The following is a 55,510-nucleotide window of genomic DNA, read 5'->3' as shown; positions in this document are numbered from 1 at the left end:
CTTCTTCGGAAACCAGGGCACAAACCCGCTGGTGCGCGCCACGTAGTCCTCATAGCCCGGCTTGGACTTGCGCATCTTGCCCTCGGTGGTCGGCACGCCGCTCCAGCGGGTCAGCAGCACGGTGATCAGGATCGGCCCCGGCAGGCTCCAGGCCCCCAGGCCCGTTTCGGCGGCGATCAGGTACAGCCCCCACCAGACGCAGGCGTCGCCGAAATAGTTCGGATGGCGGGTGTAGCGCCACAGGCCCCGGTCCATGACCTTGCCGGCGTTGGCCGGGTCGGCCTTGAAGCGGGTCAGCTGCGCGTCGCCGATCGTCTCGAACAGAATCCCGACGACCGCCAGGGCCGCGCCCGCGAAGGCCAGCGGTCCCAACGGCCCGCCCTGCTGGCCCAGCTGCACCGGCAGGGCGACGACGAACCCCAGGGCGAACTGCAGCGAGAACACCAACAGCAGGGCGGTCTTGGCGAAGCTCCAGCCGCGATGCGTCTTCGCATGGTCGATCATCGCGACATAGCGCCGGTCGGGCCCGTGCTGGCGCCAGCGCCAGAACAGATAGCCGCCCAGCCGCGCCGCCCACAGGGCGCAGAGCCCTGTCAGCAGCAGGCCATGTGGGCTCGGAGGTCCTTGCAGCAAGGTGCTGCAGGCCAGCAGCGCCATGCCCGGTCCCCACCAGGCGTCGATGAAGCTGACGTCCTTGATCCGCAGACTGATCAGCCAGAGCGCCAGGAAGGCGACCGCTGAAACGGCGGCGTTGATGGCGAGGACGGTGAGCAGCGGCATGGCGAGACCTCGGGTCTGGTCACCAAGATACGCGCCAAACCTCGAAAAAGATTCCGCCCGCTACAGCCAGAGCCCCTCGGCCCCCTTCGCATCACCCCAGAAACCCGGCTTCGGCGGCGTGATCCGGCCGCGCTCGACCCGCAGGCCGCCGGGATGATCGGTCGCCAGCCACCATGGCCCGTCGAGGTCGGCGAAGTCGCTGGCCCCGCCCAGATGCAGCGCCGGCGCGACGCCCAGGGACGAGGCGACCATGCAGCCGGTCATCACCTGGAAGCCCAGCGCCTTGGCCGACTTCAGCATGGCGACCGCCTCGGTCAGGCCGCCGGTCTTGTCCAGCTTGAGGTTCACCGCCTGGTAGCGCCCCTTCAGCGCCGCCAGGTCGCCGCCGACATGGACGGACTCGTCGGCGCACACCGTGAACGGCGGGTCCCAGCCTTCGAGGTCATGGTCGGCGTCGGCCGGCAGCGGCTGCTCGACCAGAGCGATCGGCAGGTCGGCCAGCAGGGATTTCAATCCGTCGAGAATGTCGAAGGTCCAGCCCTCGTTGGGGTCGACGATGAAGCGGGAATTGGGCGCGGCGGCCGCGACAGCGCGCAGGCGGGCGGCGGGGTCCTCGGCCGACAGCTTGATCTTGATCAGCGGCGCGTCGGCCACGGCCCGGGCCGCCGCCCCCATGGCCTCGGGCGTGTCGAGGCTGACGGTCACGGCGGTCACAAGGGCGGAGGGGATCGGCAGGCCGGTGGCGGCGGCCACGCTGACCCCGGTGCGCCTGGCCCGCAGGTCCCACAGCGCCAAATCCAGCGCGTTGCGAGCGGCGCCAGGCGGCAGTGCGGCGCAGGCGGCCTCCACATCGGTCGAGGCCAGGGCCGGCGCCAATTGGGCCAGCACGCTGTCGACCGTCTCGCCGTAGCGGCCATAGGGCACGCTCTCGCCGCGCCCGACGTGGCCGTCAGCCGAGGCGACCGCCTCGATCACATCGGCGGCGGTCTTGACCCCGCGCGAGATGCGGAACGGGGCCTTTAGCGGGTGCGAAACCGGGCGGACGGAGACAGCGATCGACATGCCCGAAGGGATGCCGCGTTTCGCGGTGTCCTACCAGCCCCCCAAAATCACCAGCCCCAGCGACGCGGGATCGGCGAGTCCGCGCGGCGCTCGGCCATCACCTTCAGGGCCAGCGGGCGGTCGACGACGAACAGGGCCAGCCAGACCAGCAGCACGCCGGCATAGTGGATGGCGCCGAGAACGCCGCCCGGACGGCCCGGACGCACGAAGCGGGCCCGACGGGCGAACGGCTGGGTCATGGCGAAGTCGGTCATGTCTTTTCCCCGGTCCGATGAGGGGCCTCATCTGATGACGACGACCTTGGCCTGGCCTTGCGCCAGAATCGGACGTATGCAGCCAGGCTTCGGTTGACCGCGTTTCGCCGAAGGACTTCGAAAGGACCGCCCCCATGGCCAAGACCGTCAGCATCAACATCCCCCACCAGCTGGGCGCGGCCGAGGCCAAGCGCCGCCTGGAGCAAGGCCTGGCGCAGCTGGCCGGCCAGATCCCCGGCGGCGACGCCAAGGGCTTCACCCAGAGCTGGGCCGGCGACGTGCTGAACTTCTCGGCCGTGGCCATGGGCTCGACCATCACCGGCGTCGTCCAGGTGCTGGAGGACCACGCCCGCCTCGACATCAGCCTTCCCGGTCTGCTGGGCATGGCCGCCGGCAAGATCAAGGACGAGCTGTCGCGGCGTGGGCAGTTGCTGCTGAAATAGGCTAGACCATCGCCACTTCGACGGCGTCCAGGCGGGCCGGATCGCCGGCGACGAAGATCTCGACGATCCGGCCGTTTTCGACGCGGAAGTCGAGCACGCGGGTCAGCTGGCCCAGCGGCGCCACCACAGCGCCGATCGCGCCGTCGACCAGGGCCGTGCGGGCGGTCTGGGCCAGGCCGTTGTAGAAATTGGCCACCTTCTCGGCGCCGCGCAGCTCGCGGACCTGACCGCCGCCGCCCAGGACGTCGGAGCGGACCACAACGTTCGGCGCCAGCACGGCCATCAGTCCCGCCAGGTCACCGGTGCGCGAGGCCAGCAGGAAGGCGTCGACCACGCTCTTCTGCGCGGTCTGAGCCGCGTCCAGCGACGCCTCGCCGCCGCGCACCCGGCGACGGGCGCGGCTGGCCAACTGGCGAGCGGCTTCGGGGGTGCGTTCGACGATCGGGGCGATCTGCTCGAAGGGCATGTCGAACAGGTCGTGCAGCACGAAGGCGATCCGCTCGGCGGGGCTCAGGGCTTTCAGCACCACCAGCAGGGCCAGCCCCACGGAGTCGGCCAGGATCGTCTCGCGCTCGACCGCGTCCTCGCCGCTGACCGAGGGCTCGATCCCGCCATCCAGCGCGTCCTCGCGACGGGATTTTCTCGACCGCAACATGTCCAGGCAGACGCGCGAGGTGACCGTGGTCAGCCAGGCCGACAGATTGTCGACGCCGTCGGCGCCCGACCGTGACAACCGCAGCCAGGCCTCCTGCACGGCGTCCTCGGCCTCGGGCAGCGAGCCCAGCATCCGGTAGGCCACGCCGCGCAGACGCGCCCGATCAGCCTCGAAACGGTCGGCCAGGACATTTTCTTGCGGCATCGGTCACATCGCTCCGTCGGGCTTCGTCACCTCTTCGACGAACGCAAGCCGCCGGATGTGACCGGCGGCGTCGCCAAACCGCAAGGAGCAAGACCGATGCAAGCCCGCCAAATGAACGCCAGGATGACCCAGCCCGCTCACCTGCTGCCCGACGCCATGAAGGCGATGATGGCGCTGTCCAGGTCCGCCCATGTCGAGGGCGTGCCGGAAACCCTGCACGAACTGCTGCACCTGCGCGTCAGCCAGATCAACGGCTGCGGCGTCTGCCTGGAGATGCACGCCCGCGGCGCCCTCAAGTCCGGCCAGAGCCCCGAACGCGTGGCCACCGTCGCCGGCTGGCGCGACACGCCCTACTTCACCGAGGCCGAACGCGCCGCCCTGGCCCTGGCCGAAGCCGTGACCCGCGTCGCCGACAAGGCCGATCCGGTGTCCGACGAGGTCTGGGACGAGGCCGCTCGTCACTATGACGAAAAGGCGCTGGCGGGCCTGCTGATCAGCATCTCGGCGATCAATGTCTGGAACCGCCTGAACGCGGCCACGCGTCAGGTGGCCGGGTCGCTGGGGGTCTAGCCCCCAGCCCCTTAGAGCCGCCGCGAGTCGAAGTCGTGGCGGCCCAGGCTCTCGAAGCGGCCTTCCTCGGCCTTGTTGATATATTGCGAGGCGACCAGCCAGCTCTTCACCGGGCGCAGGGTCGCCAGGCAGCCGATGATCAGGGCGGGGAACACCGTCACCAGATGCACCCACAGCGGCGGGTGATAGGCCACCTCGACCCAGGCGAAGATGCCGATCACCACGATGCCGATGCCGCTCATCACGAAGAAGGCGGGGCCGTCGGCCGGATCGGCGAAGCTGTAGTCCAGGCCGCAGCGATCGCATTTCGGCGCCAGCTTCAGGAAGCCGCCGAACAGCTTGCCTTCGCCGCAGCGCGGGCAGCAGCACTTGAAGCCGGCCTCGATTGGCGTCGGCGAGTCGTAAACTTCATAGTCGGCCATCGGAGGCCCCTTCCTACAATCGCAGGATTGTTCCATACATTGTGCGATCAATGTATGGATATCGAGCCATGTCCGCAACTAAGGGATCACCGAATCCGGCCGCCGCATGGTTGCGCCGTATCGAGACCCTGGATGGTCCCGCCTATCGCCGCCTCGCCACGGCGCTCGAGCAGGCCGTGGCCGAAGGCGAGCTGCAGGCCGGCGACCAGATTCCGGCCCAGCGCGAGGTCGCCCGGCTGGTCGGGATCGACTTCACCACGGTGACCCGCGCCTACGCCCTGGCCCGCGAGCGGGGGCTGATCGAGGGAACCGCCGGGCGCGGCACCTTCATCCGCTCCCGCGCGGTCGAGGACGAGGCGGGGTTGGTCGACCTGTCGATGAACCTGCCGCCGCCGCCGGCGGGACTGAACCTTGGCGCTCTGCTGCGCGAGGCGACCGGCGCGATCCTGGCTCGCACCGATCCGGCGACCTTGATGGCCTACCACCCGGGCGCGGGCTCCCTGGCCCAGCGCGCGGCCGGCGCGGCCTGGCTGGCTCCAAGCCTCGGCGAGGTCGATCCCGCGCGGGTGATCGTCGCCAGCGGCGCCCAGACGGCGTTGTCGGCCCTGCTGGACCATCTGACGACGCCGGGAGACACGATCCTGGCCGAGGCTTTCGCCTATCCGGGCCTGCTGGCCACCGCCGCCCGGCGCGGCCTGACCGTTGTAGCCTGCCCGATGGACGCCGAAGGGCTGGAGCCCGAAGCTCTGGATCGGCTGATCGCCCGGCATCGCCCGCGCCTGCTGTGCTGCACCCCGACCTTCCAGAACCCGACGGCGGCGACCATGGGTCTGGCGCGGCGCGACGCGGTCGTGGCGATCGCCCGCGCGGCCGGCGTGACCATCCTCGAGGACGACGCCTATGGCCTCTTGCCGACCGCGCCCCTCCCCGCTCTCGCCGCCCTGTGGCCCGAGGGCGTGTTCCATATCGCCACGACCGCCAAGGCGCTCTCGCCCGGCCTGCGCCTGGCCTATATCGTCGCGCCACCGGGGCAGGCGGAAGGCGCGGCCCAGGCCCTCCACGCCATCGCCCAGATGCCCGCGCCGCTGATGGCGGCCGTGGTGACCCACTGGATCCGCGACGGCGTCGCGACCCGCATCCTGGAGGGCGTGCGCGAGGAAGCCGTCGCCCGCCGCGCCCTCGCGGCCGAGCTGCTGCCGGCGGCGCTGGGCGGGCCCGAGAGCCTGCACGTCTGGCTGCCCGGCGCGACCGCGACGCCGGCCGCCAGGGATCGCGGCCTGGCTCTGGTCGGGGCCGAGGCCTTTCGGGCGCCGGGCGCGGTCGGCGAGGGTCTGCGGGTCTCGCTCGGCGCCGCGGCCAAGCGGGCGACCTTGAGCCGGGCGCTGACGGAGCTGGAAGCCCTGACTAGTCGGTGATCCCACCGCGCCGGAACGCGTCCGCCAGCTGATCGATCAGCGCGCGCACCGACGGCGGCAGACCGCGCCGCGTGGTGAAGACCACGTGGACGATGCCGACCCGGCTGCTCCAGTCGGGGAACACCCGCACCAGCCGCCCGGCTTCCAGCAGGTCGCGGCAAGCGTGATCCGGCAGGAAGGCCACGCCCAGGCCGGCGGCGGCGGCGTCGCGCAGGGCCCCGAAGTCGCCGCAGGTCATGCGCGGCGTGTGCTTGACCGTCCGCGCCTCGCCGTCGGCGTCGAGCAACTCCCATTCCAGTTCGCCGATCTGGTCGGTGGGGCTGAGGGTCGGCAGGTCAGACAGCGCCGCCAGCGGCTGGCCGGCGCAACGCATGGCCAGCTTGGGATCGGCCACCAGGATGCGGGTCGAGCGGCCCAGGGTGCGCAGGGTCAGGGCGGCGTCGGTGTCCAGCGTCAGGCGCACGCGGATGGCCAGGTCGATCCGCTCGGCGATCAGGTCCACCGGCCGATCGACGGCCACGATCTGCAGCCGCACCTTCGGATAGCGCGCCATATAGGCCTGGAAGGTCGGCGACAGCGCCTCGACCAGACCGACCGGACAGCTGCAGCGCACCAGCCCATGCGGCTCGCTCAGCGCCTCGGCGACCACGGCGTCGGCCTGCTGGGCGTCGAGCATCAGCAGGCGGCAGCGCTCGTGGAAGGCCTGACCGACCTCGGTCACCCGGAAGCGGCGGGTCGAGCGCTCGATCAGCCGCACGCCCAGCCGCGCCTCGAGGGCGGCGATCCGACGGCTGAGGGTCGACTTCGGCTGGCGCAGCGCCCGGCCCGCCGCCGCGAAGCCGCCGTGCGCCACCACCTCGGCGAACAGAACGTAGTCGTTGAGGTCGACGGCCATGGATTGTCTCACCAATGGAACGCTGAAAGCCGATTTACCCGTCTACTCCGCTTTTCGTCCCGATCACATGTTGTTTTCACCGACGGACGAGCCGCCGGCTCAACAAGGATGAAGACGATGAACAAGACTTTCGAGGGCAAGGTGGTCGTGGTCACCGGCGGGGCCAGCGGCATCGGCCTGGCCACGGCCAAGCGCTTTTCCGAGCTCGGCGCCGCGGTTTACGTGACCGGCCGCCGCGAGGCCGAACTGGCCGCCGCCGTGAAGGCGATCGGCGGCGACGTGACCGGCGTGCAGGGCGACGCCTCCAAGCTGGCCGATCTCGACACGCTGTACGACACCGTCCAGCGGCGCCACGCCCATATCGACGTGCTGGTGCCCAACGCCGGCGGCGGGTCGATGCTGCCGCTGGGCGCGATCACTGAAGAGCACTACGAGGACACCTTCGGCCGCAACGTGAAGGGCGTGATCTTCACCGTGCAGAAGGCCCTGCCCTTGCTGCGCGACGGCGGCGCGATCGTGCTGATCGGCTCGACGGCGGGCTCGGACGGCACGCCGGCGTTCAGCGTCTACGGCGCCAGCAAGGCCGCGGTGCGCAACCTGGCGCGCGGCTGGACGAACGACCTCAAGGACCGCCAGATCCGCGTCAATGTCGTCTCGCCGGGGCCGATCAAGACGCCGGGCCTGGTCGAGCTGGCCGGTCCGGACGCCGCCGCCCAGCAGGGCCTGCTCGACGCCATGGCCAGCCAGATCCCGCTGGGCCGCGTCGGCGACCCGTCCGAGATCGCCAAGGCCGTCACCTTCCTGGCGTCCAGCGACGCCTCGTTCATCGCCGGCGCCGAGCTGTTCGTCGACGGCGGCATGACCCAGGTCTGAGGAGACTTCAGATGACCATCGAACAACTGCTGACCCGCAACCTGCACGAGGTGTTCGGCGAGGGCGATCCGGCCCGCCGCCGGGCCGCGATCGACGAACTCTACGCCGAGGATGCGGTATTCTACGGCCCGGATGGCGAGGGTCACCACGGCCGCGAGGCGATCGACAGGATCGCCGGCGTCATCCGAGCCTCGCACCCGACCTTCGCCTATACCGAGACCTCGCCCGCCCAGGCCAGCCATGACGCCGGTCGACTGTCGTGGGTCTCGGGTCCGGTCGGCGAGCCGCCGCGCTATGCCGGCCACGACTTCATCCTTGTCCGCGACGGCCGGATCGCGGTGATCTACGTCTTCCTCGACGGCGAGGACAAATAGCCGACAGAGGGCGGCGTCTGGCCTCAGAACTCGGCGTCGTCCTCGCCCTCTTCGCCTTCACCCTCGCCGCCCATGGCGTTCTCGAGGCTGTCGATGATGTCGTCCATCTGGTCGGGGGTGATCGAGACGTAGAGCGACTCGCCGCCGATGGCCGAGACCAGCAGGCGGTAGCCGTCGTCGGTCTCCTGCAGGCTGAACGATTGGAGCGGCAGGAGCTGGGCCATGGGGATCCTTCCCGAAAGAGCGAGGCGCTCACTTAGAGGTCCGAGCCTTCTACTTCAACGCCCCTACTTGAGCGCGCCTCTGCGCAGCATGGCCACATGGGTGGCGATCAACGTCTCGCGTTCGATCCAGGGAAATTCCGGCCGGGCGATCAGCAGCGAGACCAGGCCGTGCAGCCCGGCCCACAGCGACTGGGTCGCGGCCATCACGTCGTCGCCGGCCATCAGCCCGCCGGCGTGCAGCTCGCCGACCATCTCGACGAACACCTGGAAGACTTCCTTGCCGGCGGCCATCGGCTTTCCGCCGGTCTTTTCCAGAAACGAGCCGTCGATGCTTTTCTCCAGCATGAAGGCCACTCGGTAGGCGTCGGGATGGTCGAGGCCGAAGTCGATATAGACCCGCAGGCAGCGATCGAAATTCTCGGTGGTCGGGGTGTAGCCGACCCGCGCGTCGGCCATCCGCTGGCCCAGGATCGCGAAGGCCCGCACGCACAGCTCGGCGGCGATATCGTCCTTGGTGGTGAAATAGGCGTAGAGGGCCGGCTGCGAGATGCCGGCGATCTCGGCGATCTGGCGGGTCGAGACCGCGTGGACGCCCTTCTGGGCGAACAGGCTCTGGGCGGCGTCGAGGATTTCCTCGCGGCGCTCGGCGCCATGGCCCTTGGGTTTACGCGGGGAACGCGTTTGGGGAGACTTCATCGACGGTCGTTGACCACTGCTATCCAAGCTTGACAAGCCCTCGCTATCGATCACTGATAACTTATCATCGATCGATTTGGAACAGCTTATGTGGCGAACACCGCTCCCTCCCCTGGCGGCGCTGCTGATGACGACGGCGCTGGCGGCCTGTGACGGCAAGGCCAGGACCGAGGCGACGACGCCGCCGACTCCGGTCGAGGCCGCCCGCGTCGCCGCCCCCGGCGCGGCGGGTTCGGTGACGGGAGCTGGCACGCTGGAGCGTCGCCGCGAGATGGCGCTGTCCTTCCGCATCCCCGGCGTGCTGACGGCCATGAAGGTCGAGGCCGGCGACCGCGTCTCGGCCGGCCAGCTGGTCGCCGCCATCGACCCGGCCGGGGTCGACGCTCGTCAGCAGCAGACCATGGCCGACCTGGAGCGCGCCCGCCGCGACATCGAGCGCGACAAGACCCTGTTCGAGAAGGGCTATGTCAGCCGCCAGCGCATCGACGATCGTACGAGCGCGCTGAAAGCCGCCCAGGCCGCCTATGACGCCGCCCGCTTCGACCGCCGCTGGGCCAGCCTCGTTTCGCCGGCCTCGGGCGTGGTGCTGGAGCGTCGCGCCCAGGCGGGCGAGGTCGTCGCGGCCGGCCAGGTGGTGGCGCGGATCGCCGATCTCTCCAGTCCGCTGGTCCTGCGCCTGCCGCTCTCGGCGCGGGAAGCCGCGCGGGTGCGGGTCGGCGATGTGGCGCGGGTTCGGGTCGAGGACCTCGCGGAGCAGACCCTGTCCGGTCGCGTCACCCGCGTCGGCGAGGCCGCCGACACCCGCACCGGCGCCATCAGCGTCGAGATCGAGCTCTCCGCCCCGCCCGCCGCCCTGCGCAGCGGCCAGGTCGCCCACGCCACGCTGTCGGTTCGCACCGCGCCGGGCGCCACGACGGCCTATGCCCGCATCCCCGCCGAGGCGGTGCTGGAGGCCAACGGCCAGCGCGCCTTCGTCTACCGGTTCGACCACGGCAAGGCCCGGCGCATGGCCGTCGGCTTCGGCGGCTTCGACGGCGACGACGCCCTGGTCTCGGGCCTGCCCGACGGCGCCCAGGTGATCACGGCCGGGGCCGGCTTCGTCGCCGATGGCGAGGCCGTGCGAGTCATCGATCCCAAGCGTCTCGACGCCTCCAGGGGTCAGTAAGCCGTGAAGTTCGATCTCGCGACCTTCGCCGTCCGTCGCTGGCAGTTCACCCTGGTCGCCTTCGGCCTGCTGATCATGCTGGGGATCAACGCCTTCAACAACGTGCCGCGCTCGGAAGACCCGCACTTCCCGACGCCGATCGTCATCGTCCGCGCGGTGCTGCCCGGCGCCGAGCCGTCGGAGATCGAGCAGCTGATCGTCGACCCGATCGAGGACGCCGTCGACGGCCTCGACGACATCGACAAGGTCGAGTCGACCGCCGTGGACGGCTCGGCCATCATCCGCGTCCACTTCACCTGGGACGTCGACACCGAGCGCAAGTTCGACCAGGTGGTGCGCGAGGTGAACGCCATCCGCGGCAACCTGCCGGCCGGCGTCCAGCGGCTGGAGATCGAGCGGATCCGCACCACCGAGGTGTCGATCGTCCAGGTCGCCCTCACCTCCGACATCCTGCCGATGCGCCGCCTGGAGAAGACCGCCGACCGGCTGCGCGAGCGGCTGGACCGAGTGCCGGGCGTGCGCGAGGCCAAGTACTGGGGCGCGCCGCCGTCCGAGGTGCAGGTCACGCTGGATCTCGCCCGCCTGTCGGCCCTGAAGCTGCCGCCCACCGCCGTCGTCGACGCCCTGAAGTCGGCCGGCGCCGAGGCGCCGATCGGCGCGGTCCAGGCCGGAGAGCGGCGCTTCAACGTCAAGTCCGGCGGGGCCTTCCACGATCTGGCCACCATCGGCGACACGCCCGTCCGCTCGCTGGGCGGCCAGGTCACCCGCGTGCGCGACGTCGCCCAGGTGGCCTGGGCCCAGGCCGAGCCGACCCACCTGACCCGCTTCAACGGCAAGCGCGCCATCTTCCTGACCGTCAACCAGAAGGACGGCCAGGACGTCGCCAAGATCACCAAGGGCGTGCAACGGGTGCTGGACGACTACGAGAAGACCCTGCCCGCCGGGGTGAAGATGGAGCGCGGCTTCGTCCAGGCCGAGAACGTCAAGCATCGGCTGAACAACCTGTTCCGCGATTTCGGCATCGCCCTGTGCCTCGTCCTGATCACCCTGCTGCCGCTGGGGCCGCGCGCCGGCCTGGTGGTGATGGTGTCGATCCCGCTTTCCCTGCTGATCGGCCTGACCATGCTGCAGGCGCTGGGCTTCACCCTGAACCAGCTGTCGATCGCCGGCTTCGTGCTGGCCCTGGGCCTGCTGGTCGACGACAGCATCGTCATCACCGAGAACATCGCCCGCCGGGTGCGCGAGGGCGAGGACCGGGTCGACGCGGCGATCAACGGCACCCGCCAGATCAGCCTGGCGGTGCTGGGCTGCACGGCGACGCTGATGCTGGCCTTCCTGCCGCTGATGGCCCTGCCGGCCGGCTCGGGGGCCTATATCAAGTCGCTGCCGGTGACGGTGCTGTGCACCATCGCCGCCTCGCTCTTCGTGTCGATGACCATCATCCCGTTCCTGGCCAGCCGCCTGCTGGACAAGCACTCCGATCCCGAGGGCAACGCCCTGCTGCGGGCGGTCAACAACGGCATCCATCGCTTCTATCGGCCTGTGCTGCACCGCGCCCTGGCCCGGCCGTGGGTGGCCATGGCCATCCTGCTGGCCATCTGCCTGACCACCTTCCCGCTGGTGAAACTGGTCGGCTCGTCGCTGTTCCCGGCCGCCGAGACGCCGCAGTTCCTGATCCGCATCGAGACGCCCGACGGGACGTCCCTGGCCCGCACCGACCAGGTGCTGCGCTATGTCGAGCAGCGCGTCCGCGCCGAGCCGGACGTCATCTGGGAAGCCGCCAACCTTGGCCGCGGCAACCCGCAGATCTTCTACAACAAGAGCCAGCGCGAGAGCGCCACGACCTTCGCCGAGGTGTTCGTCAGCCTCAAGCGCTGGGAGCCGGGCCGTAGCGAGCAGGTGCTGGACCGCCTGCGCAAGGCCTTCGCCGACTATCCCGGCGCGCGGATCAGCGTGCAGACCTTCGAGAACGGCCCGCCGATCGACGCGCCGGTCGCCGTGCGCGTCACGGGGCAGAACCTCGAGGTGCTGAAGGCCCTGGCCGCCCGGGCCGAGGCGATCCTGAAGGCCACGCCCGGAACCCGCGACGTCACCAACCCCGTCCGCCTGGACCGCACCGACCTCGACCTCGGCGTCGACGAGGCCAAGGCCGCCGCCCTGGGCGTCCAGGCCGGCGCCACGCGGCGCATCGCCCGCCTGGCCCTGTCCGGCGAGGAAACCGCCCGCTTCCGCGACCCGGACGGCGACGACTACGCGGTCAAGGTGCGGCTGCCGATGGCCCAGGCCGACGGCGCGGCGCGCAATCCGCTCTCGGCCCTGAAGGGGGTCTATGTCCCGACCGCCGACGGCCTGGCCGCGCCGCTGGACGCCATCGCCACCCCCCGCCTGAAGTCCAGCCCCTCGCGCATCGACCGCTTCGACCGCGAGCGGACCGTGACCGTCAGCGCCTGGGTCCGCACCGGCTTCCTGGCCTCGGGCGTGACCCAGGACGCCCTGGCCCGGCTGAACAAGGACCTGCCGCTGCCGCCGGGCTATCGCCTGTCGCTGGGCGGCGAGGCCGAGGCCGCGTCGGAAAGCTTCGCCGGCCTTGGCGCGGCGGTGCTGGTGGCGGTGTTCGGGATCCTGGCCGTGCTGGTCCTGGAGTTCCAGAAGTTCAAGACCGCCCTGGTCGTGGCCGGCATCATCCCGTTCGGGGTGTTCGGCGCGGTGCTGGCCCTGGCCCTGACCGGCTATTCGCTGTCGTTCACCGCCACGATCGGCGTGATCGCCCTGATCGGCATCGAGATCAAGAACTCGATCCTGCTGGTCGACTTCACCGAACAGCTGCGCCGCGAGGGCATGAACCTGCACGACGCCATCGAGAAGGCCGGCGAGGTCCGCTTCCTGCCGGTGCTGCTGACCTCGGTGACGGCTATCGGCGGGCTGCTGCCGCTGGCCCTGGAGCGGTCGGGCCTCTACTCGCCCCTGGCCATCGCCATCATCGGCGGGCTGATCACCTCGACGCTGCTGAGCCGGGTGGCGACGCCGGTGATGTACTGGCTGACGGCGCGGGGCAAGGCGGAGGGGGCTTAGGAGCTCAGCACAGCATCCCTGGCTTACGCGAGAGCTTGCCATTCGCGGCCACTCGCGGCGTCGATCCAAATGTCGCGCTCACGCGCTGGTGACTCAGGCTCTAGATACCGGCATGCGCAATCACTTCGTCCCTCAATTCCTCCAGCGTCCATGGACCGACAGCAGCGGCGAGCTTCAGGTCTTCCGGATGAAGTCCGGACGGTTCGAGACATACCGGCAGGTGCCGAAGGGCAACGGCTACTTGGAAGACATGCTGTCGCTTACGCGCGACAAAGTCGCCGGCATGGACAAACACGCCATCGAGAAGGTTGTGCTTCAGTCAGTAGATAATGACGCGAGCAAGGTGCGAGACAAGCTAGAGGCTGGACAACTCGGTGTGCTGACCATCGAGGAACGGTCCGCGTGGGTGCGCTTCATCATGTCTCTACAACTGCGCCAGCCAAGCACCGTCTTGTATCTGAGGAGCGAGTCAGAAGCTTTGCTGAGGAAATCCTTGGCCGAGCAGCCTGATGAATACGATGCCATCGCCATGCCGGGGGCACCGGCCACGCTGGAGGAGTGGACGGAAAAGCACTTCCCCGGCGCGATTGAGAACTTCGGCCTTTCGTTCTTCCATGAGCTGCTCAACGACCAGGGCATAGGCAATAAATTGTTGCGACTGCGCTGGTGGGTCTGGGATTTTAGCGTGTGCAGACATCACCTACTACTCGCCGACTGTCCCTGCACCTTCGCCGGCGGTATCGACAATCCCAATCTCGCAGTGATTTTGCCGATTTCGCCCACAAAGGCGTTCATGGCCACGCGTGGAGAGTTAACTGCGGACGCACTACGGAAAGCCGATCCAAAACTGCTGCTGGGCCGACTGAACGATGCAAGTACGAAGCAGGCGACTGAGCGTGTCTTCGCGCGAGATGCCTCGCCTCGTCGGTTTATCGAGAACCGGTGGCCAGCGGCTACTGCGTAGCCGATAGGAACGTGAGCGGCATGGCACCTAACCAGAGGCCCGCCCGCCGCTTGCCTATTGTACGATCGTATAGCAACCTCTCCGCCTATTCTGGGGAGAGCGACACCATGGCCGAAACCACCACCCGCGACGCCGTGATCATCGGCGGCGGCCACAACGGCCTGGTCTGCGCCTTCTACCTGGCCAAGGCCGGGCTGAAGGTCACGGTCTGCGAGGCGCGCGGCGTGGTCGGCGGGGCGGCGGTGACCGAGGAATTCCACCCCGGCTTCCGCAACTCCGTGGCCAGCTACACGGTCAGCCTGCTGAACCCGCGGGTGATCGCCGACATGGGCCTGCACGACTACGGCCTGACCTTCCTGGAACGGCCGATCTCGAACTTCCTGCCGATCAGCGACGAGCGCTATCTGAAGCTGGGCGGCGGACTGGAGCGCACCCAGGAAGCGTTCCGCAAGTTCAGCTATCGCGACGCCGAGGTGCTGCCGGCCTACTACGCCATGCTGGACGAGATCGGCGACGTGCTGCGCGACTTCGCCCAGGAGACGCCGCCGAACCTGGGCGACGGCCTGCCCGGCGCGCTGCGAGCCTTGCGCCAGGGCGGTCGCCTGGCCATGCTTTCCCGGCAGAGGAAGCGCGACCTCTTGGACCTGTTCACCAAGAGCGCCCGCGACGTGCTGGACGGCTGGTTCGAGAGCGACGCGGTCAAGGCCGCCTTCGGCTTCGACGCCGTGGTCGGCAACTTCGCCAGCCCGGACTCGCCGGGATCGGCCTATGTGCTGCTGCACCACACCTTCGGCGAGGTGAATGGCAAGAAGGGCGCCTGGGGCCACGCGGTCGGCGGCATGGGCTCCATCACCCAGGCGATGGCGAAGGCGTGCGAGGCGGCGGGCGTCGAGATCCTGCTGAACGCGCCGGTCGAGGGCGTCCATATCGACGGCGCTAAAGCAGTCGGCGTGCAACTGGTCGACGGCCGCCAGATCATGGCCCCGATCGTCAGCGCCAATGTCAATCCGGCCCTACTGTACAAAAAGCTGGTCCCGCCGTCGGCCCTGACCGCCGACTTCCGCAAGACGGTCGACGGCTACAAGAACGGCTCGGGCACCTTCCGGATGAACGTGGCGCTGTCGGAGCTGCCCAGCTTCACCTGCCTGCCCGGCAAGGACGCCGCCGAGCACCACCAGTCGGGCATCGTGATCGCCCCCAGCCTCGACTACATGGACGCGGCCTATCGCGACGCCAAGGCGGACGGGATCAGCAAGGCTCCGATCGTCGAGATGCTGATCCCCTCGACCATCGACACCTCCCTCGCCCCTCCGGGCCAGCACGTGGCCAGCCTGTTCTGCCAGCAGTTCGCGCCGGAACTGCCGAACGGCCGGTCGTGGGACGATGAGCGCGAAGCCGCCGCCGACCTGATCGTCGACACGGTCGAGCGCTGGGCGCCGGGCTTCAAGGCCTCGGTGCTGGGCCGCACGATCCTGTCGCCGCTGGATCTGGAGCGGAAGTTCGGCCTGATCGGCGGCGACATCATGCACGGCCACATGTCGCTGGATCAGCTGTGGGCGACCCGCCCGTTCCTGGGCCACGCCAGCCACCGCGCGCCGATCAAGGGCCTCTACATGTGCGGCGCGGGCGCGCATCCCGGCGGCGGGGTGTCGGGCAATCCAGGGCGGAACGCGGCGCGGGAGATCCTGCGCGACAAGGACTTCGCCACGGCGGTCAAGCTGTCGGTGGTGGGGCGATGACCATGCCTGGCACTGGCCCCTACCTGACCGCTTCGCGGTCGTCCGCCCCCGAAGGGGGCAGAAGGAAGCCCGCGACCTTCTTCCCCCTCCGGGGGAGGAGCGCGCAGCGCGGAGGGGGCCAGTGACCGCCATCCCCAACGACGACCCCCAGGCCGACTGGGGCCTGCCCGGCTGGATCTACGGCTCCGAGCGCTTCTTTCGCGAGGAGCAGGACAAGATCTTCCGGCCGTCGTGGCAGATCGTTTGTCACCTGAACGACATCCCGAAGGCCGGCGACTTCCACACCTTCGACTTCGTCGGCGAGAGCCTGGTGGTCTTGCGCGGCAAGGACGGCGGGGTGCGCGCCTTCGCCAATGTCTGCCGCCACCGGGGTGCGCGGCTGCTGGACGGCCCGGTCGGCCGCTGCGGCGGGCGGATCGTCTGCCCCTACCACGCCTGGACCTACGACCTGGAAGGCCGGCTGATCGGCGTGCCGATGCGCGACGACTATCCGGCGCTGGACATGGCCAAGGAGGGCCTGGCCACGATCGAGACCGAGATCTGGCGTGGCTTCGTCTTCGTGCGGATCGAGGGCGAAGGCCCCTCGGTGGCCACGATGATGGCCCCCTACGAGGATGAGGTCGCCCACTACCGCTTCGAGGACCTGCAGCCGTTCGGCCGCGTGACGCTGCGGCCGCGCACGGTCAATTGGAAGAACATCAGCGACAACTATTCGGACGGGCTGCACATCCCCGTCGCCCACCCGGGCCTGACGCGGCTGTTCGGCAAGGGCTACGGCGTCGAGGCCCACACCTTCGTCGACAAGATGTGGGGCCAGCTGATCGACGAGCCGTCGGAGAGCCCGTCCGAGCGCCTGTACCAGGACCTCCTGCCCGACGTTCCGCACCTGCCCGGCGACCGCAAGCGGCTGTGGACCTATTTCAAGCTCTGGCCGAACTTCGCCTTCGACATCTATCCGGACCAGGTGGACTTCATGCAGTTCATCCCGATCTCGGCCACGGAGACGATGATCCGCGAGATCGCCTACGCCCTTCCCGACGAGCGGCGCGAGATGAAGGCGGCGCGCTATCTGAACTGGCGCATCAACCGGCAGGTCAACGCCGAGGACACCGAGCTGGTGGCCCGCGTGCAGCAGGGCATGGCCTCACGCACCTTCACGGCCGGACCGCTGGCGACCAGCGAAGTGTCCTTGCGCAGCTTCGGCCGCAAGATGCGGGCGCTGATCCCGGAGGCTCGGATGGCAAGGCCGCCGGAGGGGTGGTGAGGGAGGGCTAGATCTTGCGCGCCGCCTTCACCCGCGAGACCGCCGACGTCCGCCGGCAAGCGCTCGTGGCCGCCGCCGAGACCGTGCTGGCGCGCGAAGGCGTCGGCGGAACCTCGGTGCGCGCGATCTGCGCCGAGGCCGGCGTCTCGCCGGGTCTGCTGCGGCACTATTTCGAGGGTGTCGACGAGCTTATCGCGGCGGCCTACGAGGCCGTCAGCCAGCGGATCGACGCGGCGCTGGACGCGGCGCTCGAGACCGCCGGCCCGACGCCGCGCGAGCGTCTGCTGGGCTATCTCGGCGCCAGCTTCGCGCCGCCGGTGCTGGATCCGCGTCTGCTGGCCGCCTGGATCGGGTTCTGGAGCCTGGTGAAGACCAAGCCGCGCATCGCCGCGATCCACGCGGCGTCCTACGCGGACTTCCGGGCGCGTCTGGAAAAGTTGCTGAGCGAGGCGAACGTGACCGACACCCGCCTGGCCGCCATCGCCCTGACGGCGACCGTCGACGGCCTGTGGCTGGAGCTGTGCCTGGACCCAGCCACCTTCAGCCCGGAAGAGGCGCGCGCGGTCGTGACGCGCGCTCTGGAGAGCTGGCTGGCTTAAGCCGCAGCCGCCTGGTGCGCCGCGCGGTTGCGGCCCCACGAAGGCGTGCGGACTTCCGGCTCGTCGACGTGGACCTGGGCCTTGCGGCCCTGCTCGCGCATGTGGCGGGCCAGCAGCTGGGCCAGGGCCTCGGCTTCGTGCTGCGAGGAATAGCAGCCGATCAGTTCGGCCGAGTCGTTCCAGGTCACATGCCACACACCGGCGACCGGGCGGACATAGTAGTGATTCTCGGTCATGGAGACCTCCTTGGACGTACTCAACGTGTGACTAACCACGTCGACATGACAGTTGTTTCGCTATCGCACAATCAAATTGCGTTGCGATGCACAATGCATGGTCCGGGCCACGGTCGACTGTGCCGAATTTCACAGCGGGCTAGGGGCCGTCCTTCACGACCGCCCCGCCCTTCATGACCTTGGGAATCCGGGTCAGGATCCCGATGTCCGCCAGCGGGTCGCCGGACACCGCGATCAGGTCGGCGTAGCAGCCGGCCGCGTCGCAGCCGACCTTGCCGGTCTTGCCCATCAGCTCGGCCGCTACGGTCGTGGCCGACTGGATCGCCTGCATCGGCGTCATGCCGTACTTGACCATATAGGGCAGCTGGCGGGCGTTGAGACCGTGCGGATAGACGCCGGAGTCGGTGCCGTAGGCGATCTTGACCCCGACCTTCACCGCCTTGCGGAAGCCCTCGCGCTGGGCCTCGGTGGTCTCAAAGTTCTTGCGAAGGGTCTCGGCGGGCCAGCCGTGGGCCTTGCCGTATTCGTCGATCCAGTCGCCGTCATAGATGTCGGCCACCAGATACACGCCCTTGGCCTTCATCATGGCGATGGCCTCGTCGTCCATCAGCGAGCCGTGCTCGATCGAGCGGACGCCGGCCCGCATGGCGACCTTCATGCCCTCGGCCCCGTGGGCGTGGGCGGTGGCGTAGGTCCCGCGCTTGGCGGCCTCCTCGACGGCGGCGCGGATCTCGTCTTCGGAGAGCTCCAGCTGGCCCGGTTCGGTGCCGACGGTCAGCACCGCGCCGGTGGCGATCAGTTTCAAAAAGTCGGCCTTGTGGGCCAGGATGTTGGCCGCCTTGCGGTGGGTGTCGGCGGCGTCCTCCACGACCCCGACCCGCATCTCGGCCGGGATGCCGACGTCGGCGGCGATGCCGGTCACCTCCCCGCCGCCGCCGGGGACGGTGATATAGGCGCCGGCCACCGACATGCGCGGACCCGGGACGAGACCGTTGTTGATCGCGTCGCGCAGCGCCACGTCGCCGAACGCGCGCCAGGTCCCGACATCGCGCACACTGGTGAAGCCGGCCATCAGGGTCTTGCGGGCGTGATCGGCGGCGATGAACGACTGGTAGGCGGCCGTGGTCAGCAGCGGCTCGGCGATGTTCTCGGTCTGCTCCTGGTCGACCAGATGGGTGTGCATGTCGATCAGGCCGGGCAGGACGGTCAGCTTGCTCCAATCCGTCAGCGGGCCGTCCGTCGGCGCCGTTTTCCAGGGCGTGACGGCGGTGATCGTCTCGCCCTCGACGCGGATCAACTGGTCGGTCAGCACCTTGCCGGCCCGCGGGTCGATCAGCTTGCCGGCGCGGACATAGGAGACCTGGGCGCTGGCGATGGTGGGGACCAGGACGGCCAGCAGGGCGAGGGAGGCGAGCTTCACGAGACAGTCTCCGGAAGAGCGGAACGCGCCGCGCGGGCGGTGAGAACGCGGACAGGCAGGCCGACCAGCAGCAGCACGACGCCCCACAGCGTGGCCTGGGCGCCGGCGCCATAGAGCGTCCAGGCCGAATAGACCGCCGCCACGATGGCCAGCGCGGTCAGGAGCATCGAGGCGTCCATCCGATGCTTCTGTTGCAGTCGCAACGCCGCCAGGGCGCTGAACAGATAGGCGAACAGGCTGGCCGAGGTGGCCAGCAGGGCGATGAAGGTGAACAGGTCGGCCATCGACTTGGCGTAGTTCATCAGCACGAGGATGGTCAGCAAGACGCTGGACAGGACATGGGCCCGCACGGGCGTTCCGCGCTTGCCGGCCTTGCCCAGCCAGGCGGGGAAGACCCCGTCGATCGCCATGGCGTAGGGCATCTCGCCCTGCAGCAGCACCCAGCCGTTCAGGGCGCCGAAGGCGCTGATCGCGGCGAAGGCGGCCAGAACCAACCGCAGGTCGCCGCCGCCGTGATAGCCGACGAAGTCGGCGAACGGGGCGTTGGAGCCTTTCAGCAGGTCGGCGGGCGACAGCAGCACCACCGCCGAGCAGACGACGAGATAGATCAGCCCCGTGAAGGCCGTGCCGTAGAGGGTGGCGCGCGGGATGGTTCGGGTCGGCTCATGCACCTTGTCGGCGGGCACGGTGGCCGATTCCAACCCCAGCAGGGCCCACAGGGTCAGGGTCGCGGCGGCGGTGATCCCGCCGGCCGACAATTGCGACGGCTCGAACGGCGTCACGGCCGCCCCGCCCCTGCGCGCCAGGATCACGGCCGCCAGGCCCGCCACCGCCACCAGCGGAAGCAGCTTCAGGATCGTCGCGACCACCTGCAGCCGCCCGGCCGACCTGGAGCCCCAGCAGTTGACCGCCGTCAGCGCCCAGACCACGGCGACGGTGACCAGCGCGGCCAGCCCCGGAACCTTGGCCAGCGCCGGAAAGAACACCGACAGATAGCTGACCCCACCGGTGGCGATGGCCGCGTTGCCGACCCACAGCGAGATCCAGTAGGCCCAGGCGACCATGAAGCCGGCCGTCGGTCCGAACGCTTCCTGCGTGTAGGCCAGCGGTCCGCCGGCGCGGGGAAAGGCCTCGGCCAGGCGCGCGAAGACGAAGGCCAGGCACAGGGCGCCGCCGATGGTCACCAGCCAGGCGATGACGGCGTTCCAGCCATAGGGCGCCAGCGAGGCCGGCAACATGAAGACGCCCGAGCCGATCATGTTGCCCACGACCAGGGCCGTGCACATCCACAGGCCCAGCGGACGGGCGCTCGACGACGCCATGGATCCCCCTAACGCAAAGCGAAAAGGGGCGGCCTCTCGCGGACCGCCCCCCTACTCACCCCACCACCAACTAGAACGTCTTGCCGAGCCTGACCCCGATGGTCCGGGGCTGGTTCGGAACGATGTAGTACTGGGTTCCGCAGACGCTTTCGGCGCACTCGGCGTAGCGGTTCAGGCTGGCCCGCTTGTCGAAGGCGTTCTTCAGATAGATCGAGATCGACAGGCCGTCCTTGTCGATCCCGCTCGAGAAGTCGGCGGTCGTATAGCCCTTCTGCCGGCCGATGATGTTGCGCTCGACGATCCGCAGGTCGGTCCAGTTGCCAGACTGGCCGACGACCGAGCCCTGGGCGAAGGCGTCCCAGTCGGCAAGGCTGAACTCGTAGCGCGCCGTCAGGTTGGCCTTGTACTTCGGCGTGACCGGCAGGACCGTGCCATCGGGCGCCTGTGGCGAGGCGCAGGTGGTGACCGGATTGCCATCGGCGTCGGTGAAGCCGCAGTAATTGGCCGTCAGCTTGGCGTCGGTATAGGCGGCCGAGGCGTTGATCGTGAAGCCGTGGACCGGGACCCAGGTGATGTCGCTTTCCACGCCCTTGATGCGGGCCTGGTTGGCGTTCTTGATCTCGGTGAGGCCGTTGGCGCCCAGGATCGAGAACTGGAAGTTCTTCCAGTCCTCCATGAACACCGCGCCGTTCCAGCGGAAGCTGTTGTTCAGCCAGGTGGTCTTCCAGCCGGCCTCGTAGTTCTTCAGATAGTCGGCCTGATAGGGCGGCAGGGTCGAGCGGCGATTGATGCCGCCCGGACGGAAGCCCTTCGAGTAGGTCGCATAGATCAGCTTGGAGCCGTCGAACTTGTAGGTCAGCGTCACCTTGGGAACGTTGCCGCTTTCCTTGACGCCCTTGTCCAGGTTCGTACAGGGCGAGCCCGGGACCACGGCCGGCTTGAAGCAGGCCTTTTCGCCGGTCGAGCCATAGCCGGCGCCGTAGCCGTAGAAGCCGACCAGGGTGTTGTGCGCCTTGAAGAAGCGTAGCCCGGCGGTCAGCATCAGCTTGTCGGTGATGTCGTACTCGGCCTGGCCGAACACGGCCTTGTCCCGGTCGACCCGATTCTGCTTGGTCAGCCAGACGGTGCCGACATAGCCCGGCACCGACAGGTCGCTGCCCAGGCCGTCGATCTTGTAGTTCTGGAAGATCTCGTGCTTCTGCTTCTGGTAGAAGCCGCCGACCACGAACCGCAGCTTCTGATCCTGCGGCGAGGCGATGCGGATCTCGTGGCTTTCCTTGCGGTAGTGATCCTGGCCCTGGATGTACTGGGACGGGTTCACCAGGTTGCCGGCGTTGTCCGTCCAGTAGAAGCCGTAGCCGACCTGGTCGTAGAAGTACGAGTAGTCGGTGTAGTCCGAATTGGTGACGTCGTTCCGCTTCAGGTACGAGCCGGCATAGGTGACGTCGAGATTGGCGATCTGGCCCTCGATGGTCATCGCCGCCTGGACCCACTTGTCCTTGGCGCTTTCCGGATAGAAGTGCGTGACCTTGAGGTCGCCGACCTTGGGATCGAAGGCGAACAGGCCGCCCGACTTCTGCACCTGGCCCATGACCGTGGGCGTGATCACCCAGTTGTCGTTGACCTCGATGCGCAGGGCCGCGCGGCCGCCCTGGGTGTAGACGCGGTTGTAGTTTTTCCGGACCCGGGCCTGATTGTTGATCGTGTAGTCGTTGGTCGGATCGGAGTCGCCGCGGTCGTAGGTGCGCGTGCCGGCCACGTTGTCGATATAGCCGGCGTCGCGGACGTCCCAGCCGACCAGGCGCACGGCGATCTTGTCGGACAGCGGGACGTTGACGAAGCCCTCCACCGTGTGGCCCGTGCCGCCGTGATCGACCTTGTTGGCCTCGACGTCGACGCCGGCCGAGAAGCCGGCGGTCGTCGGCTTGTTGGTGATGATCCGCAGGGTGCCGGCCTGGGAGCTGGCGCCGTAGAGGGTGCCCTGCGGCCCGGCCAGGGCCTCGACCCGGGCGACGTCATAGACGTGGATGTCCAGCGCGCCCTGGATGGTGGTGACCGGCTGTTCGTCCAGATAGACGCCGACGCTGGGCAGCGAGCCGGAGTGGTTGCCATCGCCGCCGCTGGCCACGCCGCGCATATAGACCTGACCGAAGCCGGGCCCCGAGGTCGTGAACGACACGCTGGGCAGGTACTTCACATAGTCGACGAAGGCCGAGACCTGCAGCTGTTCCAGCTTCTCGCCGCCCAGCGCCTGGATGCTTACGGGCACGTCCTGCAGATTTTCACTGCGCTTCTGCGCGGTGACGACCACCTCTTCCAGAGCGGTCGACGATTGCGGCGCCTGCGCCTGGGCGTAGGCCACGGTGGTGAACATGGTGGTGGCGAACAAGGCGGCGGAACAGACGCCCGCCTTCTTCAAACGAACCGATCCCAACGACATACAGTCGCTCCCCTTACGGCTTTGAAGGAACGACGTTCGACCCGCCTCAAGCGTCCGGCAAGATTGGAAATTTCAGTTTGATGTCAATTCCTTGAAGTGTTGCACAAATGGCAAGGCGCGACGGAGATGGTCAAATAACGGGCGCGTTCGGATAGGCGTCGAGGACCGGCCCCAATGCCTGCTTGAGGGGGTCCAGGTGCGATTCGAATTTCTGCCAGTGCTCGACCGCGTCCTTGAAGATCGGGCGGCGGACCTGCTCTGAACTGGCGGTGCGGACGGCGCGGTCGTTCTCGTGCGGCGACAGGCAAGCGGCCTCGAACGGCAGGCCGCAATGATCCAGCAGGGCGCGGATCTCCCGCTCCGGGTCCTCGATCAACGCCTCGTAGATCACCCGGTGCACGCGGCCCGGCAGCACGGCGTCGAAATGCGCCATCAGCCCCACATAGTCGGCGTAGTAGCGGCCGATGTCGGTCAGGTCGTAGGTGAAGCCCTGCCCGCGGGCGAAGTGCTGCTTGAAGCCCGAGAAGCAGCAGCCCAGCGGATGCCGGCGCGCGTCGATGATCTTGGCGTTCGGCAGGATCAGGTGGATCAGTCCGGCGTGCGCGAAGTTGTTGGGCATCTTGTCGATGAAGAACGGCCGGTCGGTCTTGCGCTGGACGCGGGTGCGCTCAAGGAATTCCTCGCCCAGCGCCTTCAGCGCCTCGGGCGACAGGTCGGCCAGCACTTCCGGATAGATCGAGTCGGCGCGGTTGGCGGTCTTGCCGCCCAGACGCCGGGCCATGACGATCAGGTCGGGCAGCTCCATCGTGCCCTCGACCATCGAGTGACTGGCCAGGATCTGCTCCACCAGGGTCGAGCCCGAGCGCGGCAGGCCGACCACGAATATCGGATCGGGCGCCGGGCAACCCTGCCCCGCCCGCGCCGCCACGAAGGCCGGGGTGAACACCGCCTTGGTGCGGGCGGCGTCGGCGGCGTTCTCCTCGGGATCATAGGCCAGCTGCTTCCGGCGGATCGCCGCGCCCTCGGCGTAGCGCGCGAACGCCTCGTCCCAACGGCCGGCGTCTTCGAACGCCTTGCCCAGGGCGTAGTGCAGATGCAGGCGGTCGTCTTCCGGCAGGTCCTCGCTCGCCAGGGCCGCCGCCATGGCCTCGAGATCGGCGTCGGTGAACTTGACCGTCTTCAGGTTGGCGAGACTCCACCAGGCCTCGCCCATGGTCGGCAGCAGGGCCAGGGCCTGGCGATAGGCCGCGACGCTGTCGGCCTGGCGCCCCACGGTCTTGAGGGCGTGGCCGTAGCTCATCCAGCCCTTGGGCTGGTTGGGATAATCGACCAGCACCCGCTCGTAGATCGCGATCGCCTTCTGGTACTCGCCCAGCCGCGCCAGGATCGCCGCGCGCAGGTTGGCATAGCCCGGATGGCGCTCGTCCTTGGCGGTCAGGGTCTCGATCTCGGCCAGAGCCTCGGCGTTCTTGTTCTGGCGATAGAGGACGGTCGCCAGGTTGTGACGGGCGCCGGCGAAGCCGGGCGCGATCTCGACACAGCGCGCCAGCAGAACCTCCGCGTCAGGATAGCGGCCCTGGCGCGACAGGGTCTCGGCCAGCATGCGCAGGGCCGCCGGCTCGTCGGGACGGGTCGCCAGCAGGCCGCGCAGGATCGTCTCGGCCTCGGCCAGCTTCTCGTCGATCATGGCGGCGGCGGCGTTCATCAGCAGCGGATCGCGCACGCCGCCCTTGATCTGGCGGTCGCGGGCGGCCTCGGCGCCCTCGTCGTCGCCGAGACGCCGCAGCACCTCGGCCAGGCCGCGCCAGGCCTCGGTGTTCTGGGCGTCGGCGGCGAGGCTGCGCTTGAACGCGGCGGCGGCGGCGCGGTCGTGGCCGCGCGCGGCCAGGGTCAGGCCATGCTCCAGCTGAATCTCGGGCGCGGCGGGAAAGGCGCGGGCCAGCGGATCGATCGTCCGCAGCGCCGCGTCGACCTCCTCGGCCAGACGCAGGGCCGTGGCCAGCAGCAGGGTCGCTCCGGCGTGACGCGGCACGGCCTCGAGGATCGCCCGCGCCTGCTCGGCCGCCAGCCTCGGGTCCACCTCCAGCAGCCGTTGCGCGTGCGCCATGGCCGTGGCGAGGCCGCCGGTCGGCGCGGAGGAGGTGGTGGCGGACATACGGAACCCGAACTTCTCAAGAGCGACGATCGGAGGACGCCCCGCGCCGCTTGTCAATCGGACGGGCGCTTCGGCCCGCTACAGCCGGTCCCGCAGCGCGTACCAGGTCAGACCGGCCACGGTCAGCGGCCACCGCAGCAGGCGTCCGCCAGGGAACGGCGGCGTGGGCAGGCGCGCCAGCAGGTCGGCGCCGCCCGTCTCGCCCAGCGCGGCGTCGGCCAGCAGCTTGCCGACGTGGGGCGCCAGCATCACCCCCTGCCCGGAATAGCCGGACGCCGCGCGGACGCCCGGCGCGATCTCGCCGACGAAGGGCATCCGGCTCATGGTGATGCCCAGGGTCCCGCCCCAGGCGTGGGTGATCGGGACATCGGCCAGCCGCGGATAGACCTTGGCGAGGTTCTTGCGGACCATGCCGGCGATGTCGCTGGGAAACCCGGGCCGGTAGTTCTCGCCGCCGCCGAACAGCAGCCGGCCGTCGGGCGTCTTGCGGAAGTAGTTCACGACGAACCGGCTGTCGGCCACCGCCGCGTTGGAGCGGATGATCGTCTCGGCCAGATCGCCCAGCGGCGCGGTGACGGCGATGAAGTTGTTGATCGGCATGACCCGCGCGCGGGCCCCGCCGGCCATGGCGTTCAGCAGGCCATCGCCGCTGAGGATCAGCTGATCGCAGGTCACCCGGCCCAGCGTGGTCTCGACGACGATCCGGCCGCCCTGGCGGGTCCAGCTTTCGGCGCGGGTGTGCTCGTGGACCACCGCCCCCGCCGCCATCGCCGCGCGCGCCATGCCAAAGGCCAGCTTCAGCGGATGGACATGGCCGCCGCCGCGATCGATCAGGCCGCCGTGATAGACGTCCGTCCCCAGTTCGGCGGCGAGATCGGCCTCGTCGATCAGCGCCAGTTGGTCATAGCCATAGCGGTCCGCCATCAGCGCGACGTGGTCAGCGTCCTCGGCCTCGCCGTTCGGCTTGTGGCGGGCGTGGATCATGCCCGGCCGCCAGTCGCAGTCGATCGTGTCGGTCAGGGTCTTGAAGCGCGCGCGGGCGTCCTCGGCCAGTCGCCACAGGGCCAGGGCGTCGTCACGGCCGACGGTCTTCTCCAGCCAGGCCTGGTCGCGCCGCTGGCCGGTATGGACCTGTCCGCCGTTGCGCCCGGTGGCCGCGCCGCCGACGCGGCTGGCTTCGAGAACAATGGCGCGGCTCCCGAGCGCCAGTGCCGCGCCGAGACCGGTAAAGCCGGCTCCGACGACGCAGACCTCGGCCTGGACGTCGCCCGTGAGCGGCGGCAGATCGGGACGATCATGCGCGGTGGACTCGTACCAGTTCCCCATCATCGCTTGCCCCCACCTGACCGCTTCGCGGTCGTCCGCCCCCGGAGGGGGCGGAAGGTGCGCCACGCCCTTCTTCCCCCTTTGGGGGAGGAGGGCCGCAGGCCCGGAGGGGGCGAGTAATCCTCAAACATTCAGCAGCAGGAACTCCCGCTCCCACGGGCTGATCGTGCGCATGAAGGTCTCATACTCGGCCTGTTTCACGCGGTCATAGGCCTGGCAGAAGATCGGCCCCAGGATCTCGACCAGCGGCTCGCACTGTTCGAACAGCTTGAGGGACTCCGACAGGCTGCGCGGCAGCTGCACGCCGGCCACGCTGGCGTCGGTCGCGACCGGATCGCTCGGCGTCAGCCCCTGGGTCATGCCCAGATAGCCCGCCGCCAGCGAAGCCGCGATGGCCAGGTACGGATTGGCGTCCGACGAGGGGATGCGGTTCTCGAGACGCCGGTTCTCCGGCCCGGACGGCGGCACCCGCAGGCCGCAGGTGCGGTTGTCATAGCCCCACTGGGTGTTGACCGGGGCCCCGCTGTCGCGCGCAATGCGGCGGTAGCTGTTCACGTACGGCGCCAGGATCGCCATGATCGCCGGCAGATAGGTCTGCTGGCCGGCGATGAAGCCGTGGAACAGCGCCGTCTCCTCGCCCTTCTTGTCCGAGAACAGGTTCTTGCCATCCTTGTCGACGATCGACTGGTGGATGTGCATGGCGCTGCCGGGCTCGCTGGCCATCGGCTTGGCCATGAAGGTGGCGTAGATCTCGTGCTCAAGCGCCACCTCGCGGATGGTGCGCTTGAACATGAACACCTGGTCGGCCAGCTCCAGCGGATTGCCGTGGCGGAGATTGATCTCCATCTGGGCCACGCCGCTTTCGTGGATCAGGGTGTCGATCTCCAGGCCCTGGCGCTCGGAGTATTCGTACATGTCCTCGAACAGCGCGTCGAACTCGTTGACCGCGCTGATCGAATAGCCCTGCCGCCCGGTCTCGGGCCGGCCCGATCGCCCGATGGGCGGCTTAAGCGGGTAGTCGGGGTCGGTGTTCTTGTCGACGAGGTAGAACTCTATCTCCGGCGCGACGATCGGCACCCAGCCCTTCTCGGCGTACAGCGCCAGCACCCGCCGCAGCACCTGGCGCGGCGCCTCCTCGACCGGACGGCCGTCGGGGTGGAAGGCGTCATGGATCACCTGGGCGGTCGGGTCCTGGGCCCACGGCACGGCGGCCAGGGTCGCGAAGTCCGGGGTCAGGAAGATGTCGGTGTCCGACTGCACCGCGCTGACCGCGCCCTCGAACTCGGGAAAGTCACCGGTGATGGTCTGGTAGAACACCGCCAGCGGCAGGTTCATCGACGGCGTCCCCAGGAACTTGCGCACCGGCATGATCTTGCCGCGCGCCACCCCGGCCAGATCGGGGACCACGCACTCGATCTCCTCGATGCTCTGGCGCGCGAACCAGGCCTGGGCCTCCTCCAACGACGAAACGCCCCGATTGAGCGTGGTCTCGCGCTTGGCCTTGTTGTGCTTGGGCTTCATGACGCGCTCCAAAAGCTCGGTTTTTCCCGATTTGTTCTCGGAAAGTTTCTGCTATCGTAGGGCATGGCCGAGCCCGAACCCGACATCTTCGACGAGCTTGAAGACGAAGCCGAACGTCTTGCCGAGGCTGAAGCCGACGCCGATGTGGCGGCGGGTCGGGTTGTCCCGCATGAGCAGGTGCGAGAGTGGCTGTTGTCCCTTGGAACGCCTGACCAGCTGCCCACGCCATATTCGTGGCGAAAGTAGTCTGGACCGACCGCGCTTCCGCGGACGTCGAAGCGATCGTCGCCTACATCATCAGCCAGTCCAAACCCCTCGCCGCCCAGCGTCTCGGTCAGAAACTGGCGGCGGTTGGCGACAGTCTCGAAAGCCATTCTGATCGCGGCCGCGCCATTTCGCGGGGCCGACGCGAGATCACCGTCGTCACGCCCTACCTGCTGCGCTACCGCATCGTCGGCGACCAGGTCTTCATCCTGGAAGTCCGCCACGGCGCACGCCGCTCCTCCTAGCCTCATGACGCCGCCTCCGGCTTCAAGGCGCGAAGCACGGGCTCGGCCTCGTCCAGCGACTGGCGGATGATCGCGACCAGCTTGTCGATCTCGGCGTGGGTGATGATCAGCGGCGGGCAGCAGACGATGCTGTCGCGGATGGCGCGGACCATCAGGCCGTTCTTGATGCAGAGGTCGCGCACGATCGGACCGGCCTCGCCCTCCTTGTCGAGGAAACGATGGTTGGTCCCCTTCTCGCGGACGATCTCGATAGCTCCAATCAAACCAAGCGAGCGGGTTTCGCCGACCAGCGGGTGGTCGTTGAGGGTCGCCAGGGCCTTGGCCAGATAGGGACCGGTGTCGTCGCGGGTCCGCTCGATCAGGCCCTCGCGCTCCATGATCTCGATGTTCTTAAGCGCCACCGCCGCGCAGGTCGGGTGGCCCGAATAGGTAAAGCCGTGGATGAAGTCGCCGCCCTTCTCGCGCAGCTCGGCGACGATATGGTCGGCCACGCCGACGGCCGAGATCGGCAGGTAGCCGGACGACAGGCCCTTGGCCATGGCGATCAGGTCCGGCTTGATCCCGTAGTGCTGGTGGCCGAACCACTGGCCCAGGCGCCCGAAGCCGCAGATCACCTCGTCGCAGACCAGCAGGATGCCGTACTTGCGGCACAGGGCCTCGACCGCCGGCCAGTAGCCGTCCGGCGGGATGATCACCCCGCCCGCCCCCTGCACCGGCTCGCCGATGAAGGCGGCGACATTCTCGGGGCCGACCTCGAGGATCTTGTCCTCAATGGCCTTGACGGCGCGGTCGCGGAAGGCGGCCGGGTCCTCGCCGAAGCCGTCGCCGAACGGATAGGGCTGCATGACGTGCTCGACGCCGGGGATCGGCAGGTCGCCCTGCACGTGCATGTGCTTCATGCCGCCCAGCGAGACCCCGGCCACGGTCGAGCCGTGATAGGCGTTCCAGCGGCTGATGAAGACCGTCCGCTGCGGTTCGCCCTTGAGTTTCCAATAGTGGCGGACCAGGCGGAAGACCGTGTCATTGGCCTCCGACCCCGACGAGTTGAAGAATACGTGGCTCAGATGGCCGCCCATCTTGCTCGCGATCTTGGCCGCAAGGGTCACGGTCGGGGGCGTCGCGGTCTTGAAGAAGGTGTTATAGTACGGCAGCTCCAGCATCTGCTCGTAGGCGGTCTCGGCCAGCTCGACGCGCCCATAGCCGACATTGACGCACCACAGGCCGGCCATGCCGTCGAGGATCTGGTGACCGTCCCCGTCATGGATATAGACACCGTCGGCGCGGGTGATGATCCGGCTGCCGCCCAGCTCGGCGATGACCTTGTGGTCGGCCTGGGCCGGCAGATGGTGGGCCAGGTCCAGGCGCCGGAGCTCGGCGATGTCGTGGTTGCGGATCGGGACGGTCATTTCACTGTAACTCCTGCGTTTCCTCAATCACTTGCCCCCACCTGACCGCTTCGCGGTCGTCCGCCCCCGGGAGGGGGGCGGAAGCTTCGCGCGGCGTCCTTCTTCCCCCTTCGGGGGAGGAGCGCGTAGCGCGGAGGGGGCCAGTGAGCCCTATGACAACAGCACCGCCGGCGAGCAGGCGTGCCAGCACAGCCACACCGTCTCGCCCAGCTTGAAGTCCTCCTGGTCCCAGCGGGTCAGGTTCGAGCGCTGGACCTTGATCCGACGCCCACCGGCGATCTCGACCTCGTAGGTCGATTGGCCGCCTAGATAGGCTTCGTGCTTGATGACGCCCGCGATGGCGTTGGTCCCTTGCGGGCAGTCGCCGAGATTGGGCGGCGTGTCGCCATCCTTCTTGTGCAGCTCGATCTTCTCGGGGCGGATCGCCGCCCAGACCGTGCCGCCGCGCGGGCCGGTGACGCCATGGTCCAGGAAGATGTCGACCGGCAGGTCCGGAGAGCGGATCACCGCGTGGCTGGGCTCGTCGACGGCCAGCACGCCCTCGAACAGGTTCACCTGGCCGATGAAGTCGGCGACGAACCGGCTGTTGGGGAACTCGTAGAGGTCGCTGGGGGTGGCCACCTGCTGCAGCAGGCCCTTGCTCATCACCGCGCAGCGGGTGGCCAGGGCCAGCGCCTCGTCCTGGTCGTGGGTGACCATGATGAAGGTGATGCCGACCTTCTCCTGCAGGGTGCAGAGTTCAGTGCGCATCTGCTCGCGCAGCTTGGCGTCCAGGGCCGACAGCGGCTCGTCCAGCAGCAAGACGCGGGGCCGTTTCACCAGCGCGCGGGCCAGGGCCACGCGCTGACGCTGGCCGCCGGACAGCTGGTCGGGCTTGCGGTCGCCGTAACCGCCCAGTTGCACCAGTTCCAGCGCCTCCTCGACGCGCCGCTCGCGCTCGGCCTTGCCGACCTTGTCGACCACCAGGCCGTAGGCGACGTTGTCGGCCACGCTCATGTGCGGGAACACGGCGTAGGACTGGAACACCATGTTCACCGGCCGCTTGTTGGGCGGGATGTTCGAGATGTCCTGGCCATCGATCAGGATCCGGCCCTCGGTGGGCGTCTCGAAACCGGCCAGCATCCGCAGCAGGGTGGTCTTGCCGCAGCCCGACGGCCCCAGCAGGGCGAAGAACTCGCCCTCGGTCACGGTCAGGGAGACGTTGTCGACCGCCGCCAGCTTGCCGAAGCGCTTGGTGACGTTCTCGAAGGTGATGATCGGCTTGCTCATTTGGCGTCCCCCGCCCCATGCCCCGCCGTGGCGGCCGGGTCCCCCTGCAGTTTCAGCGCCGCCGCGGTCAGCAGCACGGTCAGCACGATCAGCACCGTCGAGGCCGCGTTGACCTCCGGCGTCACCGAGAAGCGGACCATCGAATAGACCTTCACCGGGAAGGTCACCGTGTCCGGGCCGGCGGTGAAGAAGGTGATGACGAAGTCGTCCAGGCTCAGCGTGAAGGCCAGCAGCGCCCCGGCCACCAGCGACGGCGCCATGTGCGGCAGGATCACGTCCTTGATGGTGCGGAACTCGCCGGCCCCCAGGTCGCGGGCGGCCTCCTCCATCTCGCGATTGAAGCTGGCCATGCGCGCGCGCACCACCACCGCCACGAACGGGAACGAGAACGAGACGTGGGCGATGATGATCGCTCCCAGGTTCAGCGGCCACGGCAGCCCCTGCGGCCACGGCATGACCCGGGCGAAGAACACCAGCATGGCCACGCCCATGCAGATCTCGGGCACCACGATCGGCAGGGCCAGCGCCCCATCCAGGGCCGTCTTGCCGGGGAAGCGGAAGCGCCACAGCAGCAGGGCCGCCGAGGCGCCGAGGATCAGGCTGATCACCGTCGAGGCCGCCGCGATCGTCAGGCTGTTGCCGAACGCTTCCAGCAGGGCGGAGTCGTTGAACAGCTTGTCGTAATATTTGAGCGTGAAGCCCTTCCAGACGATGTTGCGCCGGCTGTCGTTGAAACTGAACGCCATCAGGGCGACCAGCGGCGCGTAGAGAAAAATCCCCACCATCGCCAGCCAGGCCTGCATAGGCCAGCGGCGGAGGTACTCTAGCGGACCGGGCGGGCTGCGCTTGCTCATCCCTTGGCCTCCGGGGTCTTCTTGGCCAGCACTGCCTGGATCGCGATGGCGATGAAGGTCAGGTACATCAGCACGAACGACATGGCCGCGCCGAACGGCCAGTCGTTGGCGCGCTTGAACTGGCGCTCGATGACATTGGCGATCATCTGGCTGTCGGGGCCGCCCAGCAGGTCCGGCGTCAGATAGGCGCCGAGGGCCGGGATGAAGGTGATCAGGATTCCCGAGGCGATGCCCGGCAGGGCCAGCGGCACGACCACCTTGAACAGGGTCCGCATGTGGCCCGCGCCGAGGTCCAGGCTGGCCTCCAGCAGCGACTTGTCCAGGCGGTCGAGGGCCGAATAGAGCGGCAGCACCATGAACGGCAGGTGGACGTAGACGAGGCCCAGGATCACCGCGAAATTGTTGTGCAGCAGCCCCAGCGGCTGGAAGTCGCCCAGCGGTTGGAGCCCCACCAGCGCCGCCAGACCGCTGCCGCCCTTCCACAGCCATTCCAGGCCCTGGTTGACGTAGCCCTCTGTGCGCAGGACGGCGATCAGGGCGTAGGTGCGGATCAGGAGGTTCGTCCAGAACGGCAGCATGATCATCAGCAGCAGCCAGGTCTTGGCCTTGTCGGACGCGAAGGTGATGGCCAGGGCGACCGGAAAGCCCAGCACCAGGCACAGGCCGGTGGTCAGCCCCGCCACCCAGGCCGACTTCAAGAAGATCTTCAGGTACAGCGGCTCGATCGCCCGGGCGTAGTTGTGGAACGTGCCGGTGATGGCGATCTGGGTTAGGCCCTCGTTGTGGCCGAAGCTGTAGGCCCAGACGATCGCCATCGGCGCCAGGAAGAACACCACCAGCCACACCAGCGGCGGTCCCAGCGCGGCGGCGAAGACGGCCTTGGCCTGTTTCCAGCTCTGCTCCATCAAGATCCCCGCTTTCGTGGATCCTCCCTCGCGATGCGGGGGAGGTGGCCCAGAGGGCCGGAGGGGGCTAACTCGGCCTATGCCGTGAAGGCCCCCTCAGTCGCTTCGCGACAGCTCCCCCGCATCGCGAGGGAGCATCTAACGCGCCCAGACCTAAGCCGCCCGCACCCGAGTGATGATTTCCTCGTACTGGCTGGCCTTCTCGGCGCCTTCGAAGGCGCCGTACTCGCACTTGGCCATCACGTCGGCCGGCGGGAAGATCACCGGATTGTTGCGGTAGCTGTCCGGCATCAGCGCCTTGGCCGCCGCGTTGGGGGTCGGGTAGAGGATCGTCTTGGTGATCTCGGCCCCGGCCTGGGCGTCCAGCAGGTAGTTGATGAAGGCGTGGGCGTTGTTGGGTCGCGGCGCGCCCTTGGGGATGCACAGGGTGTCGCTGTTGATCAGCGAGCCTTCCTTGGGCACCACGAAGTCGAGGTCCGGATCGTCCTTCATCACCTGGGCGATGTCGCCATTGTATTCCAGCACCAGATCGACCTCGCCCGAGACCAGCAGGTCCTGGCCGTTGTCGTCGTGGAAGGCCTTCACGAACGGCTTCTGCTTGATCAGCATCTGCTCGATCTTCGGCAGCATGTCGGCCGGGATGTTGTTGACGCTGTGGCCCAGATACTTGGCCGACAGACGCACCAGGTCGGCGCTTTCCGACAGCAGGGCGATGCGGCCCTTGTACTTGTCGCTGTCGAACAGCCACTTCCAGCTGTCGGGCACGCCCTGGACCTTGCTCTTGCGATAGCCGATGCCGAGCAGCAGCCAGGTGTAGGGCATCGAGTACTTCCGGCCCGGGTCGAAGTCCGGGTTCAGGAAGGACGGGTCGATGTTCTTCATGTTCGGGATCTTGGCGTGATCCAGCGGCTCGAGCATGCCGGCCTGGCCCATGCGGGTCACGAACTCGTTCGACGGCACGATCACGTCGAAGCCCGGATTGCCCGCCTTGAGTTTGGCGAACAGCTCATCATTGGTCGCGAACAGGCTCATGTTCACGTCGACGCCGGTCGCCTTCTTGAAGTCGCCCAGCGTGGTCTCGCCGATATAGGTGTCCCAGTTGTAGAAGTTCAGCTTGGGCTCTTCGCCGCCCGCCCCCGTGGCCTTGGGCTTTTCGCCGCAGGCCGTGAACGACAGGCCGATGGCCGCCGCCCCGAAGGCCGTGAGAAGCGAGCGCCGCGAGGCCCCGCCGTTCCTGTATCCGCTCATTCGAAACTCCCTCTTGTTCCGTGTGTGCCTTGCCTTGGGCAGCTACTCGCCGTCAGGCGTTGCGGAGGTACCAGTCGAAATCGAGTTCGGTGACGACCTCGAAGAAGCGCGCCTGTTCCGTGCGCTTGACCGAGACGAACATGTCCACGAAGCGGTCGCCGAGATAGTCGCGCAGAACCTCGGACGTCTCGAACAGGTCAACCGCCCCGAACCAGTTGGACGGCAGCCGGATGTTCTCCTTGGCCGCCGCCGCATAGCCGTCGCCGACCACCGCAGGGCCCGGATCCAGCTTGTTCTTGATGCCATGGTGGGCGCTGGCCAGCAGCACGGCCAGCACCAGATACGGATTGCCGTCGGCGCCCGCGACCCGATGCTCGACGTGGCGGGTCTTGGGCGGACCAGCGGGGACGCGCAGGCTGACCGTGCGGTTGTTGACGCCCCAGGTCGGCGCCACCGGCGCGTAGCTGTTGGCCTTGAAGCGGCGATAGCTGTTGGCGTTGGGCGCCAGGATCGCCATGCCTTCGCCCAGCAGCAGCTTCATGCCGGCGATGGCCTGTTTCAGCAGCGGCGAGCCCTCCAGGTCCTCGGCGGCGCACAGGTTGTTGCCGTCGGCGTCATTGACGCTGAGATGGACGTGGAAGCCGTTGCCGGCCCGCTCCGCCCACGGCTTGGCCATGAAGGTCGCCTCGCAGCCGTGACGCAGGGCCACGCCCTTGGCGGCGCGTTTGTACAGCACCGCGTCGTCGGCCGCGCGCAGGGCGTCGGGCTTGTGCTTCAGGGTCAGTTCGACCTGGCCCGGGGCGAATTCCGAGATCGCGCCTTCCAGCGGCACGCCCAGCACGTCGGCGGTGTCCCACAGCTCGCGCAGGAACGGGGCGTGGGCCTCCAGCTCGGGCAGGCCATAGACCTGGATGCCGGTGGGCCGCAGGCCGGTCTGCATCGACTTGGCCGGCATCAGCTCGCCGTTCGGGCCGCGCTGCAGATCGACGAGGTAGTATTCCAGCTCGCAGGCGGCGACGGGCGTCAGGCCATCGGCGGCGTAGCGGTCCAGCACCCGTTGCAGCACGTGGCGCGGGTCGAGGTCGTTGGGCGTCCCGTCCAGCTCGTACATCGACAGCATGACCTGGGCGACGTCGGGACCCAGCCACGGGGCCAGGGTCAGCGTGCCCGGCACGGGCCGCGCGCGGCGGTCGGCGTCGCCGTCCTCCCAGACCAGGCCCGTGTCCTCGCAGTCGGCGCCGTTGGTGTCGACCACCAGCACCGAGCCCGGCAGGAAGCGGCCATACTCGTAGATCGCCTCCAGCTCATGAACCCGCAGCCGCTTGCCGCGCGGCACGCCGGTCATGCTGGTGAAGAACACCTCGACGAACTTCACCTGCGGGTTCGCGGCGAGGAAGTCGCGGCATTCCTGGATGTCGGCTACGGCGCTCATGCGTCCCCCATTGCGGCCGCGAAGCCGTCCACGGCCGCGACCAGCCGGTCGATCGCCGCATCGTCGGTGACGGGCGAGACCAGCATCATGTTGTGAAAGGGCGCGATCAGGACGCCCCGGTTGATCAGCCACAAGTGCAGCGCTTCCACCGCCTGATGGTCCAGCACTTTCCGCATCGCAGCGGCATTCTTCGGTGGAGGATCGGCGAACACCAGTTCGACGCGGGCGCCGACATGGGCCACCGACCACGGCAGTTTGCGCGCGGCGATCACGGTCTTCAGACCCGCGACCAGCCGCTCGGCGCCGGCCAGCATCTTCGCGTAGGCCGCATCGGTCATCACCTCGGACAGCATGGCCCGCATGGCCGCCATGGCCAGGGCGTTTCCGGACAGGGTGGTGCCGATGCCCGACTGGCCCGCCCCGACCCGCGCCTGGGCCGCGTCCATGCGCGCCGAAAGCTCGGCGGTGACGCCCCAGACGGCGGCCGGCACGCCGCCGGCGATCGCCTTGCCCAGCACGAAGACGTCGGGCTCCAGGCCATGGGCGCGGGTGTAGCCGCCAGGCCCGGTCGAGATCGTGTGGGTCTCGTCGAGGATCAGCAGGGTCCCGGCGTCGCGGGTCAGGCGGCGCAGGGCCTCGTGGAAGCCGGGCTCGGGCAGGATCATGCCGCAGTTGGTCATCACCGGCTCGGCCAGCACGGCGGCGACCTGGTCGGAGGCGAGCGCGTTCTCCAGGGCCGCCAGGTCGTTGAACGGAACCACCCAGGTGGTGGCGGTCAGGTCGTGGACCTGGCCCAGCAGGCCCGGCTTCATGACGCGCTCGCTGTCCTTCAGCACCACGAAGGCGTCATCGACCATGCCATGGTAACATCCGTCGAACACCAGGATCACCGGCCGGCCGGTGACCGCCCGCGCCCAGCGGATCGCCGCCCGGTTGGCGTCGCTGGCCGTGGTCGCGGTCTGCCACAGCGGCAGGCCGAAGCGCTCGGCCAGCAGCTTGCCGACGATCACCGCCGAGGCGGTCGGCAGCATGAAGCCCGCGCCGCGCTTGATTTGGTCGGACACGGCCGCCGCGACCGACGCATCCCCGTGCCCGAACATCGACGGCGTGTCGCCCAGGCAGAAGTCGTCATAGAGCCTGCCGTCGACGTCGGTGATCTGCGCCCCGACGCCCTGGGCGGCGAAGATCGGGCTGGGGCTGGCCCAGTCGTTCATCCAGTGCATCGGCGCGCCGCCGCGCCAGTGGGCGGCGGCCGCCTTGGCCATGGCCACGGAGCGCGGATGCTCGGCCGTGAACCGCGCGCGTTCGCTGGCGAGAAGGTCGGGGAGGGTTCGGGCGAGGTCGGCGATCATCCCACCCCGCCAAAGCACAGATACTTGGTCTCCAGATACTCATCCAAGCCCTCGGACGAGCCCTCGCGGCCCAGGCCGGATTCCTTCACGCCGCCGAACGGCGCCACTTCGGTGGAGATCAGGCCTTCGTTGATCCCGACCATGCCGGCCTCGATCGCCTCGGCCACGCGCCAGCAGCGGGCGACGTCGCGGCTGTAGAAATAGGAGGCCAGGCCGAACGGCGTGGCGTTGGCAAGGTCGATGGCTTCGGCTTCCGTCTCGAACTTCACGATCGGCGCGACCGGGCCGAAGATCTCTTCCTGGAACAGCCGCATGTCGGGCGTGGCGCCGGTCAGCACGGTGGGCTGATAGAAGAGGCCGCCCAGTTGGTGGCGCTCGCCGCCCACGACGACCTTGGCCCCATCCGCGACGGCCTCGCGCACCAGGCTTTCCACCTTGGCGATGGCCTTGTCGTTGATCAGCGGGCCGATCGTCACGCCCTCGCCGGTCCCCGGACCGACCTTCATCGCCGCGACCTTCTCGGCCAGCCGCGCGGCGAAGGCGTCGTGGATGCCGGCCTGGACGATCAGCCGGTTGGCGCAGACGCAGGTCTGGCCGGTGTTGCGGTATTTGCTGGCGATCGCGCCGTCGACGGCGGCCTCCAGATCGGCGTCGTCGAAGACGATGAAGGGCGCGTTGCCGCCCAGCTCCAGGCTGAGCTTCTTCATCGTGCCGGCGCACTGCTGGTAGAGCACCTTGCCCACCGGCGTGGAGCCGGTGAACGACAGCTTGCGCACCCGGCCGTCTTCGCACAGGGCCTTGCCGATGCCGGCCGAGTCCTTGCCAGTGACGACGTTGAGCACGCCCGCCGGCACGCCCGCCTCGACCGCCAGGCGGGCGATGGCCAGGGCGCACAGCGGCGTCTCGGCGGCCGGCTTGACCACCACCGTGCAGCCCGAGGCCAGGGCCGGCCCGACCTTGCGGGTGATCATGGCGATCGGGAAGTTCCACGGCGCGATGGCGGCGCAGACCCCGACCGGTTGCCTGATCGACATCAGCCGCTTGCCCGGCATGGGCGTCGGTATGGTGTGGCCGTAGCCGCGCTTGGCCTCGTCGGCGAACCAGTCGATGAACGCCGCGCCATAGGCCACCTCGCCCTTCGCCTCGGCCAGCGGCTTGCCTTGCTCGGCGGTCATCAGCCGGGCCAGGTCGTCGGCGTGGGCGAGCATCAGGTCGCTCCACTTGCGCAGGATCGCGCCGCGTTCCTTGGCCGTCTTGGCGGCCCAGGTCGGGAAGGCCCGGTGCGCGGCCTCGATCGCCACCCGCGTCTCGCCGGGGCCGAGGTCAGCGACCTTGGCGATCACCGTCCCGTCGGCCGGGTTCAGCACCTCGAAGGTGGCGTCGCCCTCGATCCAGAGGCCGTCGATGAAGGCTTCGGTTTCAACGAGATTCAGGCGGGAAGAACTGGTCATGGGCGGGCTACCTCAGCGTCACGGACACCGACTTCAGGTCGGCGTACTTGTGCAACGCATGAAGGCTGCGGTCACGGCCAAAGCCCGACTGCTTGAAGCCCCCGAACGGCATGGTGATGTCGCAGGCGTCCCAGCCATTGACCCAGACCAGACCCGCCTTCAGCCGCCGCGCGCCGCGCAGGGCGCGATTGATGTCGGACGTCCAGAGGCCGGCGGCCAGACCGTAGACGGTGTCGTTGGCCAGTCGCAGCGCCTCGTCCTCGGACTTGAAGCTCATCACCCCCAGCACCGGCCCGAACACCTCCTCGCGCGCCAGGGTGTGGTCGGCGTCCAGGCGGTCGAAGATGGTCGGCTCGACATAGAAGCCGCCGGTCTCGCGGCGGATGCGCTGGCCGCCCAGCACGCGGCGCGCGCCCTGGCTGTCGGCGGTGGCGATATAGTCCAGCGCGGTGTTCATCTGCCGCTCGCTGACCATGGCGCCGAACTGGGTGGCCGGGTCCAGCGGATCGCCAACGACCATCGATTTCGCGACGGCCACGACCTTCTCCAGGAATTCGTCCTTGATCGAGGCCTCGACCAGCAGCCTTGAGGCGGCGGTGCAGACCTCGCCCTGATTATAGAACACGCCCCAGGCGGCGGCCTGGGCGGCGGCGTCCAGGTCCGGGCAGTCGGCGAAGACGATCTGGGGCGACTTGCCGCCCAGCTCCAGGCTGACCCGCTTCAGGTTCGAGCGAGCCGAATATTCCATCAGCTTGCGGCCGACCGGGCCCGAGCCGGTGAAGGCGATCATGTCGACGTCCATCGACAGGGCCAGGGCCTCGCCGGCGACGCCGCCCAGGCCGGGGACGACATTGAGCACCCCGGCCGGAAGCCCGGCCTCGAGGGCCAGTTCGCCCAGCTTCAGAGCGGTCAGCGGCGACTGCTCGGCGGGCTTCAGCACCACGGAGTTGCCCATCGCCAGGGCCGGAGCGACCTTCCACATCGCCATGTGCAGCGGGAAGTTCCACGGCACGATCGCTCCGATCACGCCCAGCGGCTCATGGACGGCGTAGCTCAGACGGTCGACCGGCGAAGCCCCGACCTCGCCATAGACCTTGTCCAGCGCCTCGGCGTACCAGCGGCAGGTGTTGATCGCGAGCGGCACATCGACATTGCGCGCATCACTGATCGGCTTGCCGACGTCCAGGCTCTCCAGCAGGGCCAAGTCCTCGGCGTCGCGCTCCATCAGTTCGGCGAGGCGGAACAGCACCTTCTTCTTGGCGCGCGGGCTCTGGTCGCGCCAGCGGCCATCCTCGAAGGCCGTGCGGGCGCTGAACACGGCCAGCGCCACGTCCTCGGGCTGGCAGGCCGTCACCAGGTTCAGCACCCGGCCGTCGCGCGGCGAGACATTGTGGAAGGTCGCGCCGGACACGGCCTCGACCCGCGCGCCATCGATCACCGCCCGGCTGGGCGGCTCCAGGCGGGACAGTCGCTCGGTGATGTCGGCGGGCAGGGTCAAGCGGCGAGGTCCATACCAATTGTGATCACAGTTTTACGGCGAACCAGAAGTGTCAAGCATTCGACTTTACGAGGCGGCGTCCACCGCCACGCGCATCTTGTCCATGCCTTCGGAAAGGTCAGCGGCGACGGCGCGGCGGGCGCCCTCGGGGTCGCGGGTCTCCAGCGCCTCGATCGCCTCGGCGTGACGGTCGGCGACAAGGCCGTCGGCCCCGACCCGTCCGAACACCACCCGCATGAACGGCCCGACCTGCAGCCACAGGCCGCCGGCCATCGACAGCAGCACGTCCGCCCCCGCCCGCTCGTAGATCGCGAAATGGAAAGCGTGGTTGGCGGTCATGTAGCGGTCGACATCGCCCAGCCGCAGCGCCTCGTCGACATCGGCGTCGATGGCCCGCAGCTGGCGCACCAGGCTGGCGTCGGCGTTGGCCGCGGCGCGGGCGGCCAGCTCCGGCTCGACCCATAGCCGGGCCAGGGACAGCTGCTCGAGCCGGTCGGCGGTGAGCGAGGGCACGGACAGGCGCTTGTTGGCCGGATTGATCGCCAGGGCCCGCTCGGCGACGAGGCGGCGCACGGCGTCGCGCACCGGCATCGGCGAGACTCCCAGTTCGGCCGCCAGGCTGCGCAGCGACACGCCCTTGCCGGGGGCGATCCGGCCGGTGATCAGGGCCTGGCGGATGGCCTCGTAGACCCGGTCATGGACGGCGGTCTGGTCGGCCAGCGGACGGCGGGTCTGAACCATCTTTTCCACCGCCTCTCCAAGCCCGGCCATAAAAGCTCTCTTTACGAGAGGGGCTCAATTGCGATCACAATGCAAGGCTCTCGCGAAGGACCTCCCATGCCCAGCGCCAACGATCTCGACGCCTTCTGGATGCCGTTCACGCCGAACCGGCGATTCAAGGCCCATCCCCGGATGCTCTCGTCCGCCAAGGGCATGATCTACAAGACGCCGGAGGGCCGCGAGGTGCTGGACGCCACCGCCGGCCTCTGGTGCGTCAACGCCGGCCATGATCGCCCGAAGATCCGCGAAGCCATCCAGCGCCAGGCGGCCGAGATGGACTACGCCCCCTGCTTCAACATGGGCCATCCGCTGGCCTTCCAGTTCGCCTCGCGCCTGGCGCAGATCACGCCGAAGGGGCTGGACCGGATCTTCTTCACCAACAGCGGTTCGGAGTCGGTCGACACGGCGCTGAAGATCGCCCTGGCCTATCACCGCGCCCGGGGCAAGGGGACCAAGACCCGGCTGATCGGCCGCGAGCGCGGCTATCACGGCGTCGGCTTCGGCGGCATCTCGGTGGGCGGCATCCCGACCAACCGCAAGTATTTCGGCTCCCTGCTCACCGGCGTCGACCACCTGCCCCACACCCACGGCATTCCGGGCAACCACTTCGCCAAGGGCCAGCCCGAGCATGGCGCTCACCTGGCCGACGACCTGGAGAAGATCGTGGCCCTGCACGACGCCTCCAACATCGCCGCGGTGATCGTCGAACCCGTGGCCGGCTCGACCGGCGTGCTGGTCCCGCCCAAGGGCTATCTCGAACGCCTGCGGGCGATCTGCGACAAGCACGACATCCTGCTGATCTTCGACGAGGTGATCACCGGCTTCGGACGCCTGGCCGCCCCGTTCGCCGCCGACCGCTTCGGCGTCACGCCCGACCTGCTCTGCCTGGCCAAGGGGCTGACCAACGCCACCGTCCCTTGCGGCGCGGTGGCGGCCTCCACCGGGATCTACGACACGATGCTCGAGGGCGCCGACGCGCCGATCGAGCTGTTCCACGGCTACACCTATTCGGCCCACCCCCTGGCCTGCGCCGCTGGCCTCGCCACCCTGGAGACCTACCAGGAGGACGACCTCTTCAATCGCGCCGCGTCCATCGAGGCCTACTGGCAGGACGCCATGCACAGCCTGGCCGACGCCCGCCACGTCATCGACATCCGCAACCTCGGCCTCGTCGCCGGCATCGAGCTTTCGCCCCGCCCGGGCGCGCCAACCGCCCGGGCGATGGAGACGTTCGAGACCTGCTTCGACGAAGGCCTGCTGATCCGCGTCACCGGCGACATCATCGCCCTGTCGCCGCCGCTGATCCTGGAGAAGAGCCATATCGACCGCATGGTCGAGACGCTTCGCAAGGTGCTGGCGAAGGTCGACTAGGCGCGCGCACATTACCGATTGTTGTGTTGCCCTCCCGGCCCGGAGCCTCTGAACTCCTTGCCGCACAAGGGGGCTCGCCACGTGACCATGATCAGATCCGCCGTCATCCTCGCGATCGCCTGCGCCATCGCGGCGCCAAGCTGGGCCGCGAACCCGACGGTCGAGCAGCGCGTCCGAAGCGTGACGACCGGCCTGCGATCCGCCGTCGAGATCCGGGGCGCGCCGCCGGCCAAGCAGAGCCTTCAGAGCCGGATGGCCGCCCTGCACGTGCCGGGCGTCGCCATCGCGGTGATCAAGGGCGGCAAGATCGAGTGGGCGCGCGGCTTCGGCGCCACCCGCCAGGGCGGCGAGCCGGTGACCGCCGACACGCTGTTCCAGGCCGGCTCGGTCAGCAAGCCGGTCGCGGCCATGGCCGCCCTGGCCGTGGTCGAGGACGGTCGGCTGTCGCTCGATACGGACGTCAACAAGACCCTGAAGAGCTGGACCCTGCCGGCCAGCCCGTTCACCGCGACCACGCCGGTCACCCTGCGCGCGCTGCTGTCGCACACGGCCGGGACCACGGTGCATGGCTTCGCCGGCTACGCGGCCGGCGCGCCTGTTCCGACCCTGCCCCAGGTGCTGAGCGGAACGGCCCCGGCCAACTCTGCGCCAGTCGTCGTCGACCAGGCCGTGGGGAGCGCCTATCGCTATTCCGGCGGGGGTTATTCGATCGCCCAGCAGATGATGGTCGACGCCACGGGCCAGACCTTCCCCGCCATCGTTCGCGACAAGGTGTTCGCGCCGATCGGCATGACCCGCAGCACTGAGGACCAGCCGCTGGACGCCGCGCGCTCGGCCCACGCGGCTTGGCCGCACGACAGCGCCGGCGCGGTCGTTGAGGGCGGCCCTCACACCTATCCGGAAATGGCCGCCGCCGGCCTGTGGACCACCGCCAACGACCTCGCCAGATTCGTCATCGACCTGGCGAAGTCGGCGAACGGCGAGACCGGCCACGTCCTGTCGCCCAAGACCGCCCGCGAGATGCTGACGCCGGTGAAGTCCGACTACGGCCTGGGCGTGTCGATCCAGGGCGCCACGGCGCGCAAGTACTTCTACCACAACGGGTCCAACGCCGGGTACAAGGCGGTGATCCTGGCCTATCCCGACACCGGCGACGGCGTCGTCGTGCTGACCAACGGCGACCAGGGCTATCAGCTCAGTGAGGCGATCGTCCGCGCCGTCGCGGTCGAATATGGCTGGCCCGACTATCACCCCGTCGAACGTCCGGTCGTCCCTCTGTCGGCGGCCGAGCAGGCCAAGTTCGCCGGGACGTTCACCCTGGGGGGCGACGACGATTTCACGATCCGCCGCGACGGCGACCGACTGGTGGCGGACATCTGGAAGGGCGTCGTCGACCCGCTGTTCCCCAGCTCGGCCAGCAGCTTCTTCATCACCGCCCAGGACCTGACGGTCAGCTTCAGCGACCCCGACCACGGCGTGCTGACCCTGCGCGACTACAAGGGGGCCTTCACCCGCAAGCCGACGAAGTGATCCTTGAATTTGTCCTAGGGACAAATTCGGAAACCCCCTTGTCGTCCGCCAACGAATACAGCAAGCCTCCCGCCCAATACTGAAAAGGGGCGGGGAGGCCCTGATCGCGCATGAGTTCCGACGCCGCCGCGACCTCGACCGACGCCACCGCGCCCGCCAAGAGCCACTACGTCATCCTCGATGGACTGCGGGGCGTCGCCGCCTTGATGGTGGTGCTGTTCCACCTGTTCGAGGCCCATGCCGGCGGCGACCCGGAACGGCAGATCATCAATCACGGCTATCTGGCGGTGGACTTCTTCTTCCTGCTGTCGGGCTTCGTGGTCGCCTACGCCTATGACGACCGCTGGGGCGGCATGAGCGTCTGGCAATTCTACAAGCGCCGCCTGGTGCGCCTGCAGCCGATGATCATCGTCGGCGCGCTGATCGGCGCGGCCCTGCTGGGCCTCCAGCATTGGTCGCTGTTCCCCAAGCTGGCGACCGTCACCGCCGGGCAGGTGCTGCTGATGGTGCTGCTGAGCTTCGTGATGATCCCGATGACCCCGGCGGCCGAGCCGCGCGGCTGGGGCGAGATCTATCCGCTGAACGGACCGCAGTGGTCGCTGTTCTACGAGTACATCGCCAACATCCTCTACGCCGTGGGCCTGCGGAAGTTGTCGAACCGCTGGCTGGGCGCGCTGGTCGCGGCGTCGGCGCTGGCGCTGATCGGCCTGCTGGTCCTGGGGCCGCGCGGCGACGTGATCGGCGGCTGGGCTTTGGACAGGAGCGGCGTCCAGATCGGCCTGACGCGGGTGATGTTCCCGTTCTTCGCCGGCGTGCTGCTAATGCGCCTGGGCAAGCGGATCAAGGTTCCCAACGCCTTCGCCGTCTGCAGCCTGCTGCTGGTCGCGGGCCTGTCGCTGCCGCGCTTCGGCGTGGGCGAACTTCGCTGGGTGAACGGCCTCTATGAAGCCGCCTGCATCATCCTGCTGTTCCCGCTGATCGTCGCCATCGGCGCGGGCGAGAAGAACGCGGACGGGCCCAGCGTGCGGATCGCCCGCTTCTTCGGCGACCTCTCCTATCCGCTCTACATCACCCACTATCCGTTGATCTACATCTACACGGGCTGGGTCGTGGACAGGAAGGTCGGGCCGGCCCAGGGCGCGCTGGTCGGGGCCGGGGTGTTCGTGCTGGCGGTGGCGATCGCCTGGGCCTGCCTCAAGCTCTATGACGAACCGGTCCGGCGCTGGCTGGCCCGCAAGGTCCTCGCCAAGGCCTAACCACGCGGGCGGTACGACATGGCCACGTCGCAGCGCTCGTAGCGCGCCCCGAACATCGCCATGATCTCGGCGTCGTGGACGAAGCCCAGCTTTTCGTAGAGGTGGATGGCCGGCCCGCACTTGCGGTTGGTCAGCAGATAGACCTTGTCCATGCCCAGGCTGGCGGCGCGCTCCAGGGTCTTGGCCAGCAGGAACTCGCCGACCTTCAGCCCCCGGGCGCTGGCCAGGACGCCCATCTTGGTCAGCTCCACCCAGCCGTCCTTCGAGACCATCAGGGCGCAGGTCCCGACCACGCCCAGTTCGGCCGTCTGCGCGAACAGCACCACCCCGCCCTTGTCGAGGATCAGTTCGCGCGGCCGCGACAGCAGGGCGATGTCGTTGTCCTCCAGGACGAACATGTCCTGAATCCATTCGGCGTTGATCCGATAGAAGGCCTCGGCGAGGTCGTCGGAGAAGTCGCGCGCCCACAGGGACGGCGCGCCAGCGGTCTGTATCCGCGTCAGCAGCGAGGCTTCGTCCAGTCGCGCCTCGACCTTGGCCAGGCCCTGCATGAAGTCGCCGGAAAGCCCCTCGACCAGCTCGGCGGCGGCAGGCTCGATACGCGGCAGGAGCTCGGTCTGCACCCGGACCATCAGCGCCTCCCCCGCCTTCGTCAGCGCCAGGCGCTTGGAGCGACCGTCGCCGGGCGTGCGGCGGGCCTCGACGAAGCCGTCGCGCTCAAGGGTTCCGAGGGCGCGGGTGACGGTCGGCTGGGCCAGTCGCAGGCGCTGGGCCAGTTCGCCCACGGCGATCGGGCCATGCAGGCGGATAGTCATCAGCAGCGACATCTGGGCCGGCTGCACCGGCAGGTCCAAGGACCGCGCCACCTCGGCCGCGTCGGCCTGCATCCGCTCGGCCAGGCGCTTGAGGCGGCTGCCTAGGAATCCCACGCCAAACCCCGCCAGCAGATCGACTTCCATCGCGCGCCTCCAGACTCATAGCACGCTATATAGCTTGCTATGAGAATGCGGAACGCGCAAGCGGGCGACTACATCCGGAACGGCGGGATGACCGCGCAACGCACCTGGCCGCCGCGCACCTCGACGGCGGCCGCGTGACCGCCGGTCAGGTCGAAGAACCGGTCACGGCCTCCGACCGACACGACCAGATAGTCGGGCGCGGTGAACTTGCAGACCGGATAGCGCTCCGCCGCGCCGCCCGTCCGGTCGATCAGATGCGTGCAGGTCATCGTCCCGCCCAGGCGCCGGAACAACACGTCGTCATAGGGCGTGGCCTGCGGCAGCCTGCGAAGGCTGCGGAAGGTCAGGGGCTCCAGCGGCGCGCAGGGCGGGCCCTCGACGCGCCAGAAGGCGTCCCGCTGGACCTGAACCGCGCTGTCATGGCGCGCCATGATCGCGAAGCCCAAGCCGATCAGGACCGCGAAACCGAGAGCGACCGCCACCCAGCGCCAGCGGCTGGGCGCCCGCCCCTCGAGCGGTACTTTGACAATGCGGACTTGGTCGCTCGCCATGCCTGAACTCACGCACGTAATTTAGATGTACACACGTAAACTAAGCTGTCACGCCTGTCACTAGAGAACGTCGATCACCACGCTTGACGCGAGCTCGTGACATTTGTAGCGTACCCGTGACATCACTGAGGTCCACGCCCCATGACCGAACCCTCCGACCTGGAACTGGAAGTGCTGAAGGCCTTCTGGCGCGGCGGCGCCATGAGCGCCCGCGAGGCTCAAGGCCTGATCGAGCCCGAGCTGGGCTGGAGCGCCTCGACCACCCGCACCGTGCTGGAGCGGATGGTGGCCAAGGGCCTGCTGGTCCGCCGCTCGGTGCACGGCCTGGCGGTCTATGAGGCCCGGACGGCCAAGGTCGACGTGATCGGCGGCGTGCTGAACCGCCTGCGGGGCCTGCTGGAGATCGACGGCCGCCTGCCCGCCTCGGCCTTCGCCGGCAGCCAGATCCTGTCCGAGACCGAGATCGAGGAACTGGAAGCCCTGCTCAACACCGCCGGGTCCAAGGCCACTGGAGAGGAGAAGTGATGCATCCGCTGCTGACCTCCACCGCCCTGGGGCTGATCGCCGCCTGGCCCGTCGGCGCCCTGGGCTTTGGCCTGGGCCGCGTGGTCGAGCGCCTGACCGAAGATCCGCGCCCGCGCGCCGCCGCCTGGAGCCTGGCCTACGCGCTGCCCGCCGGCGCCCTGGCCGCGACCATCGCCCTGACCTTCGCCCCGGCGTCGATCGAGAAGGCCGCGCCGGCCGCCTCGGGCGCTCCGGGACCGGTCCGCATGGCCGTGGTCGAGACGATCGCCCCGACCGAGCCGACATCCGCCCCCCCGTCGTGGGCTCCCTCCCCCGCCCTGACCAATGGCCTGGCCTGGAGCCTGGTCGGCCTCTCGGCCGCCGGCCTGCTGACGCGCGGCTGGCGCTGGACGCGGGGTCACCGTCGCCTGGCCAAGGTCCGCGCGACCGCCGAACCGTGCCAGGACTTCGCCCTGGTCGAGGCCGTCCGCCTGCGCGCCGCCCGCCTGCGGGTCAGCGCACCGCGCGTGCGGATCAGCGACGCCGTCTCCGAACCGCTGCTGGCCGGCGCCCGCCGCCCGGTGATCCTGCTGCCCAAGGCGCTGGCGCAAAGCGCCGACACCCGCCGGCTGGAGCTGGTCTGCGGCCATGAGCTGGCGCACCTGCGTCGCGGCGACAACTGGAGGATCCCGGCCGAGGAAGCCCTGGCGGGCCTGTTCTGGCTGGTCCCGCCGGTCAAGGCCCTGCGCGGCCGGATGCTGGCCGCGCGCGAAGCCGTCTGCGACCTGACCGCCCTGGACGGCGCCGCGCCGGAAGCCCGCCGCGACTACGCCCGCGTGCTGGTGGAGGCCCTGAGGATGAACGCCCAGCCCTCGCCGCGACTGGCCTTCGAGTCGGCCTTCACCGGTCGCGACCGCGATCTGGCCGCCCTGCGCCTCTCGGCGATCCTGCAGCCGCGAGGCCGCGCCTCGAGCTTGCGGGTCGGCCTGACGCTGGCGCTGGGCGTCGCGCTCGCGGCCGCCACCGGCGCCGGCTCGCTGGCCCTGGCCGCCCAGGCTCGCCGCCTGGCGCCGCCGCCCTCGCCCGAGACGGTCGCGGCCGCGGAGGCCGTGGCGGCCATCGCCGCCGAGGACGCCGCGCCAGCGGTGGAAGCGGCGGCGGCCCTGGACGCCGCCCCGGCCCCCGCTGCACCGGCGGCGGCCGAAGCCGCTCCCGCCCGGGACGCCGTCGCGGCCGGACCCGCTCTGCCGCCCCAGACCCCGACGGCTCCCGCGGCGGCGGCCGAAGCGTCCTCGCCCTTGCCCGCGCTCGCGCCGATGACGCCGACGCGGGTGCGCGCGGGACCCAACCCGAACCCGCGACCCGATCCCCATCCCGACCCACACCCGAACCCACAACCCAATCCCCAGCCCAATCCTCGCCCCAAGTCGAAGCTGACCGGGATCGAGGTCCGGGCCGACAGCCAGGAGACCTCGCTCAAGGAAGACAAGGTGGTCTTCATCGGCGACGTCGAGGTGCGGGGCCGGCTGGACCCGGTGAACGTGGTCGTGAAGGTCAACGGCGCGATAGCCTCACCCTGGTTCCAGCCCGCCGACCTGCGGGTGGGGGTCATCCAGCGCGTGGAAGTGACCAACGCCAAGTCCGGCAATCCGACCGTCAACGTCGTTCTGAACGACCCGCTGAAATAGATCTCGAGCTCGTGGAGTGATCCCATGAACGCGCTCTTCGCCTCCGCCGCCCTCGGCCTGGCCGCCGCCTGGCCGGCCAGCGGACTGGGCTGGGTGCTCGGCAAGGCCGCCGACCGGCTGACCGGCGATCCCCTGACCCGGGTCAAGGCCTGGAACCGGGCGGTGGCCCTGCCGCCGACGGTGCTGGCCCTGATGGTCGGCGTCTCGGCCCTGCCCCGGGAGACCACCGATCCGGTCTATCAGGTCGCCATGACCACCCGCGCCGCAGCCACCGCCGGCGCCGTGGTCCATGACCTGTCGACTCGCGCCCTGCCGGCGGTCAATACCGGCGAGATGCTGGGCACAGTGCTGATCCTGGGCGCGCTGGGCGGCCTGGCCGTCGCGGGCGCCCGCCAGATCGCCGGTCGCGCCAAGCTCGAGCGCATCGTCCGCGACGCCCGTCCCGTCTCACAGGAGCTGGCCCTTGCCGTCCGCGCCGCCGCCCGCCGGCTGGACACCGGCCGGCCCGAGGTGAAGGTCAGCGACGTGATCGACCAGCCCCTGCTGGCCGGCCTGACGACACCGGTCATCCTGCTGCCCGCCGAGCTGGTCGAACGGCTGGATGTCCACCGCCTCGTGCCGATCTGCGCCCACGAGCTGGCGCATCTGAAGCGTGGCGACAACTGGCGGCTGCTGGCCGAGCACCTGCTGGGCGGGCTGTTCTGGATGGTCCCGCCGTTCGCCGCCATCCGCGCTCGCGCCGCCGCCACCCGCGAGGAGCTGAGCGACGCCCTGGCCCTGGACGGCGCCAGCCCCGCCGACCGCCACGGCTATGCCGAGGCCCTGATCGCGGTGTTGCGCGGCCGCGCCGCCCCCGCCCTGCATCCCGCCTTCACCGGCAAAGGACGAAAGCCGACCGCCATGCGCCTGCGAGCCATCACCCATCCCCAGGACCCCGCCAGCTTCACCCGCCGCGCCCTGCTGGGCCTGGCCAGCCTGCTCGCCTTGGCCTTGATCGCCGGCGGCTCGATCGCCCTGGCCCAGCAAGGCGAGAACCAGCGCGGCAGCCGGACCGTCATCAGCGACAACGGCAGCGGCCAGTATGTCGAGATCCGTTCCGACATGGTCCGCGTCAGCAATGCCGAGATCGTCAAGGGCAGGCTGAAGGTTCCGGACGGTCAGGTCTCGACCTATCACGGCCACGTCCAGGTCCGCGGCCGGCTCAAGGCGCCCGAGACGACGGTGCTGCTGAACGGCGACACCCCGCCGGCCGGCTTCGATCCCACCACCCTGCCCGACGGGGCGATCGAGCGGCTGGACGTCGTCAACCACGCGGCCGAAGGCAAGCCGCGCGTGACCCTGAACGTCTTCCTCAAGCCCGGCCTCTAGCATCGCGAAGGCGCGCGGCTAGGCGGCGGAGGTCGCGCCCCCGCCGCCGGCGCCGAGCCGTGTCAGGCCGGGCTCAGGACCTTGAAGTCGGCCTTGGCGCGCGCGGCGTCACCGGTCTTCACGGTGAAATCGTAGTCGCTCCAGTAGATCGCGATGATGTTGGGCGAGCTGCTGTTGAACGACACGGTGTGGGACTCACGCCGCGAGGAGTAGATGCTCAGATAGTAGACGTCGTGCGTCTCGTCCTCGAAGGCCAGGTACATCGAACCGCTGAAGGCGCCGCTGGGCCCCTGGGCGTCGACGCGAACCTGGTAGCTGTAGAAGCCGGCGTTCGACAGGAGCTCGATCCCGAACACCGTACCCTTGTCGTTGGCCACGACGCAGTTCTGCGGCGAGCTGCCGTTCACCGTCGCCGACTGCCCCACCTGCATGCCGCCGGGACAGGTCGCCGTGTGATACTTGCCCCGGTCGGAGCACTCGCCGCAGTCACCCGCAAAGTTCGCCACACCACTGGTCATTTCCTTCTCCCATCGGTTTTTCGTGAGCGATCGGCGCGTCCCGGTTTCTGGGGGGCGACGCCGAGCGCCAAGGTACCAACCACCCGCCGAAATACAATCTATAAGTTCTTTTCATTTCAATTCTATTCAAACGAGCATTCGAGCTTGAGCGTCACGCCTGGCGGCTTTGCCCGGACCGTCCGTTTCCGCTAGAAGCCGCCCCATGTCGCACAACACCTTCGGTCACCTGTTCCGCGTCACCACCTGGGGCGAAAGCCACGGCCCGGCGCTCGGCTGCGTCGTCGACGGCGTGCCGCCGGGCATCGCCCTGACGGCCGAGATGATCCAGGGGTTCCTCGACAAGCGCCGACCGGGCAACGGCAAGTTCGTCACCCAGCGCCAGGAACCGGACGCGGTGCGCATCCTGTCGGGCGTGTTCGAGGACGAACGCACCAACGGCCAGCGGACCACCGGCACGCCGATCAGCCTGATGATCGAGAACACCGACCAGCGGTCCAAAGACTATGGCGAGATCGCCCAGGCCTTCCGCCCTGGCCATGCGGACTATCCCTATTTCGCCAAGTACGGCGTGCGCGACTATCGCGGCGGCGGCCGCAGCTCGGCGCGCGAGACGGCGGCGCGCGTGGCGGCCGGGGCGGTGGCGCGGCTGGTGATCCCGGGCGTGACGATCCGCGCCGCCCTGGTGCAGATCGGCCCGCACGCGATCAATCGCGAGAACTGGGACTGGGACCAGACCGAACAGAACCCCTATTGGTCGCCCGACGCCGCGATCATCCCGGTCTGGGAAGAGCATCTGGAGACGATCCGCAAGGCCGGCTCTTCGACCGGCGCGGTGGTGGAGGTGGAAGCCACCGGCGTGCCGGCCGGCTGGGGCGCGCCGCTCTACGGCAAGCTGGACGCCGAACTGGCCGCCGCCCTGATGTCGATCAACGCCGCCAAGGGCGTCGAGATCGGCGAGGGCTTCGCCAGCGCCGCGCTGACGGGCGAGGACAACGCCGACGCCATGCGCCTGTCCGAGGACGGCCAGCCGATGTTCCTGTCCAACCACGCCGGCGGCGTGCTGGGCGGCATCTCGACCGGCCAGCCGGTCGTGGCGCGCGTGGCCTTCAAGCCGACCTCGTCGATCCTGATCCCGCGCCAGACCCTCAACGAGGCGGGCGAGGAGATCGACCTGCGCACCAAGGGCCGCCACGACCCGTGCGTCGGCATTCGCGGCGTGCCGGTGGTCGAGGCCATGACCGCCTGCGTGCTGGCCGACGCCTTCCTGCGTCATCGCGGCCAGACCGGCGGCCACGTGTTCGCGCCTGGCGCGAGCCGCTGACCGCGGGGTCAAGGCGCAGAAACCACGGTTTCTGACCCTCGCCCTCTGATTAGGTTCAGCTTTCGGGTTGACGTGCACACGATTGCGGGCGTAAGGCTCAACCCGCATATCCCTTGGCGCGCGAACGCGGCACGCTAAGGTTGTGATGCGTGACGCGATGAGAAGGGGACTCGGCGCGTGCGGTTCGATCTCCTGAAGATCCTGCTGGTCGACGACAACCAGCACATGCGAATGCTGCTGATCGAGATCCTGCGGGCGATCGGCGTGCGCTATGTGTTCGAGGCCATGGACGGCGCCGAGGCGCTGGCGATCCTGCGCTCCACCGCGATCGACGTGGTGTTCACCGACCTGTCGATGAACGGCCTCGACGGCATCGATTTCGTCCAGTTGGTCCGCCAGTCGCCCGACAGCCCCAACCCGTTCGTGCCGATCGTGATGATCACGGGCCACTCGACCGAGCGCCGGGTGCATGAGGCGCGCGACGCCGGGGTCAACGAGTTCCTCACCAAGCCGGTCACGGCGCGCGGGGTCATCCACCGTCTGACCCTGCTGATCGAGAACCCCCGCCCGTTCGTCCGCGCGGGCGACTATTTCGGCCCTGACCGTCGCCGTCGCGCCGATCCGCGCTACCGGGGCGAGCGCAGGCGCGAAGACGACAAGCGGGCGCTCTATGTGGACGACGCCCAGGCGGGTCGCGGCCATCCGACGCGGAGAATTTAAACCTTTGGCCGGCTAGAACGTGGTGAACACCGTTTCACGAGCTTCACCATGACCCTTCGCCGCCTGGCTCCGCTTTCCCGCGTCGCGCCCCTGGCCGCCATCCTGACGATGGTCGCGCTTTCGCAGACCGGCTGCCTCGCGGCGGCCGCCGTCGGGACCGTGGCCGGCACGGCGATCGGCGTCACCGGCGCGGTCGTCGGCGGCGCGGGCAAGGCGGTCGTCGCCACCGGCAAGGCGGTGATCCCGGGCGACGGCAAGAAGGATCGCGATCGCGACGACTATCGCCGCTAGCGCTTAGGCCTAGGGCAGGCCCAGATATTTGTGGGTCTGGACGCTCAGGCGCCATTGCGGATGCGCCAGGCAATAGGCGACCGCCAGCTGGGTGTTGCGGTCGCGATCGGGACCGTCCATCGGCTGCAGGTAGAACCGCTCGAAATCCAGGGTCTCGAAGCGCTCCGGCATGGCCTTGTCCTGCGGATAGACCAGCTTCAGCTCCTGCCCCGAGGTCTGGACCACCGGCGCGTCGGCCTTCGGGCTGATGCAGATCCAGTCGATTCCCGCCGGGGCCGGCAGCGTGCCGTTGCTCTCGCAAGCGATCTGGAACCCCCGCGCGCGCAGCGCCGCGATGGCGGCCTCATCCAGTTGCAGGAACGGCTCGCCGCCGGTGCAGACCACCAGGCGGTTGTCCGGTCCGCCGGTCCACTGGGCCTCGACGGCGGCGGCCAGATCCTCGGCCGTGGCGAACTTGCCGCCGTTCTCGCCGTCGGTCCCGACGAAGTCGGTGTCGCAGAAGGCGCAGACGGCCTTGGCCCGGTCCTGCTCGCGGCCGGTCCACAGGTTGCAGCCGGCGAAACGGCAGAACACCGCCGCCTTGCCCGCCTGGCCGCCCTCGCCCTGCAGGGTCAGGAAGATCTCCTTGACGGAGTAGGTCATCGCGCCGGCGGCTCCTCGGGCAGGGACTGGCGCCCCGCCACGTCCCACTCGACATAGCCCTTCTCGCGCAGCTCGCACGCCGGGCAGGTCCCGCAGCCATGGCCCCAGGCGTGGAGTTCGCCACGTTCGCCCTGGTAGCAGGTGTGGCTTTCCTCGACGATCAGCCGGACCAGGTCCTCGCCGCCCAGCGTCTTGGCGAGAGCCCAGGTCTGGGCCTTGGTCAGCCACATCAGCGGGGTCTCGACCCGGAAGTCGCGGTCCATGCCCAGGTTCAAGGCGTTCTGCTGGGCGTCCAGGGTGTCGCGTCGGCAGTCCGGATAGCCAGAGAAGTCGGTCTCGCACATCCCGCCGACCAGGGCCTCGATCCCCCGGCGATCGGCCAGGGCGGCGGCGTAGATCAGGAACACCAGGTTGCGGCCCGGCACGAAGGTCGAGGGCAGGCCGCGCTCGGTCATCTCGATGGCGCGGTCGGCGGTCAGGGCCGACTGGGCCACCTGGCCGAAGCTCCTGATGTCCAGCACGTGGTCGTCGCCCAGGCGGCCGGCCCATTGCGGAAAGCGGGCGGCGACCTCGCGGCGCACGGCCTGACGGGCCTCCATCTCGATCGCATGGCGCTGGCCATAGTCGAAGCCGACCGTCTCGACGCGCTCATAGCGCTCGAGGGCCCAGGCCAGGCAGACGCTGCTGTCCTGACCGCCGGAGAAGAGAACAAGCGCGCCAGGCGACGTGGTCGGGCTCATGCGAGCCTCTCAAGGTGGAAAAGGGGGAACATGGCCCCTCCTCTACACGAGGCAAGGCCGCGCCGGAACCGCCAGGGTTCAACGGCGGCGCCCCACGCGATACTCCGCCGACGAACCAAGGCGAAGTCTTTCGACCGCGAATCCTCGACGCATCTCGCCATTGCGAGATATTTTCGCGATCATGGGCCGCGATTTCCCCTACGGAAGCGCCAAACTCGATCTTCTAATTAGATGGAAACTTACCCGCCTCAGGAGAACACCCCCGCCCGAAAGTGAAAAGGCGTAACCTATCGCCGTTCACTTACGATCAGGCCAGTTGACAGCTTTCAAACGCAAGTATGCAATCTCCGAATGCTGCGATGGGTTCGCCGTACGCCCACGTGGTGAGAACAGTACGGCGCCGAGGAAACATCGGCCCCAGCAGGCTCCATCCATAAGGCGCCGCCGGGGTCCAGGGAGGGAATTCAATGTCGCAAACTCTGCGTATGCGGAGCCTATTGGTCATGGGCGCTTCGGCGGTCGCGATCTCCGGCTTCGCCGTCCCCGCGTTCGCCCAGCAGGCCGCCAAGCCGGCGCAACAGAACACCACCGTCATCGAAGAGCTGGTCGTCACCGCTCAGAAGAAGGAAGAAGCGCTCCAGGACGTGCCGATCGCCGTGTCGGCGTTCAGCCAGGACTCCCTCGAGGCGCAGAAGATCGACGGCGGCCCGAACCTCCAGCAGGCGATCCCCAACGTCACCTTCGCCAAGAGCAACTTCACCAACAGCTTCAACTTCCAGATCCGCGGCATCGGGGCCAAGGCCGTCGGCGCCTCGGCCGACCAGGGCGTCGGCGTCCACCTGAACAACGCCCCGATGCAGTCGGGCAACCTGTTCGAGGCCGAATTCTACGACGTGGAGCGCGTGGAAGTGCTGCGTGGTCCGCAGGGCACCCTCTACGGCCGCAACGCCACCGGCGGCGTGGTCAATGTCATCACCGCCAAGCCCACCGACCAGTTCGAGGCCAATGTCCGCGCCGAGTACGGCAACTACAATTCGGTCAAGCTGCGCGGCATGGTCAACGTGCCGATCTTCGGCGACAAGCTGGCCGTCCGCCTGTCGGGCGCCTCGCTGAAGCGCGACGGCTTCGTCACCAACACCTTCAACAACCACGTCGTCGACGATCGGGACCTATATTCGACCCGCGTCCAGGTGATGTTCAACCCGACCGAAAAGCTGCGCACCAACTTCCTGTGGGAACGCTTCCACGAGAACGACA

The 55,510-nt window shown here is 68.9% G+C and carries 53 protein-coding genes and 1 pseudogene (2 of these 54 only partly in view); 24 read left to right on the top strand and 30 right to left on the bottom strand.

All coding sequences use genetic code 11. The features are described from left to right. The 3 genes in view from EIK80_RS05300 to didA are tightly spaced (at most 60 nt apart) and all read right to left on the bottom strand, a layout consistent with a single transcriptional unit that may run on beyond the window. Positions 1–780, bottom strand: partial view of a DUF1295 domain-containing protein gene (locus EIK80_RS05300; RefSeq protein ID WP_125155950.1) — the 5' portion only. It extends 6 nt beyond the left edge of the window; 780 of the gene's 786 nt are visible here — the first part of the coding sequence; its start codon is at positions 778–780; its stop codon lies beyond the left edge, outside the window. A gap of 60 nt (positions 781–840) precedes the next feature. Beyond that, positions 841–1,842: a dipeptide epimerase gene (locus tag EIK80_RS05295; RefSeq protein ID WP_125155949.1), complete on the bottom strand. Its 1,002-nt coding sequence runs from the start codon at positions 1,840–1,842 to the stop codon at positions 841–843. A 47-nt stretch (positions 1,843–1,889) separates the two neighbouring features. Beyond that, entirely contained in the window at positions 1,890–2,096 is a 207-nt protein-coding gene (gene didA, locus EIK80_RS05290) for a DNA damage-induced SOS-independent cell division inhibitor A (RefSeq protein ID WP_125155948.1), read from the bottom strand. A 134-nt stretch (positions 2,097–2,230) separates the two neighbouring features. Between didA and EIK80_RS05285 the strand changes: the two genes are divergently transcribed. Then, a complete protein-coding gene (locus EIK80_RS05285) occupies positions 2,231–2,539 on the top strand; it encodes a polyhydroxyalkanoic acid system family protein (protein WP_125155947.1) in 309 nt (102 codons plus the stop codon). Position 2,540: 1 nt separating this feature from the next. On the opposite strand, the gene EIK80_RS05280 is transcribed toward EIK80_RS05285, so the two are convergent. Further along, on the bottom strand, positions 2,541–3,398 hold the full coding sequence (locus EIK80_RS05280) for a sigma-70 family RNA polymerase sigma factor (RefSeq protein ID WP_125155946.1): 858 nt from the start codon (positions 3,396–3,398) through the stop codon (positions 2,541–2,543). Between the two features lie 96 nt (positions 3,399–3,494). Between EIK80_RS05280 and EIK80_RS05275 the strand changes: the two genes are divergently transcribed. Beyond that, positions 3,495–3,968 carry a carboxymuconolactone decarboxylase family protein gene (locus EIK80_RS05275; protein WP_199743390.1) on the top strand — a complete coding sequence of 158 codons (474 nt, stop codon included), beginning with the start codon at positions 3,495–3,497 and terminating at the stop codon, positions 3,966–3,968. Between the two features lie 11 nt (positions 3,969–3,979). Here the strand turns inward: EIK80_RS05275 and EIK80_RS05270 are convergent, their stop codons facing one another. Next, positions 3,980–4,390, bottom strand: a complete 411-nt coding sequence (locus EIK80_RS05270) for a DUF983 domain-containing protein (protein WP_125155945.1) — start codon at positions 4,388–4,390, stop codon at positions 3,980–3,982. A gap of 50 nt (positions 4,391–4,440) precedes the next feature. Here EIK80_RS05270 and EIK80_RS05265 point away from each other — a divergent pair, with 50 nt between their 5' ends. Continuing rightward, a complete protein-coding gene (locus tag EIK80_RS05265; protein WP_199743389.1) occupies positions 4,441–5,805 on the top strand; it encodes a PLP-dependent aminotransferase family protein in 1,365 nt (454 codons plus the stop codon). Here EIK80_RS05265 and EIK80_RS05260 read toward each other — a convergent pair. Beyond that, a complete protein-coding gene (locus EIK80_RS05260) occupies positions 5,795–6,700 on the bottom strand; it encodes a LysR substrate-binding domain-containing protein (protein ID WP_125155943.1) in 906 nt (301 codons plus the stop codon). The genes EIK80_RS05265 and EIK80_RS05260 overlap by 11 nt on opposite strands. A 117-nt stretch (positions 6,701–6,817) precedes the next feature. On the opposite strand from EIK80_RS05260, the gene EIK80_RS05255 reads away from it, so the two are divergent. Together EIK80_RS05255 and EIK80_RS05250 are read left to right on the top strand one after the other, a co-directional pair. Next, positions 6,818–7,573, top strand: coding sequence for an SDR family NAD(P)-dependent oxidoreductase (locus EIK80_RS05255; RefSeq protein WP_125155942.1), 756 nt, complete (start codon positions 6,818–6,820; stop codon positions 7,571–7,573). An 11-nt stretch (positions 7,574–7,584) separates the two neighbouring features. Continuing rightward, the gene (locus EIK80_RS05250) at positions 7,585–7,947 is read left to right on the top strand and encodes a nuclear transport factor 2 family protein (RefSeq protein ID WP_125155941.1); all 363 of its coding nucleotides are present in this window, start codon (positions 7,585–7,587) and stop codon (positions 7,945–7,947) included. Between the two features lie 23 nt (positions 7,948–7,970). Here EIK80_RS05250 and EIK80_RS05245 read toward each other — a convergent pair whose 3' ends face one another. After that, the gene (locus EIK80_RS05245) at positions 7,971–8,171 is read right to left on the bottom strand and encodes a hypothetical protein (RefSeq protein WP_125155940.1); all 201 of its coding nucleotides are present in this window, start codon (positions 8,169–8,171) and stop codon (positions 7,971–7,973) included. A gap of 63 nt (positions 8,172–8,234) precedes the next feature. Then, positions 8,235–8,867: a TetR/AcrR family transcriptional regulator gene (locus EIK80_RS05240; RefSeq protein ID WP_125155939.1), complete on the bottom strand. Its 633-nt coding sequence runs from the start codon at positions 8,865–8,867 to the stop codon at positions 8,235–8,237. 76 nt (positions 8,868–8,943) lie between these two features. On the opposite strand from EIK80_RS05240, the gene EIK80_RS05235 reads away from it, so the two are divergent. The 7 genes and pseudogenes from EIK80_RS05235 to EIK80_RS05210 all read left to right on the top strand — a co-directional run bounded on the left by EIK80_RS05235 (position 8,944) and on the right by EIK80_RS05210 (position 17,670). Beyond that, positions 8,944–10,032, top strand: a complete 1,089-nt coding sequence (locus tag EIK80_RS05235) for an efflux RND transporter periplasmic adaptor subunit (RefSeq protein ID WP_199743388.1) — start codon at positions 8,944–8,946, stop codon at positions 10,030–10,032. Positions 10,033–10,035: 3 nt separating this feature from the next. Then, on the top strand, positions 10,036–13,104 hold the full coding sequence (locus EIK80_RS05230) for an efflux RND transporter permease subunit (RefSeq protein ID WP_125155937.1): 3,069 nt from the start codon (positions 10,036–10,038) through the stop codon (positions 13,102–13,104). Between the two features lie 112 nt (positions 13,105–13,216). Further along, complete coding sequence (locus EIK80_RS05225) at positions 13,217–14,068, top strand: DUF4238 domain-containing protein (protein ID WP_125155936.1); 852 nt, start codon at positions 13,217–13,219, stop codon at positions 14,066–14,068. Between the two features lie 107 nt (positions 14,069–14,175). Then, a complete protein-coding gene (locus EIK80_RS05220; protein WP_125155935.1) occupies positions 14,176–15,807 on the top strand; it encodes an NAD(P)/FAD-dependent oxidoreductase in 1,632 nt (543 codons plus the stop codon). A gap of 37 nt (positions 15,808–15,844) precedes the next feature. Beyond that, a pseudogene (locus EIK80_RS26605) lies at positions 15,845–15,925 on the top strand (hypothetical protein); the annotation flags it as partial. 3 nt (positions 15,926–15,928) lie between these two features. Beyond that, the gene (locus EIK80_RS05215; RefSeq protein ID WP_125155934.1) at positions 15,929–17,071 is read left to right on the top strand and encodes an aromatic ring-hydroxylating dioxygenase subunit alpha; all 1,143 of its coding nucleotides are present in this window, start codon (positions 15,929–15,931) and stop codon (positions 17,069–17,071) included. A gap of 11 nt (positions 17,072–17,082) precedes the next feature. After that, positions 17,083–17,670 (top strand): TetR/AcrR family transcriptional regulator, encoded by a 588-nt coding sequence (locus EIK80_RS05210; RefSeq protein WP_125155933.1) that lies wholly within the window; start codon positions 17,083–17,085, stop codon positions 17,668–17,670. On the opposite strand, the gene EIK80_RS05205 is transcribed toward EIK80_RS05210, so the two are convergent. The 7 genes from EIK80_RS05205 to EIK80_RS05175 all read right to left on the bottom strand — a co-directional run bounded on the left by EIK80_RS05205 (position 17,667) and on the right by EIK80_RS05175 (position 28,090). Then, a complete protein-coding gene (locus tag EIK80_RS05205; protein WP_125155932.1) occupies positions 17,667–17,906 on the bottom strand; it encodes a hypothetical protein in 240 nt (79 codons plus the stop codon). The two genes, EIK80_RS05210 and EIK80_RS05205, sit on opposite strands and share 4 nt — an antisense overlap. 139 nt (positions 17,907–18,045) lie before the next feature. Further along, entirely contained in the window at positions 18,046–19,326 is a 1,281-nt protein-coding gene (locus EIK80_RS05200) for an amidohydrolase family protein (protein ID WP_125155931.1), read from the bottom strand. After that, complete coding sequence (locus tag EIK80_RS05195) at positions 19,323–20,648, bottom strand: amino acid permease (protein ID WP_125155930.1); 1,326 nt, start codon at positions 20,646–20,648, stop codon at positions 19,323–19,325. Before EIK80_RS05195 ends, EIK80_RS05200 begins: the two co-directional genes overlap by 4 nt. A gap of 70 nt (positions 20,649–20,718) precedes the next feature. Then, positions 20,719–23,088: a TonB-dependent receptor gene (locus EIK80_RS05190; RefSeq protein WP_125155929.1), complete on the bottom strand. Its 2,370-nt coding sequence runs from the start codon at positions 23,086–23,088 to the stop codon at positions 20,719–20,721. Positions 23,089–23,218: 130 nt separating this feature from the next. Beyond that, positions 23,219–25,243: a tetratricopeptide repeat-containing sulfotransferase family protein gene (locus tag EIK80_RS05185; protein ID WP_125155928.1), complete on the bottom strand. Its 2,025-nt coding sequence runs from the start codon at positions 25,241–25,243 to the stop codon at positions 23,219–23,221. A gap of 78 nt (positions 25,244–25,321) precedes the next feature. Beyond that, positions 25,322–26,572, bottom strand: a complete 1,251-nt coding sequence (locus tag EIK80_RS05180; protein ID WP_125155927.1) for an FAD-binding oxidoreductase — start codon at positions 26,570–26,572, stop codon at positions 25,322–25,324. A 120-nt stretch (positions 26,573–26,692) separates the two neighbouring features. Beyond that, positions 26,693–28,090, bottom strand: coding sequence for a glutamine synthetase family protein (locus EIK80_RS05175; RefSeq protein ID WP_125155926.1), 1,398 nt, complete (start codon positions 28,088–28,090; stop codon positions 26,693–26,695). A gap of 63 nt (positions 28,091–28,153) precedes the next feature. Between EIK80_RS05175 and EIK80_RS05170 the strand changes: the two genes are divergently transcribed. Together EIK80_RS05170 and EIK80_RS05165 are read left to right on the top strand one after the other, a co-directional pair. After that, positions 28,154–28,336 carry an antitoxin gene (locus tag EIK80_RS05170; RefSeq protein ID WP_125155925.1) on the top strand — a complete coding sequence of 61 codons (183 nt, stop codon included), beginning with the start codon at positions 28,154–28,156 and terminating at the stop codon, positions 28,334–28,336. Continuing rightward, positions 28,324–28,599: a type II toxin-antitoxin system RelE/ParE family toxin gene (locus EIK80_RS05165; protein WP_125155924.1), complete on the top strand. Its 276-nt coding sequence runs from the start codon at positions 28,324–28,326 to the stop codon at positions 28,597–28,599. The genes EIK80_RS05170 and EIK80_RS05165 overlap by 13 nt, the downstream gene beginning before the upstream one ends. 2 nt (positions 28,600–28,601) lie before the next feature. Here EIK80_RS05165 and EIK80_RS05160 read toward each other — a convergent pair whose 3' ends face one another. The 10 genes from EIK80_RS05160 to EIK80_RS05115 form a co-directional block, all read right to left on the bottom strand. Next, positions 28,602–30,005 carry an aspartate aminotransferase family protein gene (locus EIK80_RS05160; protein ID WP_125155923.1) on the bottom strand — a complete coding sequence of 468 codons (1,404 nt, stop codon included), beginning with the start codon at positions 30,003–30,005 and terminating at the stop codon, positions 28,602–28,604. A 150-nt stretch (positions 30,006–30,155) separates the two neighbouring features. Continuing rightward, entirely contained in the window at positions 30,156–31,274 is a 1,119-nt protein-coding gene (locus EIK80_RS05155) for an ABC transporter ATP-binding protein (protein WP_125155922.1), read from the bottom strand. Then, positions 31,271–32,128, bottom strand: coding sequence for an ABC transporter permease (locus tag EIK80_RS05150; RefSeq protein WP_125155921.1), 858 nt, complete (start codon positions 32,126–32,128; stop codon positions 31,271–31,273). Before EIK80_RS05150 ends, EIK80_RS05155 begins: the two co-directional genes overlap by 4 nt. After that, positions 32,125–33,033 carry an ABC transporter permease gene (locus EIK80_RS05145; protein WP_125155920.1) on the bottom strand — a complete coding sequence of 303 codons (909 nt, stop codon included), beginning with the start codon at positions 33,031–33,033 and terminating at the stop codon, positions 32,125–32,127. Before EIK80_RS05145 ends, EIK80_RS05150 begins: the two co-directional genes overlap by 4 nt. Before the next feature lie 153 nt (positions 33,034–33,186). After that, on the bottom strand, positions 33,187–34,281 hold the full coding sequence (locus EIK80_RS05140) for a PotD/PotF family extracellular solute-binding protein (protein ID WP_125155919.1): 1,095 nt from the start codon (positions 34,279–34,281) through the stop codon (positions 33,187–33,189). A gap of 52 nt (positions 34,282–34,333) precedes the next feature. Next, entirely contained in the window at positions 34,334–35,713 is a 1,380-nt protein-coding gene (locus EIK80_RS05135; protein ID WP_125155918.1) for a glutamine synthetase family protein, read from the bottom strand. After that, positions 35,710–37,065 (bottom strand): aspartate aminotransferase family protein, encoded by a 1,356-nt coding sequence (locus EIK80_RS05130; protein ID WP_125155917.1) that lies wholly within the window; start codon positions 37,063–37,065, stop codon positions 35,710–35,712. Before EIK80_RS05130 ends, EIK80_RS05135 begins: the two co-directional genes overlap by 4 nt. Further along, positions 37,062–38,516, bottom strand: coding sequence for an NAD-dependent succinate-semialdehyde dehydrogenase (locus EIK80_RS05125; protein ID WP_125155916.1), 1,455 nt, complete (start codon positions 38,514–38,516; stop codon positions 37,062–37,064). The genes EIK80_RS05130 and EIK80_RS05125 overlap by 4 nt, the downstream gene beginning before the upstream one ends. A 7-nt stretch (positions 38,517–38,523) precedes the next feature. Beyond that, a complete protein-coding gene (locus tag EIK80_RS05120; protein ID WP_125155915.1) occupies positions 38,524–40,014 on the bottom strand; it encodes an aldehyde dehydrogenase in 1,491 nt (496 codons plus the stop codon). A 66-nt stretch (positions 40,015–40,080) separates the two neighbouring features. Further along, positions 40,081–40,755, bottom strand: coding sequence for a GntR family transcriptional regulator (locus EIK80_RS05115; protein WP_125156610.1), 675 nt, complete (start codon positions 40,753–40,755; stop codon positions 40,081–40,083). 69 nt (positions 40,756–40,824) lie between these two features. Between EIK80_RS05115 and EIK80_RS05110 the strand changes: the two genes are divergently transcribed. The 3 genes from EIK80_RS05110 (at position 40,825) to EIK80_RS05100 (ending at position 44,951) form a co-directional block, all read left to right on the top strand. Beyond that, complete coding sequence (locus tag EIK80_RS05110; RefSeq protein WP_125155914.1) at positions 40,825–42,165, top strand: aspartate aminotransferase family protein; 1,341 nt, start codon at positions 40,825–40,827, stop codon at positions 42,163–42,165. 87 nt (positions 42,166–42,252) lie between these two features. Continuing rightward, positions 42,253–43,695: a serine hydrolase gene (locus EIK80_RS05105; protein WP_125156609.1), complete on the top strand. Its 1,443-nt coding sequence runs from the start codon at positions 42,253–42,255 to the stop codon at positions 43,693–43,695. 110 nt (positions 43,696–43,805) lie between these two features. Beyond that, on the top strand, positions 43,806–44,951 hold the full coding sequence (locus tag EIK80_RS05100) for an acyltransferase (protein WP_125155913.1): 1,146 nt from the start codon (positions 43,806–43,808) through the stop codon (positions 44,949–44,951). Here EIK80_RS05100 and EIK80_RS05095 read toward each other — a convergent pair. Then, the gene (locus EIK80_RS05095; RefSeq protein WP_125155912.1) at positions 44,948–45,910 is read right to left on the bottom strand and encodes a GNAT family N-acetyltransferase; all 963 of its coding nucleotides are present in this window, start codon (positions 45,908–45,910) and stop codon (positions 44,948–44,950) included. The two genes, EIK80_RS05100 and EIK80_RS05095, sit on opposite strands and share 4 nt — an antisense overlap. Before the next feature lie 68 nt (positions 45,911–45,978). Beyond that, a complete protein-coding gene (locus EIK80_RS05090) occupies positions 45,979–46,461 on the bottom strand; it encodes a hypothetical protein (protein ID WP_125155911.1) in 483 nt (160 codons plus the stop codon). 141 nt (positions 46,462–46,602) lie between these two features. Between EIK80_RS05090 and EIK80_RS05085 the strand changes: the two genes are divergently transcribed. The 3 genes from EIK80_RS05085 to EIK80_RS05075 are packed head-to-tail and all read left to right on the top strand — an operon-like array spanning position 46,603 to position 50,021. Beyond that, entirely contained in the window at positions 46,603–46,986 is a 384-nt protein-coding gene (locus tag EIK80_RS05085) for a BlaI/MecI/CopY family transcriptional regulator (protein WP_125155910.1), read from the top strand. Then, positions 46,986–48,653 carry a M56 family metallopeptidase gene (locus EIK80_RS05080; protein WP_125155909.1) on the top strand — a complete coding sequence of 556 codons (1,668 nt, stop codon included), beginning with the start codon at positions 46,986–46,988 and terminating at the stop codon, positions 48,651–48,653. Before EIK80_RS05085 ends, EIK80_RS05080 begins: the two co-directional genes overlap by 1 nt. Before the next feature lie 24 nt (positions 48,654–48,677). Then, complete coding sequence (locus EIK80_RS05075) at positions 48,678–50,021, top strand: M56 family metallopeptidase (RefSeq protein ID WP_125155908.1); 1,344 nt, start codon at positions 48,678–48,680, stop codon at positions 50,019–50,021. A 62-nt stretch (positions 50,022–50,083) separates the two neighbouring features. Here the strand turns inward: EIK80_RS05075 and EIK80_RS05070 are convergent, their stop codons facing one another. Further along, entirely contained in the window at positions 50,084–50,539 is a 456-nt protein-coding gene (locus EIK80_RS05070; RefSeq protein WP_125155907.1) for a hypothetical protein, read from the bottom strand. A gap of 202 nt (positions 50,540–50,741) precedes the next feature. Between EIK80_RS05070 and aroC the strand changes: the two genes are divergently transcribed. The 3 genes from aroC (at position 50,742) to EIK80_RS05055 (ending at position 52,871) form a co-directional block, all read left to right on the top strand. Then, entirely contained in the window at positions 50,742–51,860 is a 1,119-nt protein-coding gene (aroC, locus tag EIK80_RS05065) for a chorismate synthase (RefSeq protein ID WP_125155906.1), read from the top strand. Between the two features lie 177 nt (positions 51,861–52,037). After that, the gene (locus tag EIK80_RS05060) at positions 52,038–52,580 is read left to right on the top strand and encodes a response regulator (protein WP_125155905.1); all 543 of its coding nucleotides are present in this window, start codon (positions 52,038–52,040) and stop codon (positions 52,578–52,580) included. Positions 52,581–52,628: 48 nt separating this feature from the next. After that, the gene (locus tag EIK80_RS05055) at positions 52,629–52,871 is read left to right on the top strand and encodes a hypothetical protein (protein ID WP_125155904.1); all 243 of its coding nucleotides are present in this window, start codon (positions 52,629–52,631) and stop codon (positions 52,869–52,871) included. A gap of 9 nt (positions 52,872–52,880) precedes the next feature. On the opposite strand, the gene queE is transcribed toward EIK80_RS05055, so the two are convergent. Together queE and queC are read right to left on the bottom strand one after the other, a co-directional pair. Continuing rightward, entirely contained in the window at positions 52,881–53,513 is a 633-nt protein-coding gene (queE, locus tag EIK80_RS05050; RefSeq protein ID WP_125155903.1) for a 7-carboxy-7-deazaguanine synthase, read from the bottom strand. Further along, on the bottom strand, positions 53,510–54,253 hold the full coding sequence (queC, locus tag EIK80_RS05045; protein WP_125155902.1) for a 7-cyano-7-deazaguanine synthase QueC: 744 nt from the start codon (positions 54,251–54,253) through the stop codon (positions 53,510–53,512). The genes queE and queC overlap by 4 nt, the downstream gene beginning before the upstream one ends. Before the next feature lie 467 nt (positions 54,254–54,720). On the opposite strand from queC, the gene EIK80_RS05040 reads away from it, so the two are divergent. Then, positions 54,721–55,510: the start of a TonB-dependent receptor gene (locus tag EIK80_RS05040; protein ID WP_125155901.1), read on the top strand. Its footprint extends 2,045 nt past the window's final position; the window shows 790 of its 2,835 coding nt (coding positions 1–790); it begins with the start codon at positions 54,721–54,723; its stop codon lies beyond the right edge, outside the window.

The organism is Caulobacter sp. 602-1 (assembly GCF_003931565.1).
GTDB lineage: Bacteria > Pseudomonadota > Alphaproteobacteria > Caulobacterales > Caulobacteraceae > Caulobacter.
The sequence above is the reverse complement of the archived record's forward strand: the minus strand, read 5'-3'. Positions and strand labels throughout refer to the sequence as shown.

What these genes read in the sequence shown, in the direction of transcription:
- EIK80_RS05115 (WP_125156610.1), bottom strand. Translation starts at nt 40,755, where the DNA reads ATGGTTCAGACCCGCCGTCCGCTGGCCGACCAGACCGCCGTCCATGAC.
- EIK80_RS05280 (WP_125155946.1), bottom strand. Translation starts at nt 3,398, where the DNA reads ATGCCGCAAGAAAATGTCCTGGCCGACCGTTTCGAGGCTGATCGGGCG.
- EIK80_RS05195 (WP_125155930.1), bottom strand. Translation starts at nt 20,648, where the DNA reads ATGGCGTCGTCGAGCGCCCGTCCGCTGGGCCTGTGGATGTGCACGGCC.
- EIK80_RS05225 (WP_125155936.1), top strand. Translation starts at nt 13,217, where the DNA reads ATGCGCAATCACTTCGTCCCTCAATTCCTCCAGCGTCCATGGACCGAC.
- EIK80_RS05095 (WP_125155912.1), bottom strand. Translation starts at nt 45,910, where the DNA reads ATGGAAGTCGATCTGCTGGCGGGGTTTGGCGTGGGATTCCTAGGCAGC.
- EIK80_RS05140 (WP_125155919.1), bottom strand. Translation starts at nt 34,281, where the DNA reads ATGAGCGGATACAGGAACGGCGGGGCCTCGCGGCGCTCGCTTCTCACG.
- EIK80_RS05190 (WP_125155929.1), bottom strand. Translation starts at nt 23,088, where the DNA reads ATGTCGTTGGGATCGGTTCGTTTGAAGAAGGCGGGCGTCTGTTCCGCC.
- EIK80_RS05125 (WP_125155916.1), bottom strand. Translation starts at nt 38,516, where the DNA reads ATGACCAGTTCTTCCCGCCTGAATCTCGTTGAAACCGAAGCCTTCATC.
- EIK80_RS05275 (WP_199743390.1), top strand. Translation starts at nt 3,495, where the DNA reads ATGCAAGCCCGCCAAATGAACGCCAGGATGACCCAGCCCGCTCACCTG.
- queC (WP_125155902.1), bottom strand. Translation starts at nt 54,253, where the DNA reads ATGAGCCCGACCACGTCGCCTGGCGCGCTTGTTCTCTTCTCCGGCGGT.
- didA (WP_125155948.1), bottom strand. Translation starts at nt 2,096, where the DNA reads ATGACCGACTTCGCCATGACCCAGCCGTTCGCCCGTCGGGCCCGCTTC.
- EIK80_RS05135 (WP_125155918.1), bottom strand. Translation starts at nt 35,713, where the DNA reads ATGAGCGCCGTAGCCGACATCCAGGAATGCCGCGACTTCCTCGCCGCG.
- EIK80_RS05080 (WP_125155909.1), top strand. Translation starts at nt 46,986, where the DNA reads ATGCATCCGCTGCTGACCTCCACCGCCCTGGGGCTGATCGCCGCCTGG.
- EIK80_RS05285 (WP_125155947.1), top strand. Translation starts at nt 2,231, where the DNA reads ATGGCCAAGACCGTCAGCATCAACATCCCCCACCAGCTGGGCGCGGCC.
- EIK80_RS05090 (WP_125155911.1), bottom strand. Translation starts at nt 46,461, where the DNA reads ATGGCGAGCGACCAAGTCCGCATTGTCAAAGTACCGCTCGAGGGGCGG.
- EIK80_RS05180 (WP_125155927.1), bottom strand. Translation starts at nt 26,572, where the DNA reads ATGATGGGGAACTGGTACGAGTCCACCGCGCATGATCGTCCCGATCTG.
- EIK80_RS05070 (WP_125155907.1), bottom strand. Translation starts at nt 50,539, where the DNA reads ATGACCAGTGGTGTGGCGAACTTTGCGGGTGACTGCGGCGAGTGCTCC.
- aroC (WP_125155906.1), top strand. Translation starts at nt 50,742, where the DNA reads ATGTCGCACAACACCTTCGGTCACCTGTTCCGCGTCACCACCTGGGGC.
- EIK80_RS05110 (WP_125155914.1), top strand. Translation starts at nt 40,825, where the DNA reads ATGCAAGGCTCTCGCGAAGGACCTCCCATGCCCAGCGCCAACGATCTC.
- EIK80_RS05220 (WP_125155935.1), top strand. Translation starts at nt 14,176, where the DNA reads ATGGCCGAAACCACCACCCGCGACGCCGTGATCATCGGCGGCGGCCAC.
- EIK80_RS05270 (WP_125155945.1), bottom strand. Translation starts at nt 4,390, where the DNA reads ATGGCCGACTATGAAGTTTACGACTCGCCGACGCCAATCGAGGCCGGC.
- EIK80_RS05055 (WP_125155904.1), top strand. Translation starts at nt 52,629, where the DNA reads ATGACCCTTCGCCGCCTGGCTCCGCTTTCCCGCGTCGCGCCCCTGGCC.
- EIK80_RS05265 (WP_199743389.1), top strand. Translation starts at nt 4,441, where the DNA reads ATGTATGGATATCGAGCCATGTCCGCAACTAAGGGATCACCGAATCCG.
- EIK80_RS05160 (WP_125155923.1), bottom strand. Translation starts at nt 30,005, where the DNA reads ATGACCGTCCCGATCCGCAACCACGACATCGCCGAGCTCCGGCGCCTG.
- EIK80_RS05255 (WP_125155942.1), top strand. Translation starts at nt 6,818, where the DNA reads ATGAACAAGACTTTCGAGGGCAAGGTGGTCGTGGTCACCGGCGGGGCC.
- EIK80_RS05295 (WP_125155949.1), bottom strand. Translation starts at nt 1,842, where the DNA reads ATGTCGATCGCTGTCTCCGTCCGCCCGGTTTCGCACCCGCTAAAGGCC.
- EIK80_RS05100 (WP_125155913.1), top strand. Translation starts at nt 43,806, where the DNA reads ATGAGTTCCGACGCCGCCGCGACCTCGACCGACGCCACCGCGCCCGCC.
- queE (WP_125155903.1), bottom strand. Translation starts at nt 53,513, where the DNA reads ATGACCTACTCCGTCAAGGAGATCTTCCTGACCCTGCAGGGCGAGGGC.
- EIK80_RS05250 (WP_125155941.1), top strand. Translation starts at nt 7,585, where the DNA reads ATGACCATCGAACAACTGCTGACCCGCAACCTGCACGAGGTGTTCGGC.
- EIK80_RS05085 (WP_125155910.1), top strand. Translation starts at nt 46,603, where the DNA reads ATGACCGAACCCTCCGACCTGGAACTGGAAGTGCTGAAGGCCTTCTGG.
- EIK80_RS05245 (WP_125155940.1), bottom strand. Translation starts at nt 8,171, where the DNA reads ATGGCCCAGCTCCTGCCGCTCCAATCGTTCAGCCTGCAGGAGACCGAC.
- EIK80_RS05145 (WP_125155920.1), bottom strand. Translation starts at nt 33,033, where the DNA reads ATGGAGCAGAGCTGGAAACAGGCCAAGGCCGTCTTCGCCGCCGCGCTG.
- EIK80_RS05185 (WP_125155928.1), bottom strand. Translation starts at nt 25,243, where the DNA reads ATGTCCGCCACCACCTCCTCCGCGCCGACCGGCGGCCTCGCCACGGCC.
- EIK80_RS05175 (WP_125155926.1), bottom strand. Translation starts at nt 28,090, where the DNA reads ATGAAGCCCAAGCACAACAAGGCCAAGCGCGAGACCACGCTCAATCGG.
- EIK80_RS05075 (WP_125155908.1), top strand. Translation starts at nt 48,678, where the DNA reads ATGAACGCGCTCTTCGCCTCCGCCGCCCTCGGCCTGGCCGCCGCCTGG.
- EIK80_RS05130 (WP_125155917.1), bottom strand. Translation starts at nt 37,065, where the DNA reads ATGATCGCCGACCTCGCCCGAACCCTCCCCGACCTTCTCGCCAGCGAA.
- EIK80_RS05260 (WP_125155943.1), bottom strand. Translation starts at nt 6,700, where the DNA reads ATGGCCGTCGACCTCAACGACTACGTTCTGTTCGCCGAGGTGGTGGCG.
- EIK80_RS05170 (WP_125155925.1), top strand. Translation starts at nt 28,154, where the DNA reads ATGGCCGAGCCCGAACCCGACATCTTCGACGAGCTTGAAGACGAAGCC.
- EIK80_RS05205 (WP_125155932.1), bottom strand. Translation starts at nt 17,906, where the DNA reads ATGACCGAGAATCACTACTATGTCCGCCCGGTCGCCGGTGTGTGGCAT.
- EIK80_RS05240 (WP_125155939.1), bottom strand. Translation starts at nt 8,867, where the DNA reads ATGAAGTCTCCCCAAACGCGTTCCCCGCGTAAACCCAAGGGCCATGGC.
- EIK80_RS05155 (WP_125155922.1), bottom strand. Translation starts at nt 31,274, where the DNA reads ATGAGCAAGCCGATCATCACCTTCGAGAACGTCACCAAGCGCTTCGGC.
- EIK80_RS05105 (WP_125156609.1), top strand. Translation starts at nt 42,253, where the DNA reads ATGATCAGATCCGCCGTCATCCTCGCGATCGCCTGCGCCATCGCGGCG.
- EIK80_RS05150 (WP_125155921.1), bottom strand. Translation starts at nt 32,128, where the DNA reads ATGAGCAAGCGCAGCCCGCCCGGTCCGCTAGAGTACCTCCGCCGCTGG.